The following is a 51,402-nucleotide window of genomic DNA, read 5'->3' as shown; positions in this document are numbered from 1 at the left end:
CGTTTCCGCTTTGTTGTGTCTTTACTTTATCAGGTGTTCCGCACCCCGCCAAATCGGCGGTTCGTGGTGTTTCTGATCGGGGTAAAGCCCGTTTCCCGTTTCGCTTCCGTGTTTCCTTGGAAGCGCCCTCCGAGCTTATCCGGTCCGAAGCAGTGCTCGGAACGGCGGTTCGGAGGAAGGGGTCGACCGGCCCGGCCGCGGGAACCGCGTCCGTCTCGCTCGGTCTTCCCCAACTCTACCCCCGGCCCGGAGTGCTCGGGACACGTTCACCGGATCTTGGCCTCAGAGCTTCTCGATCGGCGCGTACTTGACCAGGAAGTCCTTCTCGCCGATGTCCGCGCCGAAGTCGATGCGGGCCTTGGTCCTGTCCCCGGCACCCTCCACCAGCTGCACCCGGCCCATGCCGAAGGAGTCGTGGTTGACCAGGTCCCCCACGCTGAGTGTGGGCGCCTCCTTGGCCGCCTTCGCTCCCCCGCGCGACCGGGAGCCGCCGCCGAAGGTGCCGCTGAAGCCGCCCCCGCCCCCGAAACCCCCTGAACTCCGGCCGCCGATGCTGCGGCTGGGCGGAGCGGCCAGGGTGGACTCGGCGCGGCGCCAGTCGACCAGGGACGAGGGGATCTCGTCCAGGAAACGGGATGCGGGGTTGTAGGAGGGGGTTCCCCAGGCGCTGCGCACGGCGGCGCGGCTGACGTACAGCAGGCGCTGCGCACGGGTCAGGCCCACGTAGGCCAGGCGGCGCTCCTCCTCCAGCTGCGTCTTGTCGCCGAGTGTGCGGGTGTGCGGGAACACCCCGTCCTCCATCCCGGTGAGGAAGACCGCGGGGAACTCCAGCCCCTTGGCCGCGTGCAGGGTCATCAGCGTGACCACACCGCCCTCGTCGTCCTCGTCGGGGATCTGGTCGGTGTCCGCGACGAGGGAGATCCGCTCCAGGAAGTCGACCAGTGTCGGCGCCCCGGGGTCGACGGCCCCGTCGGCCTCCTCCCCGTCCTCCGTGGGCTCCTCCTCCAGGAGTGCGGCGAAGGTGTGCTCGAACTCGCGGGCGACGTCGACGAACTCCTCCAGGTTCTCCACCCGGCTCTCGTCCTGGAGGTCCTTGGACTCGGCCAGCTCGGACAGGTACCCGGTCTTGCTCAGCACCGCCTCGACGATCTCCGCGGGCGTGCCCTCCGGCACGGTCTTCTCCAGCTCCTCCAGCAGGGCGATGAAGTTGAGCACCGCCTTGACCGAGCGGGTGGCCATCCCCGGGATCTCGTCCACCCGGCGCAGCGCCCGGGAGAAGGAGATGCGCTCGCGGGCGGCGAAGAGCTCGACCGACTCCTCCGCCCGGGCCCCGATCCCCCGCCTGGGCACGTTGAGGATGCGCCGCAGGCTGACGGTGTCCTCGGGGTTGGCCAGGACCCGCAGGTAGGCGAGGACGTCGCGGATCTCCTTGCGCTCGTAGAAGCGCACGCCGCCGACGATCTTGTAGGGCAGCCCGGTGCGGATGAACACGTCCTCGAACACGCGGGACTGGGCGTTGGTCCGGTAGAACACCGCGACCTGGCTCGGGGTGAGCGTCCTGTCGTCGGTGAGCCTGTCGATCTCGCCGACCACGAAGGCGGCCTCGTCGTGCTCGTTGTCGGCGACGTAGCCGACGATGGCCGGCCCGTCACCCTGCTCCGACCACAGGTTCTTGGCCGGGCGGCCCTCGTTGCGGTCGATGACCGCGTTGGCCGCGGACAGGATGGTCTGGGTGGAGCGGTAGTTCTGCTCCAGGAGGATGGTGCGCGCGTCGGGGAAGTCGCGCTCGAACTCCAGGATGTTGCGGATGGTGGCGCCGCGGAACGCGTAGATGGACTGGTCGGCGTCGCCGACCACGCACAGCTCCGCGGGCGGCACCACGCTGGTGTCGGAGCCCTCGGCCACGCCGACCAGTTCGCGGATGAACACGTACTGGGCGTGGTTGGTGTCCTGGTACTCGTCGACCATGACGTGCCGGAACCGGCGCCGGTAGTACTCGGCGACGTCCGGGAACATCTGGAACAGGTTGACGGTGACCATGATCAGGTCGTCGAAGTCCATCGCGCCCGCCTCGTGCAGGCGGCGCTGGTAGAGCTGGTAGGCCTCGGCGAGCTTCTTCTCCTGCTCGGTCTGGGCCTGTCCGGCGAACGTGTCGTAGTCGACCAGCTCGTTCTTGAGGTTGGACACCTGGGCGGAGAAGGCCTTGGGCGGGAACCGCTTGGGGTCCAGGTCCATCTCCTTGCACACCAGCTGCATCAGGCGCGCGGAGTCGGCGGAGTCGTAGATGGTGAAGCTGCTCGGGTAGCCGAGCCGGGCGGCCTCCCTGCGCAGGATGCGCACGCACGCGGAGTGGAAGGTCATCGTCCACATGCTGTTGGCGGCGCGCACGCCCAGCAGCGCCTGGATGCGCTCGCGCATCTCGGCGGCGGCCTTGTTGGTGAAGGTGATGGCGAGGATCTCACCCGGGCGGACACCGCGCGCGGCCATGAGGTGGGCGATGCGGTGGGTGAGGACCCGGGTCTTGCCGGACCCGGCACCCGCCACGATCAGGAGCGGGGAGCCGCTGTGGGTGACGGCGTCGCGCTGGGGACCGTTCAGACCTTCGAGAAGCTGTTCTTGGGAGGACACGGCATCCAGGTTACGGCCGCCCGGTGACGCTGCCGTCCCCGTCCACAGGGACGGGCCCCCACACGCCCGTTTTGTCGGGCAAAAGCCCCCTGACCGGCGTCTTACGCTGTTTCGGTAGGGGCCTCCGGTCGGAGGCCCTCGTGTTCTGAGAGGGAGTTTCCTTGAGCATGCGTGTGTTCGTCGACTGCGACCCGGGGATCGACGACGCCGTCGCGCTCGCCTACCTGGCCGCTCGGCCCGAGGTGGAGATCGTCGGCGTCGGGGCGGTCTTCGGCAACAACAGCGTGGACGTCACGACCGACAACGCGTTGCGGCTGCTGGAGCTGTACGGCCGTCCGGACGTCCCGGTGGCGGTGGGCGCCGCGCGTCCGCTGGTGCAGCCGCCGCGTCTGGCCGCGCACGTGCACGGAGGCAACGGCCTGGGGGACGTTGAGCTGCCCGAGCCCGCTGGCCGTCCGGTGCCGGGGACGGCGGCCGAGCTGCTGGTGCGCCTGGTCCGCGAGAACCCGGGCGAGATCGACGTGCTGGCCGTGGGGCCGCTGACGAACCTGGCGATCGCGCTGGCCCTGGAGCCGGAGCTGCCGAGGCTGGTGCGGCGCCTGGTGGTGATGGGTGGCGCGCTGCGTGTGGCGGGCAACGTGTCCTCGCACGCCGAGGCCAACATCAGCAACGACCCCGAGGCGGCGGAGGCGGTGTTCGCGGCCGGGTTCGACCTGGACCTGGTGGCGCTGGACATCACCATGAAGACGGTGGCCACCACCGAGTGGCTGGCTGAGCTGGGGACGGTCGCGGGCGAGCGCGCCGCGCGCACGTCGGCGTTCCTGGACTTCTACGCCGACTTCTACTCGGGGATCTTCGGGGTCCGCCAGTGCGCGATGCACGACCCGCTGGCCGCGGCGGTGCTGGTGGACCCGCACCTGGTGACGGAGTCCTTCGAGGCCCCGGTACGGGTGGAGCTGACGGGGACGCTGACGCGGGGGATGACCGTGGCGGACCTGCGCCCGCGTCCGCGGGACGACGACCGCCGCCCCGCGCGGGTGGTCACGGGCGTGGCCGAGGCCGAGTTCCTGGGGCGGATGCTCGACTCGCTGCGCTGAGAGGTCCCGGGGTCGTCCACAGGTCGCGGGAGGGGGTGGCGGTGCGCTCCCGGACGGTGGTCCCATGGATAAGGGGGGTCCCCAGGGCCTCCGGCCTCGCCATGCCCCGCGGTCCGCGTCCGCCCGGTGCACCCGCCCGGTGGTCCGCACCGGGCGGACCGTGGCGACTCCCACCGGGGGCTCCCCGCCTCGGGAGTCCTCACGCGGACCCTGAGCTTCGGCGCGCCGCTCACCGCCGTCGGGCCGGCCAACGGCCGTGGCGCCCTGCGCCGGGCTCAGACCAGTCTGCGGGCCGTGGCCCAGCGGCTCAGCTCGTGGCGGTTGGACAGCTGGAGCTTGCGCAGCACCGAGGACACGTGCGTCTCCACGGTCTTGACGGAGATGAACAGCTCCTTGGCCACTTCCTTGTAGGCGTAGCCGCGCGCGATGTGGCGCAGGACCTCGCGCTCGCGCTGCGTGAGCCGGTCCAGCTCGGGGTCCACCGGCGGGGCGTCGGTCGCGGAGAAGGCGTCCAGCACGAACCCGGCCAGCCGCGGGGAGAAGACCGCGTCGCCGTCGGCCACGCGCACGATGGCGTCGGCCAGCTCCCTGCCGGAAATGGTCTTGGTGACGTAGCCGCGGGCGCCGCCGCGCACCACGCCGATGACGTCCTCGGCGGCGTCGGAGACCGACAGGGCCAGGAAGCGGATCTGGGGGTGCTGGGCCAGGACGCGGCGCAGCACCTCCACGCCGCCGCCCCCTGGCAGGTGGACGTCCAGCAGGACGAGGTCGGGCTGCTTCTCGCCGATGACGTGCACGGCGCCGTCGACGTCGCCGGCCTCGCCGACCACGTTCACGGCGTCGCCGAGCTCACCGCGCACACCGCTGCGGAACAGCCGGTGGTCGTCCACGATCACGACGCGGGGGACCGCGTCACCGCCACTGAAGGTCGTGCTCTCGTCTGCCACACCGTGGACTCTACCCACGCCGGGGCCGACGGGGGCACCCGCGTCGGGGGCTGTCCGCTTTCGGCCGTCATCCGGTCCCGGCTGCGGTCGCGGTGGGCGAGCGGAACCGTCCGTGCCCTCCGCCCGGTCCGCGCCCTACAGGTCGGGGACGCGCGGCATGCGCAGCTGCACCTCGGTGCCCTCGCCGGGACCGGTGCGGATGCGCGCGGAGCCGCCGTGGCGCTCCATCCGGCCCAGGATGGAGCCGCGCACGCCCATGCGGTCCTCGGGGACGGCGTCCATGTCGAACCCTGCGCCGCGGTCGCGGACGAACACCAGCACCTCCTCCTGGTCGACCTCTCCGAACACCGAGATGCTGTCCGTCCCGGCGTACTTGGAGGCGTTGACCATGGCCTCGCGTGCGGCCCGGAGCATGGCGGCCAGCGCGTCGTCCATGGGGCAGTCGCCCACGCACACCACCTCGATGGGAACCCCGTGCTCCTCCTCGACCTCGGCGGTGACGCGTTCGAGCGCGGGCGAGACGGTGGTGTCTGCGTCGGCGGGCCGCTGGTAGAGCCAGCTGCGCAGGGCGCGCTCCTGGACGCGGGCGAGGCGCTGCACCTCGCGGGGGTCCTCGGCCCGGCGCTGGATGAGGGTCAGGGTGTGCAGGACGGAGTCGTGGATGTGGGCGGCGAGTTCGGCGCGCTCGGCGTTGCGGATGCGCTCGCGGCGCTCCTGGTCGCGTTCGCGGACCAGTCCGATGATCCAGGGGGCCACGATGAGGGCGATGCCCGCGAGCACGGTGAAGGCGAAGGTCAGGCCGGCACGGGCGTTCTGGAGCTGTTCCTGGAAGACGAGGAAGCCGATGGCGCCGACGACGACGAGCAGCACGCCGGCGACCGCGCGCATGATGCCCTTGGGCGAGGAGCGGCTGACGGTGCTGGTCATCCACTGGTCGCGCTGGGACGGGTTGGCCTGCTGCCAGAGGATGATGCCGCCGAGGGCGCCGAAGACCACGAACCACAGCAGCGGGTCGAAGACGCCGCCGAAGAGCAGGAACAGGAGGCCGAGTCCGGCGGCGAGGCCGACGTAGGCGATGAGTTGGGAGAGGTCGCGGCCCTTGCGGCGGCTCTCGGACTCGGCGGTCTCCTCCTCCGAGGAGTCGTTGGGGACGAAGAAGTACAGGGCGGCGTAGACGGCGATGCCGATGCCGCCCACGGACAGCGCCATGAAGGCGAGGCGGACCACCACCGGGTCCAGGCCCAGGTGGCGGGCGAGCCCCGCGGAGACACCGCCGAGGAGCCTGCCCCTGACCGCGCGGGTGAGTCGCGGGGTGTCCGCGGCCGTTGCTGCCACCGCCCGATCACCGCTTTCGTCCGTGCGGCGGGGAGGATGTACGCGCCCGCCGCGTTCGTGGGTCCTGTGCTGTCCAGGATGCCCCCTCCGGCGCCGACCGGACATCGGGGGCACGCCCCTGGTCCTGGCCGGGCCCCCGTCAGGGTGGGTTCAGGGTCGTCCCGGATGTGCTGGTGGACGGTGGCGGGTGACCATGGGTGGGTGAGGAGAGCGCGGTGAGTGACCATGACTGACGACCCGGTACCGGAGGGCGCCCCGGCCGCGTCCGCTGCCGGTACGGCGGAGGCGGACGCCGGGACCTCCGTGCGCGAGCTGCGCAAGGGGGACGAGGACCGGGTCCTGGCCGGTGTGTGCGCGGGCCTGGGCCGGTACACCGGGGTCGACCCGGTGGTGTGGCGTGCGGCCTTCGTGCTGACCTCGTTCGCCGGGGCGGCGGGTCTGCTGCTCTACATCGCCGCGTGGATGCTCATGCGCGACGCCCAGGGCGTCCCGGCGACGTTCGAGCAGATGCTCAACCGCAGTATCCCGCCGCGGACGGTGCCCAAGCTCCTCGCGGTGGGGTTGGCGGTCGCGACGACGTTCAGCCTGGTCGGCGGACTGGGGTGGTCGACACTGGTGCTGGCGGTACCCCTGGTGCTGGGGCTGCTTGCCGCACGCAACCGGGGCGTGGACCTCCGGACGGCGTTCGCCGAACTGCGCGAGGACCTGCGGACCACGGAGCCGCCGCCCGCGACGCCGTCCCCGGAGCCGACCGCGACCTACTACAACCCGGCCCAGCCGTGGGCGTCCGCGCCGCAGGGGCCGGTGGACCTGGCGGTGGTGTCGGAGCGCACCGCCGCGCGGGACTCCGGGGAGACCGGTGACGAGGACGAGGGCGAGGAGGAGCCTTCCGGCGAGGCGGGAGGGTCCCGCACGCGGAAGGCGGAGGACGGTTGCTCCCTCCCGAAGGGCAGGCGTCTGCCGCTGGCCTCCCTGGCCCTGTGGACGGTCGTGGCCGGGGCGGTCCTGGTGCCGGTGCTGGAGTTCGGCTGGTCGTCCTCGCTGTGGAGCGGTCGGACGGCCGACCTGCTGCTCGGGCCGGAGACCGGGGTGTTCTTCCTGGCCGGCTCCCTGGCGGTGATCGGCGTGTACGCGCTGGTCGGCGCCTGGGCGGGCAGTCCACGGGGGCTGATCCCGATGGGCGCGGCGGCCGTTCTGCTGCTGGTGCTGGCGTCGGTGACCGATCTGACACGGGTGCGGATCGGCGACGAGACGTGGCGGCCGACCACGGTGGCCGCGGCCGAGTCCGGCGACCACCGGCTCACCGTGGGCTCGGGAACCCTGGACCTGACCGGGCTGGAGGACCTGGAGCCCGGCGGGACCGTCGACGTGTCGCTGCGGATGGGAGCGGGCCGCGTGGAGCTGGTCCTGCCCGAGGACGCGGAGGTCGCGGTGCACTCGGAGATCGGTCTGGGGGCCGTGGAGTTCGGCCCGAAGGACGGGCGGGACGACATGTTCGGGGTCTCACTGGACTACGAGGAGGTCCACGGGGCCGCGGCGGACACCGGGTCGCGAGGCGGCGACGGGGCCGGGGCCCCGCGGATCAACGTGCGCACCGACTCACTGGTCGGGGTTGTGGAGGTGAAGCGTGGCGGAGCGTAGGACTGACTGGGGCTCGCTGGTCGCGGGCCTGCTGTTCCTCGGCCTGGCGGTCGGATTCGTCATGCGCGGCACGGGCGACTGGGAGTTCAACGTCCTGTGGGTGCCGCCGGTGCTGTTGGCGGGCCTGGGCGCGGCCGGGGCGGCCCGCGCGCTCACCCGGCCCCGGCGCGAGCGGCCCTCCACGGAGAGCCGCTCCGACACCCTGGAGTGACGGACACACCCCCGGACGCGGGGGTCACGAGAGCCACAACGGAAAACACCAGGACCCGCTGGGGACGCGGGAACGCGGGGCGCCGACCGGGACGGGGAGGCGCCCCGCGGCTTGTCCGGGCACCCGGGCCGGACCCGTCGGTGCTCATCAGGCCCGTCGGGGCTCAGGGCCGCGGGCGCTGCTCGGCGATGGCCGCGAACGCCGTCACGTCCAGCGACTCGCCCCGGGCCGAGGGGTCCACGCCCGCCGCGCGCAGGGCGGTCTCGGCCGCGGGCGGCGAACCGGCCCACCCGGCCAGGGCGGCGCGCAGGGTCTTGCGGCGCTGCGCGAAGGCGGCGTCGATCACCCGGAAGACCTCCTCGCGGCTCGCCGTGGTGACGGGCTGCGGGCGGCGGATGAGTTCGACCAGACCGGAGTCGACGTTGGGTGCGGGCCAGAACACGTTGCGGCCGACCGATCCCGCGCGGCGGGCCCCGGCGTACCAGGCGACCTTGGCCGAGGGCACCCCGTAGACGCGGCCGCCCGGGGAGGCGGTGACGCGGTCGGCGACCTCGGCCTGCACCATGACCAGCACCCGCCGCAGGCTGGGCAGCAGCTCCAACAGGTGCAGCAGGACCGGGACGGACACGTTGTAGGGCAAGTTGGCCACCAGCGCCGTGGGCTCGGGGCCGGGCAGCCCGGTCACGCGCATGGCGTCGCCGTGGACGACGGTGAGCCGGTCGGCGAGGTCGGGCGCGTGGTCGGCGACGGTGCCCGGCAGGGCCTCGGCCAGCGCCGGGTCGATCTCCACGGCGGTCACGTGGCGCACGTGCGGGAGGAGCGCCAGGGTGAGCGAGCCCAGACCCGGGCCGACCTCGACGACGGTGTCCTCCTCGGTGACCCCCGCGACCCGCACGATGCGGCGGACGGTGCCGTGGTCGATGACGAAGTTCTGGCCCAGGGTCTTGGTGGGCCGGATACCGAACCGCTCCGCCAGTGTCCGCACGTCGGCGGGGGTGAGCAGGCGGGAGCGGTCGTCGGGCGCGGGTGTCTGTGTCACCCCCACATCTTGCCAGCTCCCGCACGTCGTCCCGTTTACGGCGGATCTGTGCGGCGGTCCGTGCGGTTCTCCGACCGCCGTCCCGCTCCGGGTTCCGTTCAGTCGAACAGGTGCGTGCCGCGGTGGGGCCGCTGCCTCCGCCAGTCACCGCCGGCGCCGTCGTAGAGCTGCTGGGCGCGCCGGGCCTGTTCGGCGGGGCTGGCGTCGCAGGGCGGGCCGCCGTCCCCCGCTGCGGCGGCGGGTGCCTTTCCCCGAGGCGTCGGTCTCCGGAGTGCTGGACATGACGTATTCGCCCTTTTCGGAAAGGTCGGTACGGTTTTCCCATGCTCTGTCCGGCGCGGGCGCGCTCCGGCGCGCCGTCGCCGGCGGAGGGGTGACGGAAATTTTTTTCCGGAGGCGGAAAACGACACTTCTCCCAGCGAACACCGACACATTAACACCCCTTGTCGGAGCGCTTTTGTATCTGACCGAAAAAGGCGGGGCTGTGCGCGGCCCTTCGAGCCCGCATTCCCCTTTCGCCCCCTTTCCCGCATTTCCGCTCCCCTCTCCCCCGGCACCCGGCGGGGCACCGCCGTGGCGCGACGGAAGCGGAGACTGCACAATGAACCGAGCGCCGTTCTGGTCGCGCGCGCTCCCCTCTACCGCCTTGGAGACCTCCCCATGGGACCCCTGAACGGAATCCGCGTCGTCGAGTTCACCGGGATCGGCCCGGCACCGATGGCCGGGATGCTCCTCGCCGACCTGGGCGCCAGCGTCATCCGCCTCGACCGCCCCGCGGCCGCCGACGCGATGAACGCCGGCGCGGGCGGGCCCCACATGAGCGAGGGGCGCACCGTCCTCCCCGCGGACCTCAAGTCCGAGGAGGGCCTCGCGCTCGCCCGCGACCTGGCCTCCCGCGCCGACGTGCTCCTGGAGGGCTTCCGACCGGGGGTCATGGAGCGCCTGGGCCTGGGTCCCGAGGCCTGCCTGGAGGCCAACCCGAGCCTGGTCTACGCGCGGGTCACCGGCTGGGGCCAGGACGGGCCGCTCGCCCGCACCGCCGGGCACGACATGAACTACATCTCCGTGAACGGAGCCCTGCACGCCATCGGCCGCGCGGGCGGCCCGCCGGTCCCCCCGGTCAACCTCCTGGGCGACTTCGCCGGGGGCACCATGTTCGCGGTCACCGGTGTCCTGAGCGCGCTGGTCGAGCGCCAGTCCTCCGGCCGCGGCCAGGTCGTGGACGCCGCGATGGTGGACGGCAGCGCGCTGCTGATGTCGATGCTGCACGAGGACCGCGCACGCGGCTCCTGGAGCGACGAGCGCGGTACCAACTACCTGGACACCGGCGCCCCCTGGTACGACGTCTACGAGTGCGCCGACGGCCGCCACGTGTCGGTCGGCTGCATCGAGCCCCAGTTCTACGCCGCGTTCCTGGAGGGCGTCGGCCTGGCCGGGGAGGACCTGCCCGACCAGTGGGACCGGGAGGGCTGGCCCCGGCTGCGCGAGCGGTTCGCCGAGGTCCTGCGCACCCGCACCCGCGACGCGTGGGGTGAGGTGTTCGGGGGCGCCGACGCCTGTGTGATGCCCGTCCTGTCCCTGGAGGAGGCCCCCGACCACCCGCACGTGCGCGCCCGCGGCTCGCTCGTGCGCGACGGCGACCGGATCCTGTCGGGCCCGGCGCCGCGCTTCGACCGCACCCCGGGCGGGGTCACCCGGGGCACCGAACAGCCCGACACCGCGAAGACCCTCCAGCAGTGGGGCATCACCCCCTGACCGAAACCCCGTCCGCGCGCCGCCCTTCCCCGGCCGGAGCGCTTCCGCGCACACCGTCACACGTCACCCTCCCCACGCGCCGGGCCCCGCGGATCCCCCTACGCGGCGCGAAGAGTGGCTAGGGTGAGCGACCAGTCCGGCTGAGCGCGCGACGGGGGGTCCGCCATGCCACGACGGCTCGTCACACCGGGGGCGCACTGGGGAGCGCGCCTGGGTGCCCTGCTGCTGTCCGCGACGGTGCTGCTGTGCACCGCGCCCGCCGCGTCCGCCGCGGTTCCCGCCGAGACCGAGGCCCTGTCCGGTCCGGAGGGACCGGCCGGGCAGCGTGAGGGACCCGTGGTGCTCGTGGGGGTGCCGGGCCTGCTGTGGCAGGACGTTACTCCCGAGACCACACCGACCCTGTGGGGAATGGCCGAGGAGGGCTCGATCGGCAACGTGTCGATCCGCACGGCCACCTCGCGCACCTGTCCCACCGACGGCTGGCTGTCGGTGTCGGCCGGGCAGCGCGCCCTGTCCATCCGGGAGCGCTTCACGGTGTGCGAGGCCGCCCCGGAGCCCCAGCGCACCGGCTCGGGCGCGGTCGTCCCGGGTTTCGACGCCTACGTCAGCCAGAACGCGAGGACCTTCTTCCGCGCGCCCGTGGGGCTGCTCGGGCAGACCGTGCACGAGGAGGGCGGGACCACGCTCGCCGTCGGCCACGGCGCGGCCCTGGGCGTGGCCGACGCCTCCGGGCGGGTGGACCACTACGTCGACGACGTGCGCGATCTGACCACCGACCGCCTGGAGGGGGTCTCCCTCGCGGCGGTCGAGCTGGCCGGGCTCACCCGTCTCTACCCCGACTACCCGGATCCGCCGATCACCGACGAGGAGGCCCGGGAGGCCGCGCAGGAACCGGTCGGTGAGGCCGCCGACGAGGACGAGGAGGCGGACGGGGAGGCCGGGGGACCGCCCGAGCCCAACCCCGACGACGTCCCCGAGTGGGAGCGCGACAAGGCGCTCGCCGCCATGGACGAGCGGCTGAGGACGCTGGAGCGCGTACTGCCGGTCGGATCGTCGCTGATGGTGGTCGGCGTCTCCATGGACACCGGGCCCTCCCAGCTCACGGTGGCCGTGTCCGGGGAGGTCTCGGAGGCGGGGTTCACCGGGGACGGAGCCTTCCTGGCCTCGGACTCGACCCGCCGGGCCGGGCTGGTGGTGCTCACCGACACCACACCGACCGTCCTGACCGCCCTGGGGATGCGGGCCACCGAGCCGACCAGCGGCCGGGCCTGGCACCTGGCCGACCGGCCGCCGCGGACCGACGAGGCCGTCGGACGGCTGGTGGAGTTCAACACCGCCGCGGTGGTGGTGGGCGCCGCCGTCCCGGGCTTCTTCAGCGGTCTGGTCGCCTTCCAGCTGCTCATCTACGCGGCGGCGGCCTACGCGCTGCACCGCTACTCCAACCGCCAGCGCGGCAAACGCGCGCGCGTGCTGACGCTGACGCGGGCGGTGGCGCTGGCCGGAGCGGCCTTCCCGGTGGCCAGCTACCTGGCCAACCTCATCCCGTGGTGGGCCTCGTCCTCTCCGCTGATGTCGCTGCTGGTGTGCGTCCTGGCCGCGGACGCCCTGGTGGTGGCGCTGGCCATGGCGGGACCGTGGCGGCGCACCGCCCTGGGCCCGATGACGGTGGTCGCGGGCGCGACCACGGCGGTGCTCTTCCTGGACCTGTGCTTCGGCGCCTACCTCCAGATGAACTCGCCCACGGGGTACTCGCCGATCGTGGCGGGCCGGTTCTACGGGGTCGGCAACATCGCGTTCGCGACGTTCGCGACCGGCATGCTGATGACGGTCGCGGGGATCTCCCACGAGCTGGTCTCGCGGGGCTGGCGCCGCTCCGCCGTGGCGGTGACCCTGGTCGTCGGGGCGGCGACGGTGCTGATCGTGGGCTGGCCAGGCCTGGGCACCGACTTCGGCGGGGTGATCGCGCTGATCCCCGGCCTGGCGGTGACGACGATGATGATCGCCGGGGTACGCGTGACGGCGGTGCGCCTGGCGGTGGTGGCCCTGGTGACGGTGACGGCGATCTCGCTGATCTCGTGGCTGGACTACCTGCGTCCGCCGGAGGACCGCAGCCACCTCGGGGCGTTCGCCGCCCAGGTGGTCAGCGGCGAGGCGGGTGCGGTGGTGGCCCGCAAGCTGAGCGCGATGCTGGGGACCCTGGGCAACTGGCAGCTGACCCTGCTGGCGGCGTGCGCGCTGGTGTTCCTGTTCGTGATGCTGCACCGGCCGACCCACTGGCGGATCGGCGCGCTCCAGGTGGCCTACGAGTACGCGCCGACGCTGCGCGCGGGACTGACCGGCTCCCTGGTGACCGCGCTGGTGGGCTTCGCGGTCAACGACTCGGGGGTGGCGATCCCGGCGATCGCGCTGACGGTGGTGGTACCGCTCACACTGTCGGCGTGCGTGTGGGCCCTCCAGCAGAGGGACGAGGACCGGACATCCGATCCCGAACCCGTCGAGAACGCCCAGTGCATGTGATGCATACCTCATAAAGCACACGGAGAGCAAAGGACGCGAGCACGACCTTGCGTCGCTCACGTCACGAATCGGCCACGGCGCTGTGGTAAAGTCCGTGGCCGGGCGGCTTCTCGCGGGAGACACCCGGCGCTTCGCCGGGCGCAGAACCGGCCCGACCGACCGTTCGGAAGAGGCCAGGCACCGCCGTCCGACGGCCACCCCCGCCGCACCGGCGGGGAATGCCCGCCCCCGCGGGCTGGTTTGCACAGTTGCCGAGGGCGGGAGTGGCCCGAGGCAGCGACTCGGCGCCCACCGGCGCACCGTCCGTCTCCGCCGCCTCCATCGCAGAGCACGGACACGCAGGAACTTCCGGTCCGGCTCCGTACGTTTGCCCGATGACCCCGCTTCACGCGGACCTGTCCGGCAGACCCAGGCGAGAAGGGCGTTTCACCCCCGTTCGGGGGCAACACGCAAGGAACTTGATGAACCATCAGCTTGGCCACCGCGGTAACACGACCAACGTCCCGGTCGGCACGCGCTCGTGGAGCCGTGTGCGGCCCACCGCGCCGACCCGTCGGGCGAGGCCCGAATACGCCGGAGTCGCCATGCCCGACCTGAACATCTCCTCCACCCTGCACGACGCCGGACGGGTTCTGGCGTTGGACGGGGAGATCGACATGGCCACCGAGCACCGCTTCCAGGAGGCGGTGACCGAGGCTCTGACCACGCAGCCCTTCGGCCGTGTGGTCCTGGACTGCGCCGACCTGCGGTTCATCGACTCCAGCGGTCTGCGCGTCCTGATCCGCGCGCACAAGGCCGCCAAGGAGCAGAAGGCGGTCCTGGCCATCGCCTCCCCCATCCACCGGGTGCTCCAGACCCTGCGGGTGACCTCGCTCGACACGCGCATCCCCGTCTTCACGACGGTCTCGGAGGCGCTCACGGCGCCGCGCGCGTAGCGCCCGTGCCGCCCATCCCCGGGCGTCCTCCCGGGACACAGGTTCACAGCAAGCACGGTCACGGCAAGCACGGCCACAGCAGACACCGGCCACAGCAAGCGCGAGGGGCGCGACCACCACGGTCGCGCCCCTTCGTCGTGTTCGGGTCCGTCGTGTCCGGGCGGCGGGGCCGACCGGGACGACCGGACCGGTTCTACTCGTGCCCGCGACCGCGGTCGCGGAGCAGCCGCTCCGCGGTTCTGTTCACCACGCGCACCGGGTAACCCCCCGCGAAGTCGAACGCGAACAGGGCGACACCGCGTTGGTCGGCGTACTCGACGGCGGCGTCCGTGTAACGCGAGGAGGTGAAGAACACGGCCACGTCACCGACCCGGGCCGCTCCGACCAGCTGCTGCACCTCAGGGCGCCCAACGCCTTTGGAGCCGTAACGTTTGACCTGCACGGAGATACCCGAGGCGGTGACATCGATCCCCGCGTCACCCGACGGAGGCGTGGCCCGGGCTCCCCGGAAACCCCGGCTCCGCAGCCACTTCGCCACGAATGCCTCGGCCTCCGTGGGCGTGTGGATCCGCGTCCGTGCGCGCTCCCGCGCCTCCTGCCTCCTCTCCCGCTCGGCTGCGGCCCCCTCCTCCATCACACGCGCCAGCCAGCCCTTGGGCCGGGCCGCCGTGTCCTGGCCCTTTCTCGCCCGCCTGCGCCTGCGCAGAGCGGTGAGCGCCCAGTACAACAGCAGGCCGCCCAAGGCCGACGGCCCGAGAGCGTCGATGAGAGCGGACCCCTCGGAGCGGTATTCCACGAACAGGGCGGCGGAGAACGCCGCCGAGACCAGGACGAAGACCACCGTGGACCGTTCTGGCCCGGTCCGGATCGCGGGCGAGTTCGCCTCGCCATCCGAAGACGACGCGGGGGATGAGGGTGAGGAGGGGGATGGTTCTGGAGTCACTCTGTTTCCTCTGCTTCCGAGGATGCCGACTCTTTGCAGCAAACCAAGAAGAGGTCAAAAAGGAAAAACTGAGCATATAGGACATATGTTGGCCGCGTCCGGACGCGGCCGCTGCCGGGCCCCACCTGCTCGCCGGCTCCCGCCAACGGCCCCTGGCCACGCTCTCCTCAGCCCGGGCGAGCGCGCGGAGACGATCTGATGTCCGAGCCGTTGACGGCCGCGTTGCGACCGCCCCGCCGTGTGGGCAGGCTCCGGACCCGTCCGGACCGGGTACTGGGCGACAAGGCCTACTCCAGCAGGGTCAACCGGGGCCACCTGCGCCGCCGCAAGACCAAAACGACTGTCACCCGGCCCAGGGACCGGTGTGAGCACCGCCGCCGAAACACCGTGGAGCGGTCTGTCAACCTGCTCAAGCAGAACCGGGCGGTCGCGACCCGCCATGACAAGCGGGCCGTGGTCTTCGACGGGACTGTGTTGGCGGCTTCGATCCGGATCTGGGGCTCCGCGACCTCATCCGTCCACAAAACAGTGCCTAGAAGAGCAGCAGCCAGACGCCGAGGACGGTCACCGCGGCGTTGACCAGGAAGAAGACCACGACCCACAGGGTTCCCGGCACACCGGTGAGCCGGGCCAGCTGGTCGGCGTCGGAGTGCGGTGAGGGGTTGCGCCCGCGCTGGGCCTGGAGCTCGATCACCGGCCGCACGCCCGCGAAGAGCAGGAACCAGATGAAGAGGTAGGCGAAGGCCGCCTGCACCTCCGGCGGGGTGAACCAGCTGATCCCGAACACCACCGCGCCGGTCGCCACGATCGACACCACGCCGTAGACGTTGCGGATCATCAGGAGCATGGCGGCGAGCACGACGATGCTCAGCCACAGCAGGGCGGTGATGCGGTCCGACATGAGCATGAGGATGCCGAGCAGACCGATGACCGACGAGGCGACGTAGCCCGCGAAGACGGTCAGGATCATGCCGATGCCGGTCGGCTTTCCCCGGGAGACGGTGACCCCGGAGGTGTCCGAGTGCAGACGGATCCCGGTGAGCTGGCGGCCGCTGAGCAGGGCGACCAGGGCGTGCCCGCCCTCATGGGCGATGGTGACGACGTTGCGCCCGATCCGCCAGGGCGGGCCGAGCAGTACGGCCGCCAGGGCCAGCACCGCCGCGGTCACGATGATCCACCGCTCCGGTTCGGGCTGGACCGACAGCACTTCCTGCCAGACGTCGCCCAAGGTTGTTCCCACGTGTGCCCCCGACTCTGGTTCGGCCCGATCGTGCACGGGCCCACCGGTGCGCGCCGCGGTTGCCGGGAGACGCGTGGAACAGGGGCCCTTGCCGAACTTTAGGGCATGTGGGGACGTTCCGTGTTCTGTCGTGGAATACGAGCGTTCCCCGAGGTCAATGTGACTTCCTCGCGCCGATGAACTGGCCAAACAGGGGTCGCCAGCTTACATTCATCACTGGCAGTGATTTTCTGGCTACTCAAAGCAAGGATTATTGTGAAGCGTATCGCTGGACTCGCCCTTATGGCCCTGACCGCCGGTGCCGTCATCGGCGCCTCCTCCCCCGCCATCGCGGACGAGGAGCACAACGGCTACCACGGTTGGCACCACGACAACGGTGACAACGGGCACGACCACGGCGACAAGGGTGACGACCGCGGCGACCGCGGCGACCGCAAGGGCGACGACGACCGCAAGGGCGACGACCGCGGCGACCGCAAGGGCGACGACGACCGCAAGGGCGACGACCGCCGGAAGGGCGACCACGAGGGCCACGACCACGGCAACGGCTGGCACCACGACCACGACAACGGGCACGACCACGGCGACGACGGATACGAGGACGACGACGAGAAGGAGGACGAGGGCAAGAGGGACAAGCGCGAGAAGGGCGACGACGAGGGCGACGACCGGCGCAAGGGCGACCACGAGGGTCACGAGGGCCACGACCGCAAGAAGGGTGACGACCGCGACCACAGGCACGACCACGACGACGATGAGGACGACGAGGACGAGGACCACAAGGACGGCTACTACGAGGACGACGAGGACGACGACGAGGACAAGGACCACGGCCGGCGCTAGCCGCCCCGGCCGGGTCCGCGCGACCGGTTGAGCCCGACGCGCCCGCGCAGGAGCGGGCGCGCGGCGCCGACGCGGCGGACCCGCTCTCCTCAGCGCAGCGCCGCCCGCGGCCCCCGCCCCGCGGGCGGCGTCTGCCGTGTCAGCGTCCGACCGTGCGGCGGTCAGTCCTCCCGCGACTCCGCCGCGGCCTTGAGCCGCACCAGGGTCCGCTCGATGCTCCTCGCGTTCCTGGCGGGCATCCCCATGAGGACGTAGAAGGCCGGAAGGCCCCTGGAGTAGTCGAAGGTCTCCGTGACCCGGGTGCCCCCCTCCGCCAGTTCCTCCAGTTCGTAGCGCCAGCGGTGCGGGCCGAAGTGCCGCCAGGCGATGAGGCGGTCCTCCTCGTACTCCACCACCCTGTTGGTCATCCGGTAGCCGACGCCGAACATCCTCATGTCCATGCCGAACTCGCTGCCCCGCTCCAGCCGCTCCGGACCGAAGAGGCTGGAGAGCACGGTGTCCGAGCCGTCGAACTCGGCGTGCCGCTCCGGCGCCGCGATGATGTCGAAGATCCGCTTGGCGGGAGCGTCGACCACGACGCTCCGCGTAACCCTGTGTCTGGTCATGAGCGCATCATGGCAGCGCCGTGCGGCCCGGTCCCGGGCACCCCGCCGGATCCGGGTTCAGGCCCGGACGGCGTGCCGTTCCACCGCCGCCAGCCCTCCGCCCTCCGCGGTGACGTGCACCACCCAGAAGGAGCCCTTGCGCAGCCCCAGTTGCTGGGAGAACGGCGCGTCCAGCCGCGTGAGCGCCTCGGCCATCAGCTGCGGGACGAGCTCGCCGTGCGTGCACACGACGGTCGGCCTCCCCTCGGCCAGGACGCGCGCGAACGCCTCGCGGGCCTCCTCCACGCCGTACGGGGAGCCGCCGGAGGGACCGTCGGAGGGCGTGTGGACCGTGAACGCGCGTTCGGTGCGCGTCGGAACGTCGTACTCCACCGTGTAGGGCAGCAGCGACTCGGTGCACCGCGCCGCCGCCGACGTCACCACCCGGGGCCGCCCGTAGGCGCTCAGCACCCGGGGCAGGGCAAGGGCGTCGGCGCGCCCGGTCCCGTCCAGGGGCCGCAGGATGTCGTCGTCGGTCCAGGCTCCCTTGTCCCCCGCCGACAGGTGCCGCAGCAGGATGACGGGGAAGGTGGTCGCGGGTCCGGCCAGGAAGTTGTCCACCACCCGCACGTCGTGGTCGTAGGTGAGCCGTTCGCGGGCCCTGTCCACCGGCACCCACTCGACCAGGTCCACCTCCGCGTTGGGCGGGTAGTCGATCCCCGCCGCGGGGTCGGCGGTGGTGGCCGCCCACCACTCCACCTGTTTGGGCCAGCCGTCCTTGAGGTAGCGCTGCGGGGGGAGCCTGCGGCCCAGCACGGGGACCAGGCCGGTCTCCTCGACCACCTCGCGGACCGCGCCGGTCACGGGGTGCTCGCGGCTCTTGAGTTTGCCCTTGGGCAGGGACCAGTCACCCCGGTCGGGCCTGCGGACGAGGACGATCTCGGTGCCGCCCGGGCCCTCGCGCCACAGCAGGGCACCCGCCGCGCGGATGGGTTCGAGGTAGCCGCCGACCGCCGTCTCCCGCAGGGGTCCGGATCCGCTGCCGCCCTCGACCGATCCCTCCACGTCGCCCCCGTTCGGTCCGGCGCTCATCCGCCCTCCACCACGCGCAGGTGGCGGTCGCCGCGCAGGCTGTCCTGGAGGTCGGTGAGCGGTCGCCCGTCGCCGTCGCGGGTGAACCTGGTCCACGTCCCGTCGGGTTCGAGCCGCCAGGACGAGGTTCCGTCGTCCATCGCCAGGTCCATGAGGCTCACCAGCCTGCGGCACTGCTCTGTGTCGGCCACGCGCACCAGGGCCTCGACCCGGCGGTCGAGGTTGCGGGGCATCAGGTCGGCGCTGCCGATCCACACCTGGGGCCGCCAGCCGTTGGCGAAGACGAAGATGCGGGAGTGCTCCAGGAAGCGGCCCAGGATGCTGCGCACCCGGATGTTGTCGGACAGGCCGGGCACCCCGGCGCGCAGGACGCAGCTGCCGCGCACCCACAGGTCGACGCTCACGCCGGCCTGGGAGGCCCGGTACAGGGCGTCGATGATCTCCAGGTCGACCAGGGAGTTGACCTTGATCCGGATGCGGGCGGGCTCGCCCTTGAGGCTGTTGTCGATCTCGACGGCGATCTGTTCGAGGAGGCTCTCGCGCAGGGCGGCGGGCGCCACGAGCAGGCGCTGGTAGTGCTTCTTGCGGGAGAAGCCGGTGAGGCTGTTGAACAGGTCGCTGACGTCCTCGCCCACCTCGGGGTCGGCGCTGAACAGGCCGAGGTCCTCGTACATGCGGGCGGTGCTCGGGTTGTAGTTGCCGGTGCCCACGTGGCAGTAGCGGCGCAGCAGCCCGTCGTCGTCGCGGCGCACGACCATGGACAGCTTGCAGTGGGTCTTGAGGCCGACGACGCCGTAGACGACGTGGCAGCCCGCCTGTTCGAGCTTGCGGGCCCACTGGATGTTGTTCTGCTCGTCGAAGCGGGCCTTGATCTCGACCAGGACCACGACCTCCTTGCCCTCGCGTGCGGCCTCGATGAGGGACTCCACGATGGGCGAGTCGCCGCTGGTGCGGTACAGGGTCTGCTTGATCGCCACGACCTCGGGGTCGGTGGCGGCCAGGGCCAGGAAGCGCTCGGTGGTGGTGGCGAAGGACTCGTAGGGGTGGTGGACGAGGATCTCGCGCTCGCGGACGGCGGCGAAGAGGTCGCCGGAGGTCAGGGCGCGCGGCTCGACGGGGACCATGGGCGGGTAGCGCAGCTCGGGGCGGTCGGTGTCGGCGATCTGGGACAGTCCGGCGAGGTTGAGCGGGCCGGGGACCCGGTAGATCTCCTCCTCCTCGGCGCCCAGCTCCGCGGTGAGTATGGCCAGGGCCTCGTCGCTGATGTCGTGTTCGACCTCCAGGCGCACGAGCGGGCCGAAGCGGCGGCGCAGCAGCTCGTTCTCCAGGGAGGTGACGAGGTCGTCGGTCTCGTCCTCGTCGACCTCCAGGTCGGCGTTGCGGGTGACCCGGAAGGCGTTGTGCTCCAGGATCTGCATGCCCTCGAAGAGCTGGGGCAGGTGGGCGGCGACGATGTCCTCGACGGGGACGAACCGGCCGCCCTCCCGGTCGCCCAGCTCGATGAAGCGGGGCAGGGAGCTGGGGATCTTCACCCGGGCGAACATGCGGCGCCCGTCGCGCGGGTCGCGGACGGCGACCGCGAGGTTGAGCGAGCGGCCGGAGATGTAGGGGAAGGGGTGCGCGGAGTCGACCGCGAAGGGCGTCACCAGCGGGTAGACGGAGCGCTGGAAGTAGCCGCGCAGGTTCTCGCGCTCGACGGTCTCCAGCTCGCTCCAGCGCACGATGCGGATGCCGACCTCGCGCAGGGCGGGCGCGACGCTGTCGTGGAAGCAGGCGGCCTGGCGGAGCATGAGCTCGCGGGTGAACCGGGAGACGCGCCCGAGCAGCACGCGGGGGTGGTGCCCGCTGGAGGAGGCGACGGCCAGGCCGGTGGCCAGGCGGCGCTTGAGCCCGGCGACGCGCACCATGAAGAACTCGTCCAGGTTGTTGGAGAAGATCGCCAGGAACCGCGCGCGTTCCAGGAGGGGGATGTCCTCGTCCTCGGCGAGTTCGAGCACGCGCTGGTTGAAGCGGAGCCACCCCTCCTCCCTGTCCATGAACCTGTCGGCGGGAAGCTCGGGCGTACCGGCGGCGGGCCCCTCGGGTGTTGGCGCTGTTTCCGTGCTCACAGTGGGCAGAATCCCCCTTTTCCATGACCGCAAGGTGACAACCCCGTGAGGGGAAAATGACCGAGACACGACCGGTGTGGGCCCTCTGTAGCTCTATGCCCGCTCCTGCCGTGGTCTCCTCCTCCTGACCGCCGGTTTTACCGTTCGTCCGGTGGGCGGGTCCGGTCACATGACACCGGTCTGGAGGTCGGGTGGCATGAGCATGAGGAACATGCCGACACGCATCACCACCTGGATCCACGTGTTGCGGAAGCACGTCCACAGGTAGCCGTAGAGGAGGCTGGCCGTGGCGTAGGTGAGCAGGGCCAGGCCGGTGTTGTACACCAGGTCGGTCCCCGGCAGCTGGGACAGCGCGTCGTAGGGCTGGATGAGGGCGTAGGTGAGGGCGAAGAGCACCGAGGTGGCGACGATGCCGCCCCAGCGGCCCGTGAGGATCTCCAGGCGGGTCTGCACCATCCCCCGGAAGAAGATCTCCTCGCACACCGCCATGACGGTGAACGCGAGCACGTAGCCCAGCAGCTGGAGGGAGGGCCCAGGCAGCCCCAGGCGCGGGATGAGCAGGTAGCCGATCAGGGCCAGCGCGATGGCGATCGGGACCATCCCGAGCCATCGCCAGGGCTCGGACACCTTCAGGGCGACCGCGGGCATGGCCGTGCCCTTGCCGTCCAGGGTGATGCCGGAGCGGTCCATGACCAGCAGCGGCAGGGTGAAGAGGAACAGCAGGCGCGAGACCAGCGCCTCGGACATGGCCAGGTCGGCGCCGAACACCGCCTCGTAGGTGGCGAAGAGCATCGACAGCAGCGCCATGGACACCACGAAGCCGGCGAGGAACAGCCCCAGCCAGCCCAGCTCGCGGACGATGGGGTGGCCGTCCATCGCCTGGACGACGCGGCGGTCCAGCTGCTCGCGGGCGCCGAAGCCCCTGACCATGGCCCAGGCCAGGATCCCGCCGATCAGCATCGGGGACCAGGAGATCAGGAAGAGGACCAGGGAGTCGTCGAGGACGTCGGAGCGCAGCACGGGGTGGAAGAGCATCGGCGCCACGAAGAGCAGCAGGGCGACCGACACCCCCCAGACGAGCCCCCATCTTCGCACCATGGTCACAAGAGTCCCCCCTGTCTCAGAACTCTCATTCTGCCCAAGGGGAAACTAAAAGCTACTTAATGACTACGGTATGTCGCCACTCGCCTCGACATGTCCCGTCACACCGAGGGGCCGCTCCCGGAGGAGCGGCCCCGGCGGTACGCGGGTTCGGGGCCCTCAGAAACCGTTGTCCAGGACCGAGCGGAGGAAGGACCTGGTCCGCTCCTCCCTCGGGTCGCCGAAGATCTGCTCCGGCGTGCCCTCCTCGGCGATCTGTCCCTGGTCGAACATGAGCACCCGGTGCGAGACGTCGCGCGCGAAGCCCATCTCGTGCGTCACGCACAGCATCGTGATGTCGGTGGTCTCGGCGATCTCGCGCAGCACGTCCAGGACCCCGGCCACCAGCTCGGGGTCCAGGGCCGAGGTGACCTCGTCCAGGAGCAGGATCTCCGGCTGCATGGCCAGCGCGCGGGCGATCGCCACGCGCTGCTGCTGGCCGCCGGAGAGCTGGGTCGGGTGGGCGTCGATCTTGTCCCCGAGCCCGACCAGCTCCAGCAGTTCCTCGGCCTTGGCGTTGGCCTCGCCCTTGGGGGTGCCCAGCACGTGCACGGGCGCCTCGGTGATGTTCTGCCGGACGGTCATGTTCGGGAACAGGTTGAACTGCTGGAAGACCATGCCGATGCGCTTGCGGCGCGCGCGCAGGTAGGACTCGTTCGCCCGGGTCAGGCCCTGGCCCTTGCGCATGTGGCTGAAGGGATCGCCGCCCACCCAGATGACGCCCTCGGTGACCTTCTCCAGGGTCATCAGCAGGCGCAGGATGGTGGTCTTGCCCGAACCGCTCGGTCCGATGAGGGTGACCCGCTCGCCGGGGGCGACGGAGAAGTTCAGGTGGTCGAGCACCGTGAGGTCGCCGAAGCGCTTCACCACGTCGTCGAAGACGATCAGGGGCTGGTCCTGGGGCCCGTTGCCGACACCCTGGGGTTCTTCGTTCACGGTGGTGTCAGACGGCGGCATAGCGTCGCTCCAGTCGTCGGATGAGGATGGCGGACGGGATGCTCACGAGGAGGAACAGGATCCCGACCAGGGTGTAGGCCTCGACGATGCGGAAGTCCGCGCTGCCGACCTGCTGGGCCTCGGTGAGCAGCTCGGGCACACTGATCGCCAGCAGCAGCGGCGTGTCCTTGAACATCGCGATGAGGTAGTTGCCCAGAGCCGGGATGGTCTTGCGGATCGCCTGCGGCAGCACGATGGCGCCCCAGGTGCGGCTCGTGGGCAGGCTCAGCGCCCGGGCCGCCTCCCACTGCCCCTTGGCCACGCCCTCGATGCCCGAGCGGTAGACCTCGGCGGTGTAGGCCGCGTAGTGCACGCCGATCACGACGACGCCCACGGTCATCGCGGAGATGTCGGCCGGGGTCAGGAGGAAGACGAACACCAGCTGGATGATCAGCGGGGTCGTCCGGACGAACTCCATGACCGCGTGCAGGACGGAGCCGAAGATCGGCGTCCGGCGGGCGATGGCGATCGCCAGGCCCAGGACCAGCGCGATCAGGTAACCGAGCACGGTGATCTGGACGGTCACCCACAGGCCGCCCAGCAGGTCGGGCATGACCTCGAAGGTCCACTCGAAGTCCCAGAACATCACTTGGCCACCCCCGCCTTCGCGTCGACGGCCGGGGGCCGCAGGAGGGACGCCAGGCCTCCGCCGCCCGGAGCGGCGCGGCCCAGCTTGCGGTTGGCGCGGCGTTCGAGCAGTCGCATGCCGAGGATGAGCACCTGCGCGATCAGGTAGTAGAGGACGAACGCGCCGATGAAGGCGACCACCGTCTCACCCGTGGCCTGGCGCATGTTCTGCGCCACAGCCGTCAGGTCGGCCACACCGATGAGGTAGGACACCGCGGTGGCCTTCATCAACTCGATGTTGAGGTTGCCGAACGTGGGCAGCATCTGGGCCCAGGCCTGGGGCAGCACGACCAGGCGCGTCCGCTGGAACCAGGAGAGGTTCAGCGCGACGGTGGCCTCGACCTGCGGCTTGGGCACGGCGTTGATGGACGAGCGCACGACCTCGGCCCCGTAGGCCCCCAGGTTGAGGCCCACGGCGAGGATCGCGGCGAAGTTGTCGGCCAGCTGGAAACCGGTCAGCTGGGGCAGGGCGAACGCCATCCAGAACATCAGCACAAGGGCGGCGATCCCCCGGAACACCTCCACGTAGACCGTGGCGACGGCCCGGGGGAGCCAGTGCCGGATCGTCCCCATGATCCCGAAGACCATGGCGAGGACGAAGGCCAGTGCGATGCCCCCGAGGGTGAGCTGGATGGTGACCCATGCGCCCTCGGCGTAGAGCGGCAGTCGCTGGATCAGGAAGTCCACTGCGGGTTCATCCCTCGCAGAGTTCGGCGGTGGTCGTGTCGTCGGGCAGGTCGGCCTCGGTGAAGCCCCACTCCTCGCCCAGCTCCAGGAGGCGTCCGCTCTCCTTGAACTCGGCGATCACCCGGTTGACCTCCTCCAGGAGCTGGGTGTCCTGCTGGCGGAAGCACAGCCCGCCCCAGCCCTTCTCCTCCTGGCCGTCGATCTCGGGGAAGAACGCCTCGGTGACCTCGAAGGGGCCGCCCCGGTCCTGGAGCAGGTAGGTGTGGGACACGCTCAGCATGGACATCGCGTCGACGCGCCCCGCCTCCAGCAGCTCGTAGCCGGCGGTCTGGTTGGGGATGAGCTCCATCTGGTCCTCGGGCACCTCGAAGTACTCGGCGTAGGTCTGCTCGACCGAGCCGTTGAGGACCGCGAGCACCAGGTCGGGGTTGTCGACGAAGTCCGTGAAGTGCTGGATGCCGTGCGGGTTGCCCTCCGCGACCATGAAGGCCTCGGGGGAGGTCGCGGTGGGTTCGCTGAAGGCGACCTGCCCGCAGCGCTCGGGGGTGATGAACACACCGGCGGCGATGACGTCGAAGCGGTTCGCGTTCAGGCCGGGGATCAGCCCGTCCCAGTTCACGGAGGAGGCCTGGATCTCGGGGACGCCCAGCTCCTCGAAGACGGCCTTGGCCACTGCGGGGGACTGTCCGGCCGGGTTGCCGGAGTCGTCGACGAAGCCGAAGGGGATCTCGTTGGCGAGGCCGACGGCCACGAAGCCCTGTTCGCGCAGCCGGTCCAGGGTCGAGGCGCCCTCCTCCCCCTCCCCGCCGCCTCCGCCGTCGACGCGGCTGCACGCGGCCAGGCCGAGGGTGGCCAGCCCCACGCCTCCCAGTCGGAGTGCGTCACGGCGGCCCCAGGCTCCTCTGCGTACTGCGGGTACCTGCTTCTTCACGACTGCTCCTCGAAAGACTCACGGGGGGGGCGGCGCTCTCGCCTGGCTGGACGACAGCGCCGCGCATGCGGATCGGGACGCCTGGTGTGGGCGGTCCGCGGCGCCGGGGCCGCGGCTGCGGCCGCCGCCCGGGGGCAGGGCGCGGCGGCATGAGTACGGGGGTCTCCCTCCCCGGACAGAACCGGCAGTAACAAGACCCGTTTAGTCCGTTATGCACTGGTTATGCACGTGCGGTCTCGGAGTTATCCGGCCTTTCGCCTGCTCAGGGCGGGTCACCTGGTGCTCGTGACCCTGGGTCCGGCGCTCCGTCACCCTGGGGCGCCACCCGCGCGACACCGCGCGGACGCCCCGGCGTCGCCCCTGCGCCCCCGTCTCCCGACGCGAAAGGGCGGGGGCCGACCGGCCCCCGCCCGCGTGGTCTGACAGTCCTGGGACGGACCTCAGGCGTCTTCCTCGACGACGAGGGGGTAGACGCCGTTCTCGTCGTGCACCTCACGTCCGGTGACGGGCGGGTTGAACACGCACAGCACGCGGAAGTCCGTCTTCGGGCGGACGGTGTGCTTCTCGTGGCCGTTGAGCAGGTAGAGGGTGCCCGGGGTGATGGTGTGCTTCTCCCCGGTCTCCTCGTTGGTCAGCTCGGCCTCGCCCTCGATGCAGTGCACGAGTTCGACGTGGTTGGCGTACCAGAAGGTCGACTCGGTGCCCGCGTACAGGACGGTCTCGTGGAAGGAGAAGCCGACCTTGTCCTTGGCCAGGACGATCCGACGGCTGCGCCAGTTCTCCGTCTTGATGTCGGCGTCGGTGTCGTTGACCTCGTCCATGCTGCGAACGATCACTGTGTCCCCCTCTACGCGCTCTGAGCGCTCCTGTGGTGGTGCGGCACGGGGGCGGGGCCGGTCGACGTCCCGAGGGTCGCCGCCCGGCCCCGTACCCACGTGGGTGTGGAGTCCCCTGGCTGGAGACTTCCTAGGCGGGCTGAGCCGCCTTGACCGCGGCACGGGCCGCGTCAGCCATGATGTCAAGACCGGCGGTGAGTTCCTCCTCGCTCGCCGTGAGCGGCGGCAGGAGCTTGGCCACCTCGTCCTCGGGACCGGAGGTCTCCAGGAGCAGGCCCCGGTCGAAGGACTCGGCGGCGACCCTCTTGGCGATGTCGGTCTGCTCGAAGGCCAGGCCCCGGGCCATGCCGCGGCCGCGCACGTGCGCGCCGAACTCGGCGTGCTCGGCGGCCATCTCGGCCAGGCGGGCGGCGACCATGTCGCCCTTGGCCTTGACGGAGTCGGCGAAGGCCGAGTCGCTCCAGTAGCGGCGCAGGGCCTCGCTGGCGGTCACCATGGCCGGGTTGAACCCGCGGAAGGTGCCGTTGTGCTCGCCCGGCTCCCACACGTCCAGCTCGCGCTTGAACAGGGTGAGGGCCATGGGCAGGCCGTAGCCGCTGATGGACTTGGACAGCGTGACGATGTCCGGGGTGATCCCGGCCTCCTCGAAGCTGAAGAAGTCGCCGGTGCGACCGCAGCCCATCTGGATGTCGTCGACGATCATGAGGATGTCGTACTCGCGGCACAGCTCCGAGAGCTCGCGCAGCCACTGGGCGCTGGCGGCGTTGATGCCGCCCTCGCCCTGGACCGTCTCGACGATGACGGCGGCGGGCTTGTCCAGGCCGCTGCCGCTGTCGTCCAGCAGGCTGCGCAGCCACAGGAAGTCCGGCGTCTTGCCGTCCAGGTAGTTGTCGAACGGCATCGTGGCGACGTGGCCCAGCGGCACGCCCGCGCCGCCGCGCTTCATCGAGTTGCCGGTGACGGCCAGGGCGCCCAGGGTCATGCCGTGGAAGCCGTTGGTGAAGTTGACGATGGTCTCGCGACCGGTGTACTTGCGGGCCAGCTTGAGCGCGGCCTCGACCGCGTTGTTGCCCGCGGGTCCGGGGAACTGGACCTTGTAGTCGAGGCCCCGGGGTTTGAGGATGATCTCCTCGAAGGTTTTCAGGAACTCGCGTTTGGCCACGCTGTAGGCGTCGAGGCTGTGCACGATCTTGTCGTCGGTCAGGTACTCGATGAGCGAGGTCTTCAGCTCGGGGTTGTTGTGCCCGTAGTTGAGCGACCCCGCTCCCGCGAAGAAGTCGAGATAGGGCTTGCCGTCCTCGGAGTAGACGTGGCTACCGACGGCCCGGTCGAACACGACCGGCCAGTTCCGGCAGTATCCGCGGACTTCGGACTCCAGGCGCTGGAAGGTCTCCATCGTGTGTTCCTCGGTTCCTTTATCCCAGGTTCGTGGGCTCATGGCTTGGGCGACGGGGTGGGTCGAGCGGGTCCGGTGCGGACGGTCGGTCATGCTCCGGACCCGGCTCCGAGGGGGCCGATGCGTACGAGGTCCTCGGGGTCGTGCGGGGTGTCCCCCTGCGGGAAGTGTTCCCCGGTGAAGAGAGGACTCCACACGGCCTCTGCGTCCCGGTCTCGGGCGAACGAGGCGAACAGGGCGCGGGAGGCGGTGTTGTCGGCGGTGACGGTCGCTTCGAGGTAGCGCAGGCCGCTGTCGACGATCCGGTCGCCGACGAAGTCCAGCATCCGGCGGGCCAGCCCCTGTCCGCGGTACGCGGAGTCGACGGCGACCTGCCAGAGGAAGTACGTGTCGGAGCTGTCGGGCCGCACGTAGCCGGTGACGTAGGCCGCGACACGGCCCTCGTCGTCGCGGGCGACGACGCTGGTCGTGGCGAAGTCCCGGCACCAGAGCGCGTAGGCGTACGGGGAGTTGACGTCCATGCCGTTCTCCCGCGCCAGCCGCCACATGTGCGGTCCGTCCTCCGGGGACGGGTGCGACAGGCGCACGCCTCCACGGCCCGCGGCGCCTGGGGCCTCCGAGGCCGTGGCCCCGGTGTCAGTCCGGTCGCGTGCTTGGAGGTTCGTTCGTAGATGTGGCACGTCGATCGAACTTAGCGAACGAATGTCAATGACGTTTCACGGAAGCCGCTCGCGGATGTTTGGGCAGACCGTTCACGGGTAGGGCCTGTTTATTTAGCAGCGCCCCAAGGCTCTGACCAGGAGGTTCGGGGGACGTCCGGGAGCGGACGGGACACGCGTTGACGCCCTGCCCAACAGGGGGTTCGACGCCGTGGTCGTGCGGGCCGGACGCGGGGCGCCGCCGGGGAGGGCAACCGTTCGCACCCGGGGGGCCGACAGCCGTCAGGGTCAAACATAGATCCTCGCAGAGCAATATTAAGCGTGCGTTAAGTCACACCGATTCGGTGGAAAGCTCGCGACATAACGCCACTTTGGGCTCCCGGCTCGCGCCACACGGTACGTCGGAAGGGGCCCGGGGGCACACGCGCAACGCCGACACGCGGGAGGCCGCGGCCTTTGTCACCGCCGCACGGAGACGGCGGGAGGGGTGGCGCACCCGTGCGCCGCCGCCTCCGGGCCCGCGCCTCCGGACGCGGCGGTGGAGCGCGGCGGGCCCGCACCCGGGGACGTTCTTGAGTTTTCCGGTTTTTTCACGCAGACTCCGTGTAGTACTACGTTGAGTCGTACTACAATTGGTCGCATCGCCGCGCCGCAGTTCCCGGGTCGATCACCCGTGGGCGGTGGGGCGGAGAAGCCCCCTGACCCGGCCGTGGAAGCACGGCACGGGGACAGGGACCACCAGCCACGGATCGGAGGCGCCCGTGAACCGCCTGTACCACGAGAGCGAGGACTGGGTCCTGCAGGGCAGCTGCCGCTCGCAGGACCCGGAGATCTTCTTTCCGGTGAGCAGCACCGGGATCGGGCGCGCCGACACCGAGCAGGCCATCGCCGTCTGCCGCAGCTGTACTGTTCGCCAGGAGTGCCTGCGGTGGGCCCTGCGGGCGGGAGAGGCTCACGGAGTCTGGGGTGGAACCACCCCCGAGGAGCGCCGCTACATGCGTCGCGAACTCGTCCCGGCCGGTCGTCACTGACGAGGGCGACGGGGGCCGCCGGAGGGCGCCAGCCCGCCCGGCGGCCCAGCCCCTCGGTCCCGCCGACCCGCCTCCGCCCCACCCGCCGCCCGAGCGGCCGCGCCCCGCGCCGGTACGCCCGGGCCGCGCGACCGCCGCACTCCGGGGATCTTGCGACCCTCCGGGGCACGGCCTAGGTTCTTTCTCGTGCGACCCGCTCACGGCACGCTCCGCCTCCTGCGCACGGCACTCCTCGCCGCTGCGTGCACGGGGCTTGCCTGGGGCGGGCACAACCTGTGGGCCGCGGCGCCCGCCTCCCTCGGGGGACTGGCCGCGGCGACCGCGGTCCTGTTCCCCCTGCTGTGGTACTTCACCCGCACGATGCGCGGGTTCGGCGACATCTTCGCCGTCATGGCCTCCGTGCAGATCCTCCTGCACCTGGTGTTCCAGGGCTCGGGCGAACCCGCCCCCGGCGTCCTCGACACAGGCGCCGACCACGCCGGGCACGGCCTGCTCACCCACGCCCTCGGCCTCGCGCCCGGCATGCTGTTCGCGCACCTGTGGGCGGCCCTGCTGGCGTCGGCGCTGCTCGCCCACGGCGAGGCGGCCCTGTGGTTCCTGACCGCCCTGCTCGTCCGGGCGCTGCCGCCGCTGCGCGTGCCCGGCCTCGCGTTCGGCGCCCGTGTACCGGTCACGGGCGCCGCCTCCCGGACCGCTCCCCCGCCCGTCGCGCTCTCGGCGCACGGCCCGCGCGGGCCTCCCCTCCCCGGGGCGTCCCCTCGCGACGCCCCCGCGCGCACGCCGGAACCCACCGAACGCTGAGAGAAGCCGTGACCACCATGACCCGCACCATCCGCACCCCCGACACCGCCGCTGAGCCCTCCCGCGCCCTCCCGCGCGCGGCCGCCGCCGTACTGGCCCCCCTCGCCGCGGCCGCCCTGGCCCTGGCCCCCGCGCCCGCGCTGGCGCACGACGTCCTGACCGGGTCCAGCCCCGAGGACGGGGCCACCCTGGACGCCGTGCCCGAGGAGGTCGTGCTGAGCTTCAACAACGCCCCGATGGAGGGCGGCAGCGGCAGCGCCGTCGTCGTCACGGGGCCGGACGAGGAGACCACCTACGAGGAGGGGGACCCGACCTTCGACGGCACGGACGTGTCGGTGGGTCTGGCCCCGCTGGACCAGGCCGGTGAGTACACCATCGGGTTCCGCGTGGTCTCCTCCGACGGCCACCCGATCCAGGACACCCTGACGTTCTCGGTGACCGAGGAGGCCGTCGCCGCGGCGGCCCCCGAGCCCGAGGAGAGCGAGACCGCGCAGGAACCCGCCGGGGAGACCGGGCAGGAGCAGGCGCAGGAGCCCGCCGACGAGGTGGACGCGGACGAGGCCGCGGCCGAGGAGGAGTCGGGCGGCGTGTCGCCGGTGGCGCTGGCCGTCGTCGCCGTCGTCGCGGTCGCCGGTATCGCCGCGGTCGTCCTCGTGGCCGTGCGCATGCGCAGGCGCCCGGGTGGGGACGCCGGGCAGAAGTAGGTACCGGCGAGACGACCGAGGGGCCCGCACGCCCTCCCCCGCTGGGGAGGCGCGTACGGGCCCCTCGTCGTGTCCGGTGTCCGGTCCGCCCGGTGACGGGGAGGGCGGACACGGGAGGCGTCGGCGGTGTCCGCCCGCGCGGGGGCCGGGGCCGTGCGTCGGGGGATGCCGGCGGATGGGGGTTCAGGGGTCGACGGGCGGGCCCGGGGCCGACCCGGCCGGGGGGACGGGAGCCGACCGCCGGGGCCGACCCGGTCGTGACGGGTCAGACGCGGCGCGCCAGCAGGATGCTGATGTTGTCCTTGCCGCCCGCCTCCATGGCGGCCTGCCACAGGGCGTACACGGCGGCCTCGTCGCTGCCCGCCTCGGCGATCATCCGCTCCATCTCCTCGGGCAGGACCAGGTCGGACAGGCCGTCGCTGCACATGAGCCAGGCGCTGGGGTCGGCCGCGTCGTCCCGACCCACGTGCGGGACCATCGTGCCGCCCGAACTGCCGCCCAGGGACTGGGTGATGAAGTTCGTGGTGACCGGGCGGCCGTCCTCGGACGGGGGCAGCGCGGGCGAGTCGTCCTCCGAGAGCTGGCGCAGGCGGCGCCCCTCCAGGCGGTAGGTGCGGGAGTCGCCCACGTTGAACCAGAAGTTGCCGTCGTTGTTGAGCAGGACGCCCGCGACCGTGGTCCCCATTCCGGAGAACTCGGTGTGCTGGGTGGCGTGGTCCTTGATCTCCTCGTCGATGTTGCTCAGCAGCTGGGCGATCTCCTCGGGGCCGTTGAGACGCGGCCCCATCTCGGCCATGCGGTGCACGGCGTGCTCGGAGGCGATCTCCCCCGCCGCCTGACCGCCGATCCCGTCGGCGACCGCCAGGATGACGGGCTCCCCGACCGGGAGGACGCAGCGCACCGGCGAGGTCATGTTCGCACTGGCGACGGTCAGGGCACCCATGACGATGGCGTCCTCGTTGGCGGAGCGAATAGCGCCCCGGTGCGTGAGGGCCGTGACAATGACTTCCCCACCAGCGACACCCATACGCCCTTCCTCCCGTTTCATCGGCCGTGGCCGGTTGCCCGGCGCCCCGCGCCGGACCTTGGTCGAGTCCCGTTCAACGTCCGGATTCTGTCACCGTACCGAGCCACCGCCGGAGTGGGTCAAAATCCGCGTACATCATGGCGGAAAACACCCGGATACGCAGTTCCCGCCCCGGGTCCCGCCGCCGGAAGTGTCGTGCCGGGCGCTCCGCGGTCCGCGCCGCGCGCTCACGGTGTTCCGGTCTGACAGTAGCGGCGGCACCGCCGCCCCGACAGGGGCCACCCACGGCTACCGCGAAACCGCAGACCAACGGGGAGGGCTCCGAGGTTACGGACAGCACCGAAACCCCGAAGTTCTTGGTGTCGGATCGACGTCACGTTGTCGAGACGTGAACCGTCTGGCAGAATGGGCCCCGTTGGGTGTCTAAGACGCAGACACACACGACCAGCCCCGTGCGGCATCATCCTGTCTCGCACGGTGGCCCCAGTCTTCCCCGACCGGTCGTTTGGTGTGATCTCCGTGCGTCTTCCCTTCTTTCTTCCTCTTCCTCCGCTCAGCGGCAGCCGTAAGCGCCACGCGCCTACGGCTCCTCGTGCTGCCGGGAGGCCTCCACCGGCGCGGCGCCCGGCGCCGTGTGCCGCCCTCACCTGACCGCGCCTCCCCCCGCAGCCTCCTTACTCCGGACCCGGCCCCACGGCCCGAGGACCGGAACGACGGCCCCAGCCCCGCCCGTGAGGACTCCGATCCCCGCTCCGGAGTCGCCTCGGGCGCACCTACGACGGACACCGACGAGACCGTGTCCAAGGAGTTCAGCCCAGTGAAGATCGCCATGGTCGCCGAACACGCCAACCCCCTCCCCGCGCACAGGGGGGAACCCGCCTGCCCCGCGAGCCTGCACGTGTGCGCCCTGTCCCGGCAGCTCGCCAAGCGGGGGCACCGGGTGACGGTCTACGCCCGCCGCAGCGACCCCGGCCAGCCCGACGGCCGCACCCGCATGGCGCGCGGCGTCTCCGTCGCCTACCTGGACGCCGGTCCGGCCCGGCCGCTGTCCGCCGAGGAGCACGCCGAGCACACCGGCGCCTTCGGCAGCGCCCTCGCCTCCGTCCTGGACGAGGACCACCCCGACGTCCTGCACGCGATCGGCTGGACCAGCGGCCTGGCCGCCCTGCACGCCCAGGCGCACAGCGAGAGCGACCAGAGCGGCACGCCCATCGTGCAGACCTTCCACTCCCTCAACGCCAGCGAGCAGCGCTCCGGCCTCGGCCACCACCCCGAGCGCGTCCGCATGGAGACCATCCTCGCCTCGCGCGCCGACCGCGTGCTGGTCAACTCCACCGACCAGCAGGTCGAACTGGCCCGCCTCGGCGTCCCCCGCCACCACGTCAACGTCGTGCCCTTCGGTGTGGACCCCGACCACTTCAGCGTGGAGGGCAGCGCCTCCGCCGAGCACTGGCACTCCCGGCGCGAGGAGCGCGCCCGCCTGGTCTCGGTCACCTCCCTGACCGAGGCCGGCGGCGCCGACCGGCTCGTGGAGGCCATGACCCGCCTCCCCGAGGCCGAGCTGCTGCTCGTCTCCACCTCCGAGGACCTGGACGTGGCCCTCGACGAGAACGCCCGCCGGATCGAGCTCCTGGCCAAGGAGGCCGGGGTGGACGACCGCGTCCACCTGGCCGGGCCCGTGGAGCGCAAGGAGCTGCCCCGCCTGCTGCGCTCCGCGGACGTGTACGTGTCCGCCGCCTCCTACGACCCCTACGGCGGGGCCGTGCTGGAGGCCATGGCGTGCGGCCTGCCCGTGGTGGCCACCGCCACCGGCGCCACCCCGGGGGCCGTCCTGCACCGCACCAGCGGTGTGCTGATGCGCTTCGGCCGCCCCGAGGAGGTCGTGCGCTCCGTGCGCGCCGTCCTCAGCACCCCGACCATGAGCACCGCGTACGGCATCGCCGCCGTGGACCGGGCCCGCTCCCGGTTCACCTGGCAGCGGATCGCCGTCGAGACGGAGCTCGCCTACGAGCGCTCCCGTCCGCAGCAGACGGAACAGGACCGTGCCGACGAGGACGAGACGGACGGTCTGCTACTGTCCGGGACCGCACACTGAGCCGTGCCCGTCCCGACAGCGTGCCCGTCCGACCGGTCCCCCGGGGTTCCCTCCGAGGGGTCGGAACGGGTACACAGACAGTGGCGCCCGGCGGCCGGACGGCCGGCCCCGGGCGCGGACGCCACGTACCGATGACCTTCGAACACCAGGGACTGCTCTTCCGCCGCGGGCAGCGGTTCCACGAGGTGGCCCGGCAGCGGTTGCGCTCAGCCGTACGCGAAAACGCCCACGCGGTGCTCGCTGTCTCAGGTGACCGCGCCGTCGCGCTCACCCGGGCGCTCTCGGCCTCCGAACGCGAGCGCGTGCACGTCCTGGAGCGGGACCGGTTCTACGACGCCCCGGGACGCACCCTGGCCGCCCTGCACCGTCTGGCGCTCGTCCACGACCCCGTGCCGGTGGTCGTGGTGGCCGAGCCCCCGCTGCCCGTCTCGGGGATGGAGCTGCGCGAGTGGCACCGGCTGGAGTCGGTGCTGTCCACGGCGCTGGCCCCGCAGCGGCTGAGTCTGCTGTGCGTCCACGACGACCGGGACCTGACCCCGCGGACGCGGTCCGCGATCCTGGCCACCCACCCGGTGCTGGTGGAGCCCGACGGGCCCCGGCCCAACCCCGCCTACCTGGGTACGGCGGCCTTCGGCGCCCGGCCGGTCGCCCCGGACCCGCTGCCTGTCAGCGGACCCGTGCACCGGCTGGAGATCGGGCTGTCCCTGCCGCGGCTGCGCGGTGACCTGACCGCGCTCGGAGAGGCCGTGGGGTTCCCGCCGGAGCGGATCGACAGCCTGGTGGTGGCGGTGAACGAGCTGGCCGCCAACGTGCTGGAGCACGGCGCGGGCAAGGGCACCGTGCAGGTCTGGCGCGCCCCGGGGCGGTGGGTGTGCGACGTGTTCGACGAGCGCGGCGGGCTCTTCGACCCGCTCACCGGCTACCGTCCGGCCGACAGCATGCGCCCGCGCGGGTACGGGCTGTGGATCACCCGGCAGACCTGCGACTTCCTGGAGATCAGCGGCAGCGGCGAGGGGTCCCTGGTACGGCTGCACTTCGTGGACGGGGCCGGGGAGACCGGGGCCGTCCGGGAGGCCGGGACACGGGCCCCGCTCAGCCCCTGAGGGATTCCGCCGCGGTGCCGGTGCTGGCCACGATCGGGATGACCTGGTCGATTCCGGCTATCACGAACAGGCGGTTGACCTGCGGCTGGGGCTCGGCGACCACCAGTCCCACGCCCAGGTCGCGGGCCTGCCGGTAGGCGGAGACGAGCACGCCGATGCAGCGCGAGTCGCAGAAGGACACCTTGGCGAGGTCGACCACCACCCCCCGGGGCGGCTCGGCGGCCAGGAGGCCGTCGAGGACCTCGGCCAGCGCGGGAGAGGTCACCGCGTCCATCTCCCCCGCGGGGCTGACGACGACGACGCCATCCTCGCGACGGATCGAGATGTCTGACGTCACGGTCACTTCTCCTTCTTGTTCCGGGACGGCCCCGAGCCCTCATCATGGCGCTTTTCGATCACGCTCGGGACTCATCGCCCGGTGTTGCCCGCCCGTTCACCTTCGGTCGGGGCGCATCCGGGGCTGGGGGCCGGTGTTCTCCGCCACGAGGTCGCGGGCCACGTCCACCACACGTTTGCGGTTGCGCTGGGCGACCTCGCGCAGCGCGGTGAAGGCGGTGTCGGCGTCGCAGCCGCGGGCGTGCATGATGATGCCCTTGGCCTGGTCGATCACCGTACGCGCGGACATGGCCCGGCGCATGTGGGCGGTCTCCCTGGCCACGTCGGCCTGACGTCCGGCGCTGTACAGCGACACCGCGGCGTGCTCGGCGAGCAGGGCGGTCAGCGGGGCGACGACCTCCTCCTCGAAGGCGTCGGCGCGGCCCGAGTGCACCCCGAAGGTGATCACCCGGTCGTCGCCCTCGCCGGGCAGCAGGCTGGGCAGGGTGATGGAGGAGCGGTCCCCGCACTGGACAGCCATGCTGGTGTAGCGGGGCCAGCGGTGGGGTTCGCGCAGGATGTCGCCCACCCGCACCTGGCCCATCTCGCGGACGGCCTCGACGGTGGGCCCCTGGTCGGTGGTGTACTGGTGCTCGAAGGCCGCGGACAGGTCGGCGTGGGAGGCGCCGTAGTCGGTGACGACGTGCCGCACGGAGCCGTCGGCCCCCTCGACCTCGCGCCAGACCACGACGAGCGCGGCCGAGCAGCCCGGGACGCCCAGGGCCGCGGCCCTGCTCATCTGGTCCAGGGCCCGTTCCAGGGTGGTGCTGTCCGCCTGTCCCAGCGCGCCGATGTCCCGGGCCAGGCGTTCGATCCACACAGTCGGGGCCTCCTTCCGTTTCCGGGCTCGGACTAACCGTAACCTTGGGAGACCGTGGGAGCGGACATCCGCTAGCTTCGGGAAGACGCCATCCACGACGGGAGACCTGAGCGTGTCGGAGAACCTCGCCGGGTTGCAGCGTGAGATCACCGCACTGGGTGAACGCATCGCGGCCCTGCGCAACACGCACACCATGTATCCCGACGACGCCCAGGGCACCGCCGAGGCGGCCCTGGCCGAGCTGGAATACGCCGAACGCCTGCTGGGCGACGCGGGGGCCGAGCTGGCCCGGGCCCACGCCCAGCCCGAGCCGCGCCGCCAGGGCGACGACGGCGACCGGGCCCTGCTGCGCGCGATGTTCCAGGAGCTGAGCGTCCCCACCGTGCTGCTGGACCACGAGGGCTACATCCGGCGCATCAACAACTCCGGGGCCGCGCGGCTGGGCAGCGCGCCGGGCTACCTCACCGGCAAGCCCTTCGCCCACTTCGTCGACCTGCGCAAGCGCGCGGCCATGCAGTCCTGGCTGGCCGCGGTGCTGCGCGGCGACGGCGACGCCGCGCTGGAGTCCCGGCTGGCCCAGCGCGGCTGGGCCGAGGACGTGCACCTGACCCTGACGCGCCTGGAGCTGCCCACCGAGCCCAACCCGCTGGTGCTGGTGGCGATGTCGCCGCCGATGAACGGCGTCGAGGAGGAGGGCCCCGCCCCGCTGGAGACGGAGGTGGAGGACCAGGTGGTGGTGCTGGCCGCGCGCAGGCTGGACGTGCTGACCCGGATGACGCGGCTGCTGCTGCGCTCGGCCGGGCCCGGCGGGGCCGGGAAGCCCCTCGCGCTGGCCGACGCCGCCGACCTGCTGGCCGACTCCTACGCCGACTGGGTGGTCGTGGACGTGTGCGACCTGCCCATCTCCTCCGACGCGCCCCGCCGCGCCGTGGTCGCGGGTCCGGCCGACGCGCTCCCGGCGCAGAGGGAGGCGGTGGCCTCGGCCGCGCCCGGCGACTCGGACATTCCGGGCGAGGTGCTGGAACGGGGCCAGTCCCTGCTGTTCCCGCTGATCGAGGACGAGGCCGTGCTGGGTCACGCCCCGTCCGGCGCGCCGCTGCTGTCGATGCTGGGCGCGGGCTCTTTGCTGTCGGTCCCCCTGCGCGGCAGCCGGGGCGTGCGCGGTGCGCTCACCCTGATCCGCCGCAGCAACCGGGGCAGCTTCCGCCTGGCCGACCTGGGCCTGATCGAGGAGATCGGCGAGCACATCGGTCTGGCGCTGCCGCCCCGGCCCTGCTCACCGTGATCTTGTGCTCATAGCGGGGATCGAGCGCCGACACCGGCTATAAGTACAAGATCATCGCAGTTCAGAACCCTCGCGACCGGTACGCGGCCTCTCACTCGGGGCCGTGGAGGGTGTCCACCAGGGTGGACAGGCGCGAGACCGCGCTGTCCACCCGGCGCACGCCGTCCACCAGGCTCTGGTCCACGTCCTGGTAGTTGGTCACGATGTGCTCGCGCAGCTGGGCGAGGTCGGTCTGCACCTGGTGGGAGCGCTGCGCCAGCTGCTCGGCCAGGACCTTGCCGGGCTCTCCCGTCTCCTGGCCCAGGTCGCGCTGGAGGGCGCGGGCCTGCTCGCGCATCTGCGCCTTGAGCTGGTGCAGCTCCACGAACACCTCGACCTTGGAGCGCAGCACCCAGGGGTCGAACGGCTTGAGCAGGAAGTCCACCGCGCGCGAGGCGTAGCCGCGGAAGACCTGGTGCCGGTCGACCTCCTGGGCGGTCAGGAAGATGATCGGCACGTCCTTGGTCTTCTCGCGCTGCTTGATGTGCGCGGCGGTCTCGAAGCCGTCCATCCCCGGCATGACCACGTCGAGCAGGATGACCGCGAAATCGGTGCCCAGAAGGTGCTTGAGCGCCTCCTCACCGGAGTTGGCCCTGACCAGGTTCTGGTCGAGTGAGGTGAGTGCGGCCTCCAGCGCGATCAGGTTCTCGTCGCGGTCGTCGACGAGAAGGATGTTGGCCTTCTGGGTCACGTCGGGTTACTCCAGGTCTTCGTTCGGGGTGCTGGTGCCAGTCTCCCCGTTCGGATCGTTGTCATGCCCGGTACCGGCCTCCTCCGGCCCGGCCGTCGCGCCGCCCCCGCCGTCGGCCGCCGCTCCGGCGATGGTCTCCTCGCGCCCCGCGGTGAGCCAGCGCCGCATGACGTCCAGCAGGTGGTCCAGGTCGACCGGCTTGGTCACGTAGTCCGTGGCGCCCGCCGCGAGGCTGCGCTCGCGGTCCCCCTGCATCGCCTTGGCGGTGAGCGAGATGATCGGCAGACCGGCGAACTGCGGCATCTCCCGGATCCGCTGGGTGGTCTGGTTGCCGTCCAGCTCGGGCATCATCACGTCCATCAGGACGAGCGCGATGTCCTCGTTGGCCTCCAGCCTGGCGATTCCGGCGTGTCCGTTGTCAGCGTAGAGGACCTCCAGGCCCTGCGCCTCCAGAGCACTGGTGAGCGCGAAGACGTTGCGGACGTCGTCGTCGACGATGAGCACCCGCTGGCCGCTCAGGACGGCCCGCCGCTCGGGGTCGGTGCGCGGCTCGGACTCGGCCGCCTGCTCGGGCGCCTCACCGCTCTCGGCCGCCGCGGCGTGGGACTCGGGCGCCTTGAGCACCGGGACCGTGGGCAGCGGCTCGTCGGTGATGTCGGTGAGGGCGGCCAGGGCCGCGTCGAAGTCCTCGTCCGGCATGGAGAAGCCGTCGTCCAGCGGGGAGGAGTCCAGGCCGCCGGTGTCCGCGCCGCGGCCGGGGTCGAGCATCGGCGCCGAGTCCATACCGCTCAGGGCGCGGATCGGGGAACCGGCCTCCTCGGCCCGCTCCCCCGCGTCCTCGGGCAGGCGCACCGGGAGCAGCAGCGTGAAGGTGGATCCCTGGTTGGGCACGCTCTGCACGCGGATCTCGCCGCCCAGCAGGCGGGCGAAGTTGCGGCTGATGGACAGGCCGAGGCCGGTCCCGCCGAAGCGCCGCGAGGTGCCGCCGTCGCCCTGGTGGAAGGCCTCGAAGATGACCTGGAGCTTGTCCTCGGCGATCCCGATGCCGGTGTCGGCGACGGTGAACGCGATGACCTCCTCGTTCTCGACGAACATCTCCAGGTCGGCGTCCTCCAGCGCCCACGCGGGCTCGATGAGCAGCCGCACCTCCCCCTGCGGGGTGAACTTCACGGCGTTGGAGAGCAGGTTGCGCAGTATCTGCTGGAGCCGCTGCTCGTCGGTCCACAGCGTGCCGGGGATGTCCGGCGACACGTCCACCGCGAAGGCGAGCCCCTGGTCCCCGGTGACCGGGCGGAAGGTGGCCTCGACGTAGTCGACCAGCTGGGCGATGGAGACCTCGCTGGGCTGCACCTCGGCGCGCCCGGCCTCCACCTTGGACAGGTCGAGGATCTCGTCGATGAGCAGCAGCAGGTCGCTGCCCGCCTTGTGGATGGTCTGGGCGAACTCGACCTGCTTGGCGGACAGGTTCTGCTCGGCGTTGTCGGCGAGCAGGCGGGCCAGGATCAGCAGGCTGTTGAGCGGCGTGCGCAGCTCGTGCGACATGTTCGCCAGGAACTCGGACTTGTACTTGGAGGAGACCTGGAGCTGGTGGGCGCGCTCCTCCAGGGCGTTGCGGGAGCGCTGGATCTGCTGGTTCTGGAGCTCGATCGCCCGGTTCTGGTTGGCGAGCTGGGTGGCCTTCTGGCGGAGCTCGGCGTTCTTGCCGCGCAGCTCCTCCTGCTGGCGCTGGAGCTCGTTGGAGCGTTCCCTGAGCTGGCTGGTGAGCTGCTGGGACTGTTCGAGCAGGTCCTCGGTGCGGTTGTTGGCCAGGATGGTGTTGATGGTGGTGCCGAGCAGGCTCACCAGCTGGCGCAGGAAGTTCTTGTGGCTCTCGCGGAAGTCCTCGTAGGAGGCGAACTCGATGGCGCCCAGCGAGCGGCCCTCGGAGACGATCGGCAGGATGTACAGGTTGCGCGGAGAGGCCTCGCCCAGGCCCGACTGGACCTTGACGTAGCCCGGCGGGATGTTGCCGACCTGCTGTTCCACCTGCTGGGCGAGGGCCTCGCCGACCAGGCCGATTCCCGTGCGGACGCGGCGGCGGTCCTCGTCGGGGTCGAAGCCGAAGCCCGCGTAGAACAGGAAGTTCTCCTGGTCGTCCTGGTCCTCGGGCAGGTAGCAGGCGCCGTGCTGGGCGCCGATGAGCGGCGTCACCTCGGTCATGATGAGGCGGGCCAGCTCCTTGAGGTCGCGGTGGCCCTGGATGTGGCCGGAGATGCGGGCCACGTTGGACTTGAGCCAGTCCGCGTCGCGCTGGGTGGCGGTGGTCTCGCGCAGGTTGGACACCATCAGGTTGATGTTGTGCTTGAGCTGCTCCATCTCACCGCGGGCGTCGACCTGGATGTTGCGGGTCAGGTCGCCCTTGGCGACGGCGTTGGCGACCTCGGCGATCGCCCGCACCTGCGTGGTCAGGTTGCCCGCCAGGCCGTTCACGCTGTCGGTGAGCTGCTTCCAGGTGCCGGTCACGCCCTCGACCTTGGCCTGGCCGCCCAGCTGTCCCTGGCTGCCCACCTCGTGGGCCACGCGGGTGACCTCGGTGGCGAACGCCGACAGCTGGTCGACCATGGTGTTGACCGTCGTCTTGAGCTCCAGGATCTCCCCCTGGGCGTTGACGTCGATCTTCTTGTTGAGGTCGCCCGCGGCGACGGCCGTGGTCACCTCGGAGATGTTGCGCACCTGCGTGGTGAGGTTGTGCGACATCGAGTTGACGTTCTCGGTGAGGTCGTTCCAGATGCCGGAGACGCCCTTGACGTCGGCGCGGCCGCCCAGCTTGCCCTCGGTGCCCACCTCGCGCGCCACGCGCGTGACCTCGTCGGCGAACGCGGAGAGCTGGTCCACCATGACGTTGATGGTGTCCTTCAGCTCCAGGATCTCGCCCTTGGCGTTGACCGTGACCTTCTTGGTCAGGTCGCCCGCGGCCACCGCGCGCGTGACCATGGAGATCTGCCGCACCTGGTAGGTCAGGTTGTTGGCCATGGAGTTGACGTTGTCGGTCAGGTCCTTCCAGACCCCGGACACGTCGCGGACGTGTGCCTGTCCGGCCAGCTTGCCCTCGGTGCCCACCTCGCGGGCCACCCTGGTCACCTCTCCGGCGAAGGAGTCCAGCTGGTCGACCATCTTGTTGATGGTGTCCTTGAGGTCGAGCATCTCGCCCTGGGCGTCCACGGTGATCTTCTTGGTGAGGTCACCGGTGGCGACCGCCGTCGTCACCTGGGAGATGTTGCGGACCTGGTAGGTGAGGCTGTTGGCCATGGAGTTGACGTTGTCGGTCAGGTCCTTCCAGATGCCCGACACGCCCTTGACGTTGGCCCGGCCGCCCAGCTTGCCCTCCGTGCCGACCTCGCGGGCCACGCGCGTGACCTCGTCGGCGAAGGAGTCGAGCTGGTCGACCATGGTGTTCACGGTGTTCTTCAGGGCGAGCATCTCGCCCTGCACGTCGACCTGGACCTTCTGGGTGAGGTCGCCGCGGGCCACGGAGGTCGTCACCTGGGAGATGTCGCGCACCTGGTTGGTGAGGTTGTCCGCCATCGAGTTGACGTTCTCGGTGAGGTCCTTCCAGATGCCCCGCACGCCGCGCACGTTGGCGCGGCCGCCGAGCTTGCCCTCGGTGCCCACCTCGCGGGCCACCCGGGTGACCTCGTCGGCGAAGGTGGACAGCTGGTCCACCATCGTGTTGACGGTGTCCTTGAGGTCGAGCATCTCGCCCTGCACGTCCACCGTGATCTTGCGGCTGAGGTCGCCGCGGGCGACGGCGGTGGTCACCTCGGAGATGTCGCGCATCTGGTCGGTCAGGCGCGAGGACATCTGGTTGACCGACTCGGTGACTTCACGCCAGGCGCCGGAGACCCCCTCGACCTGCGCGGTGCCGCCGAGCTTGCCCTCGGTGCCCACCTCGCGGGCCACCCGGGTGACCTCCCCGGCGAAGCCGCTCATCTGGTCGGCCATGCGGTTGACCGTGGTGGCCAGGCGCAGCAGGTCGCCCTTGAGCTCGCCGCGGCGGCCCTCGGTGGAGGCGCGGCGGCTGAGCTGGCCCTCCGCGACCGAGTCCAGGACCCCGGCGACGTCGGTCACGGGTTCGGAGACCTCGTCGAGCAGGACGTTGAGCGCCTGGGCGCTCTCGCCCCAGGCGCCCCGGGCGGGGTTGACGTTGACGCGCTCGTTGAGCCTGCCCTCGTTGCGGACGACGTCGCCGACGCGCTGGAGTTCGTCGCTGAGCTGTTCGCTGTGGTCGACCACCTCGTTGAAGACGGACGCGATCTCCCGCATGGTGCCGCCGCCGCGCTTGCGCAGGCGGACGCTGAAGTCGCCGTCGCGCATGCGGTACAGGGCACGCAGAATCTCGTCGAGCTGGTCGTCGGCCGCCAGTTCCTTGACCGCCTCGGGCATCGAACCCCCTCCTCAGCCTGCTCCGCCACCTCGGCTTCCCGTCCCGGCCCCCGTGGGCCGGTCCGCCCGCGGGCGGACCGGCCCGCGGAGCGCGCACGGGACAGGGGGGTCCGCGCGGTGTCCGCCGCGTCGACCCCCTGGTGACACCCCGTCACGCTACCGGCGGGAAGTACCACCCGAAAGAAGCGCATGTGTCGACTTACACTAACCGGCCGAGCCGTCCCGCACAGGACGCTTGGCGATGTTGTCCCCCCGCCGCCGCGTCCGGGGTGGGCGGGGCGGCGCGGCCCCGCGCGGGCGGCCCCGCCGGGAGGGGAATGACGGTTCGCGCGGCGCCGGCCACCGCGGCACGCGTATCGTGGCAGTGACACCACCCCCCGCGCACGCACCCAGTGACGAAGGACACCGACGGCTTGCCAGCACACGACGCGTTGAAGGTCGCTCGACGAGAGTTCCCTCCCGCCCCGGAGACCGCGGCGGCGGCCCGCGAGTTCGTTCACGACACCCTCCTGTCCTGGGGTATGACCGACCCCTCCGACGACGTGATCCTGCTGGTGAGCGAACTGGTCACCAACGCCGTCATCCACGCGCGCTCGTCCCTGGACGTGACCGTGCGCCGGACGGAGGGGGCGACCGAGGTGATGGTCACCGACGCCGTGCCCGAGCGCGCGGTCCCGCAGGCCGGGCCCCTGTCGGTGGACACCTCACGGTCCCGGGAGAACGGGCGCACCGGCGGCCTGGGGCTGGCCCTGGCGTCGGCCATCGCGTCGAGCTGGGGTGTGAGCTACGGGCGCAACGACAAGGCCGTGTGGTTCCGGATCGAGGACGGCTCGGGGGAGCGCGCCTCCCTGGAGTCCCCGCCGGTGCGCAGGAGCCCCTCCCGCCCCGGGCGCCCCGCCCCGTGGTCGGCGCTGGACTCCGCCCTGGGCTCGCGGCTGTCCCTGCCGCAGCTGCTGGAGCGCACCGTGGAGTACTCGACCACGGCTCTGGGCGCGGACGCGGCCTACATCACGCTGGCCACGTCCGACGAGACCATGTGGGAGGTGCGCGCCGCGGTCGGTCTGACCTCGGGCGGCGCCCCGTGGCGGCCGCTGCGCGTGCGCACGGAGGAGATCTTCCCGTCCTCCGCGCCGGAGCCGGGCGCGGTGATCAACGACGACCTGATGATCGCCCGTACCAGCCGGGGGCGCCTGTCGCGCGCGGGGATGCGCTCTCTGGTGACGGCTCCGCTCATCGTGGACGGGCGGGTGGTCGGCCTGCTGGGGGTGGCCTCCCGTCGGGCCCGGCACTTCGGGGCGTCGGCGGCCAAGCGGCTCCAGGAGGGCGCGGACCTGATCGCGCTGCCGGTGGAGCGGGCCCGGCTGGCCGAGGTGGAGCTGAGCAGGCGGGCCTCGCTGAGCTTCCTGGCCGAGGCCAGCGACCTGCTCGCGGGCACCCTGGACGAGCGGATGACGGGCGCGCTGGCGGCGCAGCTGATCACCTCCCGGCTGGGCCGGTGGTGCGCCATCGAGACGATCAACGAGATGGGCGTCTCGCAGCTGACGCACGTGGTGCACAGCGACGAGAACTACAACGACATCCTGCGTGCGCTGCTGACCGGGCTGCCGCCGCACGAGCAGAGGGAGCCGCAGCCGCTGTGGTCCCCGGCCGAGCTGGCCAAGGAGGGGCTGGACGAGCAGCTCGTCCGGGAACTGGCGAGCGGTCCGGCGATCTGCATCCCGCTGGTGGCGCACGGGCGCGCGCTGGGGCGGATGACGGTCGGCAAGAGCGGGTCGGACGACTTCACCCGCGAGGAGGTGGACGTGGCCGACGACCTGAGCAGCCGGGTGGCGTCGGCGATGGAGAACGCGCGGCTGCACGAGAAGCAGGCCGCGATGAGCGACGCCCTCCAGCGCAGCCTCCTGCCGGCCAAGGAGAAGGAGCCGGTGATCCCGAACGTGGACCACGCGGTGTTCTACCGTCCGGCCGACGAGCGCAACGTGGTGGGCGGGGACTTCTACGACGTGTTCGCGGCGAGCGGGCGGTGGTGCTTCGCGATCGGCGACGTGTGCGGGACGGGCCCGGAGGCGGCGGCCGTGACCGGCCTGGCACGGCACACGCTTCGGGCGCTGGCCAAGGAGGGGTTCACTCCCTCGCACATCATGCAGCGGCTGAACATGGCGATCCTGGACGAGAACACCTCGACCCGGTTCCTGACGATGCTGTACGGGGAGATGACCCCGGCCACGGACGGCGGGGGCGGGATGCGGCTGCGGATGGTCTCCGCCGGGCACCCGTTGCCGATGCGGCTGAACCAGAAGGGCGAGGTGAAGTCGTTCGGGGCCTCGCAGCCGCTGCTGGGCGCGTTCGAGGACGTGGGGTTCACGACCGAGAACGTGGACATCCGCCCCGGTGAGGTGGTGCTGGCGGTGACCGACGGCGTGACCGAGCGGCGCAGCAACACGGACATGCTCGGCGACGAGGGGCTGACGGAGATCTTCTCCGGCTGCGCCGGGCTGACCGCCCAGGCGGTGATCAGCCGCATCGACCGGGAACTGGAGGAGTACGCCCCGGGCGGGCGCAGCGACGACACCGCGATGCTGGTGCTGCGCTTCCTCTAGGGGGCCGAAAACGTCACCGCTGTGACGCACGGTTCCTGACCTGGGATGATCTTGTACTTATAGCGAGGTTGGACGCTCGAACCTCGCTATAAGTACAAGATCACGCGTGCGGCGCCGGGGCCGTCGGCCCTTTTCGGTCACCGCGCGGGAGTGCCCGCCCCGGGTGGCGCCCGCGGGAGCGTTCCGGTTCCGCGGGACCGGTCAGAGCCAGCCCATGTCCTGGGCGGTGCGGATGGCGGACATGCGGTTGTCGGCGCCGGTCTTGCCGATGGCGTTGGAGAGGTAGTTGCGCACGGTGCCCTCGGTCAGGTGGAGGGCGGCGGCGATCCTGGCGACGGTGGCGCCGTCGGAGGCGGCGCGCAGCACCTCGGTCTCGCGGTCGGTGAGCGGGCTCTCGCCGCCGACCATCGCGGCGGCGGCGAGGTCGGTGTCGATGTAGCGCCCGCCCCCGTGGACACGGCGGATGGCGCCCGCGAGCTGGTCGACGGGGGCGTCCTTGGCCAGGAAGCCGCGCGCGCCGGAGGACAGGGCACGGCGCAGGTATCCGGGACGGCCGAAGCTGGTGAGGATGACGACGCCGCAGTCGGGGGCGTCCACCCGGAGCCGCGCGGCCACCTCCAGTCCGGTGGCGCCGGGCATCTCGATGTCCAGGACGGCGATCGCGGCACCGTGCCGGAGGACGGCGTCGACCACCTCGTCGCCCCGGCCGACCTCGGCGACGACCTCCAGGTCGTCCTCCAGGCCGAGGAGGGCGGCGATGGCCCCCCGCACGAGGTGTTCGTCATCGGCCAGCACGATCTTGATCAAGGTCGGCTCTTCTCCGGTGTCTCGCTTTGACTTCGGCACGATATCGTTTCGGGCATTGTGGTGCATACGGCGCCTACGGGAAGCGCACCGGGGTAGCGGGCGACGTGCCGGGGCGCGGCGGTGCGGGAGTCCGGACGCTCCCGCGGACGTCGGGGCCGGCCATGGACGGCCTGGTCCGGCGGCGCCGGGCCCCGGTGCCGCCGACGCGGACCGGACGAGGGCACGGCAGGGGCGGAAGGACTCGAAACCCCGGTATATCGCGCTCTCACCCTGTTCTAACCCATGCGCCGCATGATGGAACACGTCACTGAACATCGTCCCGCCAGTCGGAGGATGAGTTGAACCCCAACGAACCGAGTGCAGGTACCGAGCCAGGTGCGGCGGCCGGGAACGGGCTTCCCGAGCACCGTCCCGCCGAGCCCGCCGACCAGGCGGGGCCCTCCGGCCCGCACGAGGGGGGGTCCTCCGCAGATGACGGGACCGACGTCCGTGGCACGTCCGGCGGGGAGCACGGGGGTGTCCCCGCCGGACAGGACGAGCGGACCGGCGGCGGGTACCCGGGCCCCGAGCAGAGCGGCGGGTACCCCGCGGCCGGGCAGACCGGTGAGGGCTTCCCGTTCCAGCAGGGCGGGTCGTTCCAGCAGGGCGGGTACGCGGGGGCCGGGCAGAGCGGCGGCCACCCCGGACCCGAGCAGCACGGGCGTCCGGAGACCGGCCCCGCGGGGGCGGGGCCGACCTTCTCCCCGCCCGGGCAGCCGCCGAGGTGGGCCACCGGGCCCAACGACCCGGAGCGCGCCTCCTACACCTTCCCGCCGCCCGGAGGCGGCTACGGCGCAGCCGGCGGCCAGCACGAGCAGTTCTCCGCGCACCAGGGCGGCCCCGTCCCCCCGCACGGCGGGCAGAGCGGCCCCCACGGTCCGGTCGGGCACGGGCAGCCCCCGTACGGTGACGGCGGCGCGTTCGGCCCCGGCGGCCCCGGCGGCGGGCAGCCCCCGTTCGGCGCTCCGTTCCCCGGAGCGGTGCCCCCGCAGGGCGGCGGCAAGAAGCGGGGCTCCGGCAGGATCGTGACCGTCGCCGCGATCACCGCCCTGGTCACGAGCCTCATCGTGGGCCCGATGACGGCCCTGGGCACCGCCTACCTGTTCCCCAACGGCCTGAGCGGGCCGATCAGCTCGCTCAACCAGGATCAGGAGAGCACTCCGACCGAGGGCGAGGTCGGCGAGGTCGCCGACACGGTCCTGCCGAGCGTGGTGTCCATCCGCACCGCCAACGGCGGCGGCAGCGGCGTGATCATCTCCTCCGACGGCCAGATCCTCACCAACGCGCACGTCGTGGCCGCCGCCGAGGGCGGTCCGATCGAGGTGCTGTTCAACGACGGCAGCTCCGCGCGCGCCGAGGTCCTGGGCGCGGACCCGGTCTCCGACATCGCGGTGATCCAGGCGGAGGGGCGCAACGACCTCACCCCGGCCACCCTCGGCGACTCCGAGCAGGTCGGCGTGGGCGCCGAGGTGGTCGCGATCGGTTCCCCGCTGGGGCTGTCGGGAACGGTGACCACTGGTGTGGTCAGCGCGCTGAACCGTCCGGTGAACACCGGGCAGTCCGGTCAGACCTCCACGGTGATCAACGCGATCCAGACGGACGCGGCGATCAACCCCGGCAACTCGGGCGGCCCGCTGGTGAACATGAACGGCGAGGTGATCGGGATCAACACCGCGATCGCGGGCGTCTCGCAGGACAGCGGATCGGTCGGACTGGGCTTCGCCATCCCGATCAACCAGGTCCGCCCCATCGCGGAGCAGCTGGTCGAGGACGGCAGCGCGAGCTACCCCGCGATCGAGGCGACCATCACCAACTCCCGCGTCGGCGGCGCGGAGATCGTGGAGGTCACCGAGGGCGGCGCGGCCGCCGAGGCCGGGCTCCAGACCGGTGACGTGGTGGTGTCCGTGGACGGTGAGCCGGTGTCCACGCCGGACGAGCTGATCGCGCAGATCCGGATCCGCCAGCCCGGCGAGGAGGTGACCCTGGGGGTCGTCCCCGACGGCGGCAACGGTTCCGAGGAGGAGGTCACCGTGACGCTCGGGGAGCAGAGCGTGGAGTCGGCCCAGAACGAGGAGGGCGGGAACTGACGGGCGCGGCCCCGGCCATCCCGCACACGGGCGGCCCCGGACCCTCGGGTCCGGGGCCGCCCGTCGCGTGCGCGGCCGCGGAGGCCCGGGAGCACGCGGGCCGTGCTGGCGGGGCCGCGGGCGCGCACGGCGTCGGGGCCGCGGACATCGACTGTCGACGTCGCCGGGCTTGTGGGTAGACGGAGGGGCACGGAGAGTTCCCTGTCCCGCGCCGCGTGCCACCGAGCGGTCGTCCCACGGTCACCGAGAGGTCGGCGGGGGTCAACGCGGGTGACCCACACTCGGGCGTACGCGGCGACCCGACAAAGGAGATCAGGTCATGTCCACGTCCTTCGCCTCCCCCGCGGTGGCGGCACCGCCCCGGACCGCCGTCGGCGCGACGCGCCGCACCCGGGTCCTGATCGGCACCGACACCTATCCCCCCGACGTGAACGGCGCCGCGTACTTCACCGCCCGCCTCGCGCGCGGCCTGGCCGCGCGCGGCGCGCGGGTACACGTGGTGTGCCCCTCCCCCGAGGGCGCCCCGTACACGGTGGAGCGCGGAGGAGTGGTCGAGCACCGGCTGCGCTCGGTGTCCTCCCTGGTCCACGACAGCGTGCGGCTCGCGGTCCCGCTGGGCGTGCGCGGCCACCTGGACCGGCTCCTGGACCGGCTGCGCCCGGACGCCGTCCACATCCAGAACCACTTCCTCGTCGGCCGGATGCTGGCCGCCGCCGCGCACGCGCGCGGCGTCCCCGTGGTCGCCACCAACCACTTCATGCCGGAGAACCTCTTCGACTACGTGCACGTGCCCGGACCGCTGCGCCCGCACGCGGCCCGTCTGGCCTGGTGGGACCTGGGCGCGGTGCTGTCCAGGGCCGAGCACGTGACCACGCCCACCCCGGCCGCCGCGCGGCTGCTGGTCGACCAGGGGTTCACCCGACCGGTCGAACCGGTCTCGTGCGGGATCGACCTGGACCGGTTCAGCCCCCTGGACGGCGGCGCGGCCACCCGGCGACGGCTGCGCGGGCGGCTGGGCGTGCCGGACCGCAGGACGGTGCTGTTCGTGGGGCGGCTGGACGAGGAGAAGCGCGTGGACGAACTCGTGCGCGCGGTGGCCCTGACCGACGGGGTGCAGCTCGTACTGGCCGGGCACGGCGCGCACCGGGCGCGGCTGGCGGAGCTGGCGGCGGAGGTCGGCGCGGCCGACCGGGTGGTGTTCCTGGGCTTCGTGCCGCACGCCGACCTGCCCGACGTGTACCGGTGCGCGGACGTGTGGGCCATCGCCGGGACCGCCGAACTCCAGAGCATCGCCACCCTGGAGGCGATGGCGAGCGGTCTGCCGGTGGTGGCGGCGGACGCCATGGCGCTGCCGCACCTGGTGGAGGAGGGCGGCAACGGGTACCTGTACCCGCCGGGAAGCCCGGAGGCGCTGGCCGCGCGCGTGGAGTCGGTGGTCGCCGACGAGGGCCGGAGGCTGAGGATGGGCGCGTGCAGCCGCGGTATGGCCGAGCTGCACCGGTTGGAGGACTCCCTGGAGCGGTTCGAGAGGATCTACCGCGAGGCGTCCGCCGGTGCGGGAGCCGGCGCCGGAGCCGGTTCGGGTGCGGCGCTCACCCCCGCGCCCCCGGCTCCTGGTCCCGCGGCGGTGTGAACAGCGGCAGGCGGAAGCCGATGGCGGCGCCGCCGCCCTCCCTGTTGCGGGCGAACACGCTGCCCCCGTGGGCCCGCGCGATCTCCCTGACCATGGACAGGCCGAGCCCCGAACCGGGCAGGCCGCGGGCGACGGTGGCCCTGTAGAAGCGCTCGAAGACGTGGTCGAGTTCGGCCGGGTCGATGCCGGGCCCCCGGTCCAGGACCTCCACCGCCCCCGCGCGCACGCGGATCTCGATGGGAGCGGTGCCCCCGGGGTCGAACTTGGCGGAGTTCTCGACCGGGTTGGAGACGGCGCGCTCCAGGGAACCGGGACGGCCCCACACGACGCTGTCGTCGGCGTCCACGAGGATGTCGCGGCCGGTGCGGCGGCGGGTGCGCTTGGCGACCTTCTCGGCGACCCCGGCGAGGGGGACGGCGCTCATCTGCTCGTCCTCGTGGTCGCCGGTGGCCAGGCCGACCAGCTCGTTGACCAGGGCGGTGAGCTCGCGGGTCTCGCCGCGCAGGTCCTCGATGAGGCCGGCGCGCGCCTCCGGGCTGAGCCGGTCCACCCTGCCGAGCACCTGCACGTTGGTGTACAGGCTGGTCAGCGGGGTGCGGAGTTCGTGCGCGGCGTCCTGGACGAGGCGGCGCTGCTCGTCCTTGGAACGGGCCAGACGGGCGAGCATGGCGTTGAACGCGCTGGTGAGGCGGCCGACCTCGTCGCGGCCGACGTCCTCCTCACGGCTCTCGCCGCCCCGTCCGGGGTCCACGGGGTCGAGCCGCCCCGTGGAGCTGACGTACTCGGCCGCGTCGGTGAGACGCACCAGGCGGCCGGTGGTGCGGTGGCCCACCAGCCAGCCCACGGCGGCCGCGCACAGGGCGACGAACAGGCCCACCCACAGGATCTGGGTGGCGAGCCGGTCGATCATCAGCTCGGTCGGGGACAGGCGCTGGAGGAGCTGGAGGGCCCCGGTTCCGTCGCCGAGGGAGACCGTGGCCAGCCGGAACTCCTGTCCGCCGATGGCCTGCTCGCGCATGTCGACGATGCCGGGCCGGCCCTCCCCCGCGACCTCCAGGTCCCTCTCCGAGGGCGCGAAGAGGATGATCTCGGACGGGTCGGCGATGTTGACCGTCCTGCTGCCGTCGGGTTCGAGGAGCTGGAGCTGGAACTTGTCGCCGGGCAGGAACGGGCCGGGACCGGCGGAGCCGCCCTGCCCCTGCTGGTGGTAGTCGACGAGCTGTTCGGACAGGGCGGTGACGGTGCCCTCGAACTCGGTACGGGCGTCGGCGCGGATGAGCGTGGCGGCGGTGGTGTAGGCGAGGGTGCCGACCAGGGCGATGACGACGGTGGCGACCAGCGCGAAGATCACCGCGAAGCGGGTGCCCAGCCGCCACTCGCCCGGCTGGAGCAGCGTCCGGCGCCACCTCGGGACGGCGGCGCGCGCGGCGGGCACGAGAGCCCTGAGACCGGACGGGGCTCCGGGGCCGTGCGGGGTTCCGTTCCCGGGCTCCTGCGGGGTGCCGTCGTCGGGTCGCACGGAGCTCAACCCTGCGGCCGGAGCGTGTAGCCGACCCCGCGCACGGTCTGGATCAGCGGCGGCCCGCCGTCCTCCAGCTTGCGGCGCAGGTAGCTGATGTAGACGGCGAGGTTCTTGGACTCGGGGCCGAAGTCGTA

41 protein-coding genes (1 of these 41 cut by a window edge) are annotated in these 51,402 nt (G+C 71.9%); 16 read left to right on the top strand and 25 right to left on the bottom strand.

The window, feature by feature from the left end:
• Positions 1-282 precede the first annotated feature (282 nt).
• Entirely contained in the window at positions 283-2,628 is a 2,346-nt protein-coding gene (gene pcrA / locus HGB44_RS12130) for a DNA helicase PcrA (RefSeq protein WP_061081898.1), read from the bottom strand.
• 167 nt (positions 2,629-2,795) lie between these two features.
• On the opposite strand from pcrA, the gene HGB44_RS12125 reads away from it, so the two are divergent.
• Positions 2,796-3,725, top strand: coding sequence for a nucleoside hydrolase (locus HGB44_RS12125; RefSeq protein WP_061081897.1), 930 nt, complete (start codon positions 2,796-2,798; stop codon positions 3,723-3,725).
• A 275-nt stretch (positions 3,726-4,000) separates the two neighbouring features.
• On the opposite strand, the gene HGB44_RS12120 is transcribed toward HGB44_RS12125, so the two are convergent.
• Positions 4,001-4,672 (bottom strand): response regulator, encoded by a 672-nt coding sequence (locus tag HGB44_RS12120; protein ID WP_061081896.1) that lies wholly within the window; start codon positions 4,670-4,672, stop codon positions 4,001-4,003.
• Positions 4,673-4,807: 135 nt separating this feature from the next.
• Complete coding sequence (locus HGB44_RS12115) at positions 4,808-6,007, bottom strand: ATP-binding protein (RefSeq protein ID WP_061081895.1); 1,200 nt, start codon at positions 6,005-6,007, stop codon at positions 4,808-4,810.
• Between the two features lie 219 nt (positions 6,008-6,226).
• Between HGB44_RS12115 and HGB44_RS12110 the strand changes: the two genes are divergently transcribed.
• The gene (locus HGB44_RS12110; protein ID WP_061081894.1) at positions 6,227-7,648 is read left to right on the top strand and encodes a PspC domain-containing protein; all 1,422 of its coding nucleotides are present in this window, start codon (positions 6,227-6,229) and stop codon (positions 7,646-7,648) included.
• The gene (locus HGB44_RS12105; RefSeq protein ID WP_061081893.1) at positions 7,635-7,859 is read left to right on the top strand and encodes a hypothetical protein; all 225 of its coding nucleotides are present in this window, start codon (positions 7,635-7,637) and stop codon (positions 7,857-7,859) included. The genes HGB44_RS12110 and HGB44_RS12105 overlap by 14 nt, the downstream gene beginning before the upstream one ends.
• 163 nt (positions 7,860-8,022) lie before the next feature.
• Here HGB44_RS12105 and rsmA read toward each other — a convergent pair whose 3' ends face one another.
• Positions 8,023-8,904: a 16S rRNA (adenine(1518)-N(6)/adenine(1519)-N(6))-dimethyltransferase RsmA gene (gene rsmA / locus HGB44_RS12100; protein ID WP_061081892.1), complete on the bottom strand. Its 882-nt coding sequence runs from the start codon at positions 8,902-8,904 to the stop codon at positions 8,023-8,025.
• Between the two features lie 654 nt (positions 8,905-9,558).
• Between rsmA and HGB44_RS12095 the strand changes: the two genes are divergently transcribed.
• From HGB44_RS12095 to HGB44_RS12085, 3 genes are all read left to right on the top strand, one after another.
• Positions 9,559-10,653, top strand: a complete 1,095-nt coding sequence (locus HGB44_RS12095; protein ID WP_061081891.1) for a CaiB/BaiF CoA transferase family protein — start codon at positions 9,559-9,561, stop codon at positions 10,651-10,653.
• A gap of 165 nt (positions 10,654-10,818) precedes the next feature.
• Positions 10,819-13,170 (top strand): hypothetical protein, encoded by a 2,352-nt coding sequence (locus tag HGB44_RS12090; protein ID WP_061081890.1) that lies wholly within the window; start codon positions 10,819-10,821, stop codon positions 13,168-13,170.
• A 584-nt stretch (positions 13,171-13,754) separates the two neighbouring features.
• On the top strand, positions 13,755-14,105 hold the full coding sequence (locus HGB44_RS12085; RefSeq protein WP_017567895.1) for an STAS domain-containing protein: 351 nt from the start codon (positions 13,755-13,757) through the stop codon (positions 14,103-14,105).
• 193 nt (positions 14,106-14,298) lie between these two features.
• Here the strand turns inward: HGB44_RS12085 and HGB44_RS12080 are convergent, their stop codons facing one another.
• Together HGB44_RS12080 and HGB44_RS12070 are read right to left on the bottom strand one after the other, a co-directional pair.
• Positions 14,299-14,946, bottom strand: a complete 648-nt coding sequence (locus tag HGB44_RS12080; protein WP_061081889.1) for a restriction endonuclease — start codon at positions 14,944-14,946, stop codon at positions 14,299-14,301.
• Between the two features lie 634 nt (positions 14,947-15,580).
• A complete protein-coding gene (locus HGB44_RS12070) occupies positions 15,581-16,276 on the bottom strand; it encodes a M50 family metallopeptidase (RefSeq protein ID WP_061081888.1) in 696 nt (231 codons plus the stop codon).
• Positions 16,277-16,543: 267 nt separating this feature from the next.
• Here HGB44_RS12070 and HGB44_RS12065 point away from each other — a divergent pair, with 267 nt between their 5' ends.
• Positions 16,544-17,131 (top strand): hypothetical protein, encoded by a 588-nt coding sequence (locus HGB44_RS12065; protein ID WP_231972529.1) that lies wholly within the window; start codon positions 16,544-16,546, stop codon positions 17,129-17,131.
• Between the two features lie 161 nt (positions 17,132-17,292).
• Here the strand turns inward: HGB44_RS12065 and HGB44_RS12060 are convergent, their stop codons facing one another.
• The 11 genes from HGB44_RS12060 to ectA form a co-directional block, all read right to left on the bottom strand.
• On the bottom strand, positions 17,293-17,736 hold the full coding sequence (locus tag HGB44_RS12060; protein WP_061081886.1) for an SRPBCC family protein: 444 nt from the start codon (positions 17,734-17,736) through the stop codon (positions 17,293-17,295).
• Positions 17,737-17,793: 57 nt separating this feature from the next.
• A complete protein-coding gene (locus HGB44_RS12055) occupies positions 17,794-18,807 on the bottom strand; it encodes an NUDIX hydrolase (RefSeq protein WP_061081885.1) in 1,014 nt (337 codons plus the stop codon).
• Positions 18,804-20,915, bottom strand: a complete 2,112-nt coding sequence (locus tag HGB44_RS12050) for an RNA degradosome polyphosphate kinase (protein ID WP_082768484.1) — start codon at positions 20,913-20,915, stop codon at positions 18,804-18,806. The genes HGB44_RS12055 and HGB44_RS12050 overlap by 4 nt, the downstream gene beginning before the upstream one ends.
• Positions 20,916-21,080: 165 nt before the next feature.
• The gene (locus HGB44_RS12045; RefSeq protein WP_210751501.1) at positions 21,081-22,013 is read right to left on the bottom strand and encodes a CPBP family intramembrane glutamic endopeptidase; all 933 of its coding nucleotides are present in this window, start codon (positions 22,011-22,013) and stop codon (positions 21,081-21,083) included.
• A gap of 162 nt (positions 22,014-22,175) precedes the next feature.
• Positions 22,176-23,012 carry an ectoine/hydroxyectoine ABC transporter ATP-binding protein EhuA gene (gene ehuA, locus HGB44_RS12040; protein WP_061081883.1) on the bottom strand — a complete coding sequence of 279 codons (837 nt, stop codon included), beginning with the start codon at positions 23,010-23,012 and terminating at the stop codon, positions 22,176-22,178.
• Positions 22,999-23,637, bottom strand: coding sequence for an ectoine/hydroxyectoine ABC transporter permease subunit EhuD (gene ehuD / locus HGB44_RS12035; protein ID WP_061081882.1), 639 nt, complete (start codon positions 23,635-23,637; stop codon positions 22,999-23,001). Before ehuD ends, ehuA begins: the two co-directional genes overlap by 14 nt.
• Positions 23,637-24,365 (bottom strand): ectoine/hydroxyectoine ABC transporter permease subunit EhuC, encoded by a 729-nt coding sequence (ehuC, locus tag HGB44_RS12030; RefSeq protein WP_061081881.1) that lies wholly within the window; start codon positions 24,363-24,365, stop codon positions 23,637-23,639. The genes ehuD and ehuC overlap by 1 nt, the downstream gene beginning before the upstream one ends.
• 7 nt (positions 24,366-24,372) lie before the next feature.
• Positions 24,373-25,227: an ectoine/hydroxyectoine ABC transporter substrate-binding protein EhuB gene (gene ehuB / locus HGB44_RS12025; RefSeq protein ID WP_061081880.1), complete on the bottom strand. Its 855-nt coding sequence runs from the start codon at positions 25,225-25,227 to the stop codon at positions 24,373-24,375.
• A gap of 509 nt (positions 25,228-25,736) precedes the next feature.
• Positions 25,737-26,132, bottom strand: coding sequence for an ectoine synthase (locus HGB44_RS12020; RefSeq protein WP_017567884.1), 396 nt, complete (start codon positions 26,130-26,132; stop codon positions 25,737-25,739).
• Positions 26,133-26,262: 130 nt separating this feature from the next.
• Positions 26,263-27,528 carry a diaminobutyrate--2-oxoglutarate transaminase gene (gene ectB / locus HGB44_RS12015; RefSeq protein ID WP_061081879.1) on the bottom strand — a complete coding sequence of 422 codons (1,266 nt, stop codon included), beginning with the start codon at positions 27,526-27,528 and terminating at the stop codon, positions 26,263-26,265.
• An 89-nt stretch (positions 27,529-27,617) separates the two neighbouring features.
• A complete protein-coding gene (gene ectA, locus HGB44_RS12010; protein ID WP_082768483.1) occupies positions 27,618-28,115 on the bottom strand; it encodes a diaminobutyrate acetyltransferase in 498 nt (165 codons plus the stop codon).
• Between the two features lie 833 nt (positions 28,116-28,948).
• Between ectA and HGB44_RS12005 the strand changes: the two genes are divergently transcribed.
• The 3 genes from HGB44_RS12005 to HGB44_RS11995 all read left to right on the top strand — a co-directional run bounded on the left by HGB44_RS12005 (position 28,949) and on the right by HGB44_RS11995 (position 30,723).
• A complete protein-coding gene (locus tag HGB44_RS12005; protein ID WP_061081877.1) occupies positions 28,949-29,218 on the top strand; it encodes a WhiB family transcriptional regulator in 270 nt (89 codons plus the stop codon).
• A gap of 186 nt (positions 29,219-29,404) precedes the next feature.
• On the top strand, positions 29,405-30,019 hold the full coding sequence (locus tag HGB44_RS12000; RefSeq protein WP_061081876.1) for a hypothetical protein: 615 nt from the start codon (positions 29,405-29,407) through the stop codon (positions 30,017-30,019).
• Positions 30,020-30,036: 17 nt separating this feature from the next.
• Positions 30,037-30,723, top strand: coding sequence for a copper resistance CopC family protein (locus HGB44_RS11995; RefSeq protein ID WP_061081900.1), 687 nt, complete (start codon positions 30,037-30,039; stop codon positions 30,721-30,723).
• A gap of 265 nt (positions 30,724-30,988) precedes the next feature.
• Here HGB44_RS11995 and HGB44_RS11990 read toward each other — a convergent pair whose 3' ends face one another.
• Positions 30,989-31,750, bottom strand: coding sequence for a PP2C family protein-serine/threonine phosphatase (locus HGB44_RS11990; RefSeq protein ID WP_061081875.1), 762 nt, complete (start codon positions 31,748-31,750; stop codon positions 30,989-30,991).
• Positions 31,751-32,567: 817 nt separating this feature from the next.
• Here HGB44_RS11990 and HGB44_RS11985 point away from each other — a divergent pair.
• Both HGB44_RS11985 and HGB44_RS11980 read left to right on the top strand, forming a co-directional pair.
• Positions 32,568-33,845 carry a glycosyltransferase gene (locus tag HGB44_RS11985; protein ID WP_061081874.1) on the top strand — a complete coding sequence of 426 codons (1,278 nt, stop codon included), beginning with the start codon at positions 32,568-32,570 and terminating at the stop codon, positions 33,843-33,845.
• Between the two features lie 131 nt (positions 33,846-33,976).
• Entirely contained in the window at positions 33,977-34,948 is a 972-nt protein-coding gene (locus HGB44_RS11980) for an anti-sigma factor RsbA family regulatory protein (RefSeq protein ID WP_061081873.1), read from the top strand.
• On the opposite strand, the gene HGB44_RS11975 is transcribed toward HGB44_RS11980, so the two are convergent.
• Entirely contained in the window at positions 34,938-35,285 is a 348-nt protein-coding gene (locus HGB44_RS11975) for an STAS domain-containing protein (RefSeq protein WP_061081899.1), read from the bottom strand. The two genes, HGB44_RS11980 and HGB44_RS11975, sit on opposite strands and share 11 nt — an antisense overlap.
• A gap of 96 nt (positions 35,286-35,381) precedes the next feature.
• Positions 35,382-36,143 carry an ANTAR domain-containing response regulator gene (locus HGB44_RS11970; RefSeq protein WP_061081872.1) on the bottom strand — a complete coding sequence of 254 codons (762 nt, stop codon included), beginning with the start codon at positions 36,141-36,143 and terminating at the stop codon, positions 35,382-35,384.
• Between the two features lie 112 nt (positions 36,144-36,255).
• On the opposite strand from HGB44_RS11970, the gene HGB44_RS11965 reads away from it, so the two are divergent.
• Complete coding sequence (locus tag HGB44_RS11965) at positions 36,256-37,428, top strand: GAF domain-containing protein (RefSeq protein ID WP_061081871.1); 1,173 nt, start codon at positions 36,256-36,258, stop codon at positions 37,426-37,428.
• 91 nt (positions 37,429-37,519) lie between these two features.
• Here HGB44_RS11965 and HGB44_RS11960 read toward each other — a convergent pair whose 3' ends face one another.
• Positions 37,520-38,158 (bottom strand): response regulator, encoded by a 639-nt coding sequence (locus HGB44_RS11960; RefSeq protein WP_061081870.1) that lies wholly within the window; start codon positions 38,156-38,158, stop codon positions 37,520-37,522.
• Between the two features lie 6 nt (positions 38,159-38,164).
• Positions 38,165-42,580 (bottom strand): HAMP domain-containing protein, encoded by a 4,416-nt coding sequence (locus tag HGB44_RS11955; protein WP_061081869.1) that lies wholly within the window; start codon positions 42,578-42,580, stop codon positions 38,165-38,167.
• 431 nt (positions 42,581-43,011) lie between these two features.
• On the opposite strand from HGB44_RS11955, the gene HGB44_RS11950 reads away from it, so the two are divergent.
• Positions 43,012-45,180 (top strand): SpoIIE family protein phosphatase, encoded by a 2,169-nt coding sequence (locus HGB44_RS11950; protein ID WP_061081868.1) that lies wholly within the window; start codon positions 43,012-43,014, stop codon positions 45,178-45,180.
• Between the two features lie 201 nt (positions 45,181-45,381).
• On the opposite strand, the gene HGB44_RS11945 is transcribed toward HGB44_RS11950, so the two are convergent.
• Positions 45,382-45,987 carry a response regulator transcription factor gene (locus tag HGB44_RS11945; RefSeq protein WP_061081867.1) on the bottom strand — a complete coding sequence of 202 codons (606 nt, stop codon included), beginning with the start codon at positions 45,985-45,987 and terminating at the stop codon, positions 45,382-45,384.
• 338 nt (positions 45,988-46,325) lie between these two features.
• Between HGB44_RS11945 and HGB44_RS11940 the strand changes: the two genes are divergently transcribed.
• Together HGB44_RS11940 and HGB44_RS11935 are read left to right on the top strand one after the other, a co-directional pair.
• The gene (locus tag HGB44_RS11940) at positions 46,326-48,113 is read left to right on the top strand and encodes a trypsin-like peptidase domain-containing protein (protein ID WP_061081866.1); all 1,788 of its coding nucleotides are present in this window, start codon (positions 46,326-46,328) and stop codon (positions 48,111-48,113) included.
• A 319-nt stretch (positions 48,114-48,432) separates the two neighbouring features.
• Positions 48,433-49,746 (top strand): glycosyltransferase, encoded by a 1,314-nt coding sequence (locus HGB44_RS11935; protein WP_061079644.1) that lies wholly within the window; start codon positions 48,433-48,435, stop codon positions 49,744-49,746.
• On the opposite strand, the gene HGB44_RS11930 is transcribed toward HGB44_RS11935, so the two are convergent.
• Both HGB44_RS11930 and HGB44_RS11925 read right to left on the bottom strand, forming a co-directional pair.
• Complete coding sequence (locus HGB44_RS11930; RefSeq protein WP_061079643.1) at positions 49,706-51,181, bottom strand: sensor histidine kinase; 1,476 nt, start codon at positions 51,179-51,181, stop codon at positions 49,706-49,708. The genes HGB44_RS11935 and HGB44_RS11930 overlap by 41 nt on opposite strands.
• Before the next feature lie 89 nt (positions 51,182-51,270).
• Positions 51,271-51,402, bottom strand: partial view of a response regulator transcription factor gene (locus HGB44_RS11925; RefSeq protein ID WP_061079649.1) — the final stretch only. The gene runs 567 nt beyond the window's last position; the window shows 132 of its 699 coding nt (coding positions 568-699); the start codon falls outside the window, past its right edge; its stop codon occupies positions 51,271-51,273.

Origin of the sequence: Nocardiopsis alborubida (genome assembly GCF_012396365.1) — a bacterium.
GTDB lineage: Bacteria > Actinomycetota > Actinomycetes > Streptosporangiales > Streptosporangiaceae > Nocardiopsis > Nocardiopsis alborubida.
The sequence above is the reverse complement of the archived record's forward strand: the minus strand, read 5'-3'. Positions and strand labels throughout refer to the sequence as shown.

Bases quoted from the DNA above. Each gene is read 5' to 3' on its own strand.
- HGB44_RS12125 (WP_061081897.1), top strand. From the start codon at position 2,796: ATGCGTGTGTTCGTCGACTGCGACCCGGGGATCGACGACGCCGTCGCG.
- HGB44_RS12095 (WP_061081891.1), top strand. From the start codon at position 9,559: ATGGGACCCCTGAACGGAATCCGCGTCGTCGAGTTCACCGGGATCGGC.
- HGB44_RS12090 (WP_061081890.1), top strand. From the start codon at position 10,819: ATGCCACGACGGCTCGTCACACCGGGGGCGCACTGGGGAGCGCGCCTG.
- HGB44_RS12085 (WP_017567895.1), top strand. From the start codon at position 13,755: ATGCCCGACCTGAACATCTCCTCCACCCTGCACGACGCCGGACGGGTT.
- HGB44_RS12060 (WP_061081886.1), bottom strand. From the start codon at position 17,736: ATGACCAGACACAGGGTTACGCGGAGCGTCGTGGTCGACGCTCCCGCC.
- HGB44_RS12055 (WP_061081885.1), bottom strand. From the start codon at position 18,807: ATGAGCGCCGGACCGAACGGGGGCGACGTGGAGGGATCGGTCGAGGGC.
- HGB44_RS12045 (WP_210751501.1), bottom strand. From the start codon at position 22,013: ATGGTGCGAAGATGGGGGCTCGTCTGGGGGGTGTCGGTCGCCCTGCTG.
- ehuA (WP_061081883.1), bottom strand. From the start codon at position 23,012: ATGCCGCCGTCTGACACCACCGTGAACGAAGAACCCCAGGGTGTCGGC.
- ehuD (WP_061081882.1), bottom strand. From the start codon at position 23,637: ATGTTCTGGGACTTCGAGTGGACCTTCGAGGTCATGCCCGACCTGCTG.
- ectB (WP_061081879.1), bottom strand. From the start codon at position 27,528: ATGGAGACCTTCCAGCGCCTGGAGTCCGAAGTCCGCGGATACTGCCGG.
- HGB44_RS11995 (WP_061081900.1), top strand. From the start codon at position 30,037: ATGACCCGCACCATCCGCACCCCCGACACCGCCGCTGAGCCCTCCCGC.
- HGB44_RS11990 (WP_061081875.1), bottom strand. From the start codon at position 31,750: ATGGGTGTCGCTGGTGGGGAAGTCATTGTCACGGCCCTCACGCACCGG.
- HGB44_RS11980 (WP_061081873.1), top strand. From the start codon at position 33,977: ATGACCTTCGAACACCAGGGACTGCTCTTCCGCCGCGGGCAGCGGTTC.
- HGB44_RS11955 (WP_061081869.1), bottom strand. From the start codon at position 42,580: ATGCCCGAGGCGGTCAAGGAACTGGCGGCCGACGACCAGCTCGACGAG.
- HGB44_RS11935 (WP_061079644.1), top strand. From the start codon at position 48,433: ATGTCCACGTCCTTCGCCTCCCCCGCGGTGGCGGCACCGCCCCGGACC.